Raw genomic sequence first — 56,367 nt, 5'->3', positions numbered from 1 at the left:
TGGTACCGCCGCAACTCTTGTCCAGGGTCGGCCCGTCTTGTCCGACGTCAGACCGTACCCATCCCGCGCCAGCCCGCGCCTTGCCGACATCAGACCGTACCCAGCCCACGTCAGCACGCGTCTTGCCGACGTCGGGCCACACCCATCCGCGTCAGGCCGCCCCGCGTTGCAGCGCCTCGCAGACCGCCGTGGACTCCCGCACCCCGAGCTCAACCGCCCGTCCGCAGTGCGCGATCCACACCGCCATCCCCTCCGGCGTCCCGGACGCATAGCCCTCCAGCGCCGCCATGTACGGCGCGGCGCCCAGCTCCGCGTACCCCACCTCGGCCGGGCAGATGGACTTCGGATCGAGACCGCTGCCGACCAGCACGATCCGTTCGGCCGCCCGCGCCACCAGACCATTGCGGGAGACAAACGGCCGCAGGGCGAGCAGTTCGCCGTGCACCACCGCCGCCGTCACCAGTGCCGGAGCCTCGCTGCCCGCGAGCAGCAGCCGGGCCAGCCCATCGAGCCGCCCCGCCACCTCGTCCGCGTCCGGCAGCGGCAGATCGGACCCGATCAGCGGCTCGTTCACCGGCTCACCCGACTGCCGCGGGCGCCCGATCCTCTCGTCGCCCTCCGCCCCGCCGGCCGCGACCAGATGCAGCCGGGCAAGCACCCGCAGCGGCGACTGCCGCCAGATACTCAGCAACTGCCCCGCCTCGGCGGTCAGCCGCAGTGCCGCCCCCACCGTGCGCGGTTCGCCCTCGACCCCGAAGTCGGTGCGTCGGCGCACCTCTTCCAGCTCCCAGTCCGCACCGGCCAGCGCGGCGGAGCCCCGCGCTCCGCGCAACGCCGCTTCGGAGGTGACCTCATTGCTGCGGCGGCGCATCACCCGGTGCCCATAGACCCGGTCCACGGCGGTCCGTACGGCGTTCACGGACTCGGTCACACCGGGCAGCGCGGCCAGGGTGGCGAGCGGATCAGCTGACGTACTCATGAGTACGACACTACGCACCTCGCACCGGGCACCCCTCGTTGGAGTGGTGTTCTTCACGTAAATCCCTCATGATCCGGGATCACTCACCTACGCTAGGTGAACATGAAGATCGCTTTCGTAGGCAAGGGTGGAAGCGGCAAGACCACGCTGTCGTCGCTGTTCATCCGCCATCTCGCCGCCACCCACGCCCCCGTCGTCGCCGTCGACGCCGATATCAATCAGCATCTGGGTGTGGCGCTCGGACTCGACGAGGCGGAGGCCGCCGCACTGCCCGCCATGGGCGCCCATCTCCCGCTGATCAAGGACTACTTGCGCGGTACGAACCCCCGGATCGCCTCCGCCGAGACCATGATCAAGACCACCCCGCCGGGTGAGGGCTCGCGGCTGCTGCGAATCGGTGAGGACAACCCCGTCTACCAGGCATGCGCCCGCACCCTGCCGCTCGGCAACGGGTCGGCGCGGCTGATGGCGACCGGTCCCTTCACCGAATCCGACCTCGGTGTCGCCTGCTACCACTCCAAGGTCGGCGCGATCGAGCTCTGCCTGAACCATCTGGTCGACGGACGCGGCGAGTTCATCGTCGTCGATATGACGGCGGGCAGCGACTCCTTCGCCTCCGGCCTCTTCACCCGCTTCGACATGACGTTCCTGGTGGCCGAGCCGACGCGCAAGGGCGTCTCCGTCTACCGCCAGTACAAGGAGTACGCCCGCGACTTCGATGTGGCGCTCCGGGTGGTCGGCAACAAGGTGCAGGGCCCGGACGACCTGGACTTCCTCCGCGCGGAGGTGGGCGATGACCTGCTGGTCACGTTCGGCCACTCCGACTGGGTCCGGGCGATGGAGAAGGGCCGTGCGCCCCGGTTCGAGGAGTTGGAGGAGACGAACCGCGACGCCCTGCGGACCCTGCAGAACGCGGTGGACGCCTCGTACGAGCGGCGCGACTGGCAGCGGTACACCCGACAGATGGTGCACTTCCATCTGAAGAACGCACAGAGCTGGGGGAACGCGAAAACGGGTGCCGATCTGGCCGCCCAGGTAGACCCCGCCTTCGGGCTGCGGGAGTTCGCGCCGGGGGAGAGTTCGGCGGCTACTCCCGCTCCCGCTTAGCCGTCCGCGTGTGATGCCCGGACGTCCGCTCGTGCGCCGTTTCGCGATCGGACGTCCGCCCCGGCTCGGCGGCCAGGTAACTCTTCCAGCCACCCGGCGGCCGCATCCCGACGTCCAGCACCGGCAACTTCTCCAGGACGCGGGAGTTCTGCGCGTCCAGCCAGTCGGCCGGCTGTTTGAAGGAGACTCAGCGCACCTCCTTGCGCGGGCAGACCGTCTTGATGACGTCCTCCACGGCGCGCATATACGTTCGAGCGCCTGGTCGCAGTCGAAGAGGAGCGGCTTCTCGTACTCCAGACCCGCGTTGGTCTTCCAGTTCTCGACGAACGACTCGGCCTGTGCGCCGATCTCATCGCCGTCCGGCCAGGCGCCGCGGAGCCGCTCCACCGTGGCCTTGATGCCTCGACGTCGTTGAAGCCGATCGACGAGGCGCCGGGCCGATGCCTGGGCGGATCGTAGAGGTACCGCTTCTCCGCCGGCAGCGACGAACCGCGGCGGCGTCTCGCCGCGTTGGAGCGGCTCGGCCTTCGGCTGATGGGGCTGGGGACCGGGGTCGGAGGTCGATCCGTCGCCGATGAGCCGGACCGCCGTCTGGGAGGAGTCTTCCGAGCAGCCGAACGGCGCGAAGAGCGCCACCGCCGCGGCCATCAGTGCAGTGACGCTTCTTCTGACTCCTCCGGCCCTCCCGGCGCCTCTGGCCCGTCCGGCGCCTCTGGCCCGTCCGGCCCCTCTGGCCCTTCCGGCCCTCGTACGGCCACCCGGCCCCTCGCGTCACGTCCTGCTCCAGGAGATCCGGCCGGATATGAGCAAACCTCGCATGGACGATGAAAAGACAGAGGACGATAAGGCATTTTAAATGACTATTCACCCCATAGATGGAATACCGTCCCACTCTCCCCCAAAAGACTTCCCAGCGACTTTACTCGGCATTACGATTCATTTACCAACGCTTGGAAGTCAGTACCGCAGTACGCCGTGACCCACGGCCGCGCCCCCATCCGCGACCGAAGCCCCGGAGGAGACGGGAATGTTGAAGCTCTTGGACCGGATCCACCGGGTCTCCCGCCTCAGACGCGGAGATCTCTCCGCCTCGACCGTCCTCGTCCGGTTCGCCGCCCCTCTCTCACTGGGTATCGCCTCCGTCTCGCTGGGCATCGCGTCGGCCTGCGGTGCCTCGCTCCGGGCCGGACTCATGGCCGCCGCCGCAGCCCTCGCGATCACCCTCCTCACGGTGCTCCTCCGGCCCTCGGGCCCCCAGTGGTCTTCGGACCCCGGGCGGCCGTCAGACCCCGAGTGGACAGCGGACTCCGGGCGGTCGGTGGACTCCGGGCGGTCGACGGCGGATGGACGGGCGGCGCGGCGGGCAGCGGAGGCGGACGGTACCCGGGCCTGCCGGCCGTGGACGCCCTGGCGCGATCATCACTGCACCCGTCCGGTCCCGGCGGCCGCGGGCGTCGGGACGAGCATCGCGGCCACCGGGGACGCGGGCGGTCAGCTGCTCGGCGGGGTGAGCGCGTTCCAGCGCCATACGGCACCGCTGGTCCGCGATGAGCTGGCCCGGCTGGCGCAGGAGGGGCAGCGACCCAGCCAGCTGTTCCTCACTTGTGCCGATTCCCGCCTGGTGACCAGCATGATCACCTCCAGCGGCCCCGGCGATCTGTTCACCGTGCGCAATGTCGGCAATCTGGTGCCACCACCGGGCTCCGATGACTCCTGCGACTCAGTGGGCGCGGCGATCGAGTACGCGGTGGAGGTGCTGAAGATCAGCAGCATCACGGTGTGCGGCCACTCCGGATGCGGTGCGATGCAGGCGCTGCTCGACTCATCGGCACCGACCCGCACACCGTCCCAATCCGAGTCGTCCACCGGCGGGGGCGTGACACCGGCCGGGCCCGGGGCGCCCTCCGACGGGCCCGGGGCGCCCAGCGGCGAGCCCGGGGCATCCCCCACCGGAGACCGAACGCCGCTGGAACGCTGGCTGCGTCACGGGAGACCGGCGCTGGCGCGGATGGAGCGGATCGGCCGGCTGGGGCGCGGCGAGGTTGCCCTGTCGAACCGAGCCATCACCGACGAAGTGGAGCGGCTGGCGCTGGTCAATGTCAGACAGCAGCTCGACCATCTGATGGAGCACGGCTGTGTGGCACGGCGGGTGGCGGAGGGCGGGCTGGCGCTGCACGGCATGTATTTCCAGGTGGCGGAGGCCCAGGCGTACGTCCTGGACTCGGGTACGGGGAGGTTTCTGCCCGTACGCCCGGACCGTGGCGTGCCGATGCCCGTCTGTTTCGCCACCACGACGGCCCCCACCCGGCCTGGAAGGGGCAATTCCGGCGTGGCGGAGCGGGGTGGCGGCCCCACCCAAGGCGCCCTGGAGCTGGGGCGGTGACGTACACGACGAAAGGTCTAAACCAATTTTCGGCGACAGCCCTTGTCAGGGTGTGCCGTTGGCTGATGAGCTATGGCCTGGGACACAACGGACACCCTGGGAATGGGAGATGTCGTGAGTAACGAGAGCCTGGCCAACCTTCTTCGGGAGGAGCGTCGCTTCGCGCCGCCCGCCGAGCTGACCGCGAACGCCAATGTCACGGCCGAGGCGTATGAGCGGGCGAAGGCTGACCGCCTGGGCTTCTGGGCCGAGCAGGCCCGTCGGCTGTCCTGGGCGACCGCGCCGACCGAGACACTCGACTGGTCGAACCCGCCCTTCGCGAAGTGGTTCGCCGACGGCAAGCTCAATGTGGCGTACAACTGCGTCGACCGGCACGTCGAGAACGGCCTGGGCGACCGGGTGGCGCTCCACTTCGAGGGCGAGCCCGGTGACACCCGCTCCCTCACCTACGCCGAGCTGCAGCGGGAGGTCTCCCAAGCGGCCCACGCACTGACCGAGTTGGGGGTCCGGTCGGGCGACCGGGTCGCCATCTATATGCCGATGATCCCGGAGACCGTGGTCGCGATGCTGGCCTGCGCCCGTATCGGCGCCCCGCATTCGGTGGTCTTCGGCGGCTTCTCGGCCGACGCTCTCGCCACCCGCATCCAGGACGCCGACGCCCGGGTCGTCATCACCGCCGACGGCGGCTACCGCCGTGGCAAGCCGTCCGCGCTCAAGCCCGCCGTCGACGAGGCGCTCACCCGGCCCGGCACCGAGAACGTGCGCAATGTGCTGGTCGTCCGCCGCACCGGCCAGGAGGTGGACTGGAGCGAGGGCCGCGACGTCTGGTGGCACGAGATCGTGGAGCGCCAGCCGGAGCAGCACACCCCCGAGGCGTTCGACGCCGAGCACCCGCTGTTCATCCTCTACACCTCGGGCACGACCGGTAAGCCCAAGGGCATCCTGCACACCTCCGGCGGCTACCTCACCCAGGTCTCCTACACCCACCACGCCGTCTTCGACCTCAAGCCGGAGACCGATGTCTTCTGGTGCACGGCGGACGTCGGCTGGGTCACCGGTCACTCGTACATCGTCTACGGCCCGCTCTCCAACGGCGCCACCGAGGTGCTCTACGAGGGCACCCCGGACACCCCGCACCAGGGCCGCTGGTGGGAGGTGGTCCAGAAGTACGGGGTCACCATCCTGTACACCGCCCCGACCGCGATCCGCGCCTGCATGAAGTGGGGCGACGACATCCCGGCCAAGTTCGACCTCTCCTCGCTGCGGATCCTCGGCTCCGTCGGCGAGCCCATCAACCCCGAGGCGTGGGTCTGGTACCGCAAGCACATCGGCGCGGACACCACGCCCGTCGTCGACACCTGGTGGCAGACCGAGACCGGCGGCATCATGATCAGCCCGCTGCCGGGCGTCACGGCCACCAAGCCCGGTTCGGCCCAGGTCGCGCTGCCGGGCATCGCCGCCACCGTCGTGGACGACGAGGCCAATGAGGTGCCGAACGGCAATGGCGGCTATCTGGTGCTCACCGAGCCGTGGCCATCCATGCTCCGCACCATCTGGGGCGATGACCAGCGCTACCTGGACACCTACTGGTCCCGCTTCGACAAGCGCTACTTCGCGGGCGACGGCGCCAAGAAGGACGACGACGGCGACATCTGGCTGCTCGGCCGGGTCGACGATGTGATGCTGGTCTCCGGCCACAACATCTCCACGACCGAGGTCGAGTCGGCGCTCGTCTCGCACCCCAAGGTCGCCGAGGCGGCGGTCGTCGGCGCCACCGACCCGCAGACCACCCAGGCCATCTGCGCGTTCGTCATCCTGCGTGGCGGCGCGGCCGAGGACGAGGGCCTGGTCGAGGAGTTGCGGGCGCATGTGGCCAAGCAGCTCGGCCCGATCGCCAAGCCCAAGAAGATCCTCCCGGTGGCCGAGCTGCCCAAGACCCGCTCCGGCAAGATCATGCGCCGTCTGCTGCGCGATGTCGCCGAGAACCGGGCCCTGGGCGATGTCACCACGCTCACCGACTCCTCCGTCATGGAGCTGATCCAGAGCAAGCTGCCCGCCGCCTCCAGCGAGGACTGATCACAGCGCCCGCGCTGAACGGATGAGGGGCGCTCCCGCCTGGCGGGGGCGCCCCTTCGCTGTGGCTGCTGTGGACCACTGCCCCGATCGGCTGTCGCGGACAGCGGTCGCCAGCCGCCCGTAGCCGTCGCGGACAGCGGTCACCCGCCGTCCGTAGCTGTCGCGGGCAGCGGGCGCCTGCCGCCCGTAGCCGTCGCGGACAGCGGTCACCTGCCGCCCGTAGCCGTCGCAGGCAGCGGTAGGCCGCCGCAGGTGGCTGTCGCATAAAAATTGCGACAAGATGATGGGCAGGAGCGCCGGGAAGTCTGGTCGGCATACGCCACACGTGTATCCGCACCTCGACCACCCAGGAGGCCCGCCCGTGGCCGCGCCCACCAGCCGCAAGTTTCTCGGACGCCTGTCGCTGCCCGAGCGGACGTTCGTCATCGACGCGCTACGCGCCGAGACCGTCGGCGGTGTGATCCTCCTGGTGGCCGCCATCGTGGCGCTGATCCTCGCCAACACTCCCCTCAGCGGCGTCTACGGCGACATCAGGGGCTTCTCCTTCGGCCCCCAGGCGCTGCATCTGCATCTCTCGGTCGCCTCCTGGGCCACCGACGGCCTGCTGACGATCTTCTTCTTCGTCGCCGGTATCGAGCTCAAGCGCGAACTGGTCGCGGGCGAGCTGCGCGACCCCAAGGCCGCCGCGCTGCCCGTGATCGCCGCCGTCTGCGGCATGGCCGTGCCCGCACTCGTCTACGTCACCGTCGATGCGACCGGCGGCGGCAGTCTCAGGGGCTGGGCCGTGCCGACCGCCACCGATATCGCCTTCGCGCTCGCCGTCCTCGCCGTGATCGGCACCGCGCTGCCCGCCGCGCTGCGCGCCTTCCTGCTCACCCTCGCGGTCGTCGACGACCTCGGCGCGATCCTCATCATCGCGGCCTTCTTCACCCAGCACATCAACTTCGTCGCCCTGATCCTGGCCGTCGCCGCGCTCGCCCTCTTCTGGCTGCTGCACCGCAAGGGCGTGCGAACGGCCTGGATATACGTCCCGCTCGCGGTGGTGATCTGGGCGCTGATGCACGCCAGCGGTGTGCATGCCACCATCGCCGGCGTCGCGATGGGCCTGATGCTGCGCTGCACCGTACGGGAGGGCGAGGAGCGCTCCCCCGCCGAGCGCGTCGAGCACCGGGTGCGGCCGCTGTCAGCAGGGGTGGCGGTGCCGCTGTTCGCGCTGTTCGCGGCCGGGGTGCCGCTCTCCGGCGGCGCCGTGGCGGATGTCTTCACCCGCCCGGAGACCCTCGGCGTCGTCCTCGGACTCGTCGTGGGCAAGACCGTCGGCGTCTTCGGCGGCTCCTGGTGTGCCGCCCGCTTCACCAGGGCCGAGCTGAACGAGGACCTGGCCTGGGCCGATGTCTTCGCCGTGGCCACCCTCGCCGGGATCGGCTTCACCGTCTCCCTCCTCATCGGCGAACTCGCCTTCCCCGGCGATCCCACGCTCGCCGAGGAGGTCAAGGCGGCGGTCCTCATCGGCTCGCTGACCGCCGCCCTGTTCGCCGGAATCCTTCTCAAACTGCGCAACACCAGGTACCAGCGGCTGTGTCAGGAGGAGGAGCGGGACGAGGACATGGATGGCATCCCCGATGTCTATGAGCTCGACAGTCCCGCGTACCACCTGCGGATGGCGGCCATTCACGAGGCAAAGGCCGCCGAGCACCGGCGGCTTGCCGAAGTGGCTGCCACGAACGACTCCGGCGACGATGGTCCGGCATGATCTGAGAGGCTTGACACCCGCAGAAATGCGCAGAAGACGTAGCAAGCACTGACGGCGTGCCGCGCATTGACGACGTAACAAGCGCGGACGGCGCGGCAGGACGCAGACACGCAAGACGCACGGGATACGAGCGTAAGACGCACAAGAGCAGAGGGAGATGGCGATGAGCGCAGCCGACGACGGCGGCAACCGCAGCCTCGGCCAGCTGGTGGCGACGGCGACCACCGAGCTGTCGGCGCTGATGCACGACGAGATCGCGCTGGCCAAGGCCGAGCTCCGGGTGGGGGCCAAGAAGGCCGCGGTCGGCAGCGGCGCGGGGATGGTGGCCGGGGTGCTGCTGCTGTTCTCGCTGCCGGTGCTGAGTTTCGCCCTCGCCTACGGCATGCGCTCGTGGACCGGCCTCGGCCTCGCCTGGTGCTTCCTGATCGTGGGCGGGATCTACTGGCTGTTCGCCGGGATCCTGGGTCTGCTGGCGCTGCTGAAGTTCAAGAAGGTCAAGGCGCCGAAGCGGTCGATTTCCTCGTCCAAGGAGACGGCCGCCGTACTGGGGAGCGTCAAGCCGCATCCGCGTGCCGGGAGCAATGGCGGACGCCCCGCGCCGGATGTGACACGCTCGTCGGCATGACCGTCCCTGATACCTCCGCGTCGGTCGTACGGCTCGACGGCCCCTGGACCCACCGGGATGTCGCGGCCAACGGCGCGCGTTTCCACATCGCCGAGCTGGGTGACGGCCCGCTGGTGCTGCTGCTGCACGGCTTTCCGCAGTTCTGGTGGACCTGGCGGCACCAACTGCCCGCGCTCGCCGACGCCGGCTACCGCGCGGTCGCGATGGATCTGCGCGGGGTGGGCGGCAGCGACCGTACGCCGCGGGGCTACGACCCGGCCAACCTCGCCCTCGACATCACCGGTGTGATCCGCTCGCTGGGTGAGCCGGACGCCGCGCTCGTCGGCCATGACCTGGGCGGATACCTGGCGTGGACGGCCGCCGTGATGCGGCCGAAGCTGGTGCGGCGGCTCGCGGTGGCCTCGATGCCGCATCCCCGCCGCTGGCGCTCGGCGATGGTCGCGGACGTCAAGCAGAGCGCCGCCGGCTCCCATATCTGGGGCTTCCAGCGGCCCTGGCTGCCCGAGCGCCAGCTGGTCGCGGACGACGCGGCGGCCGTGGGGCGGCTGATCCGGGACTGGTCCGGACCGCGGCTGCCCGAGGACGAGACGTTGGAGGTCTACCGGCGGGCGATGTGCATCCCCTCGACCGCGCACTGCTCGATCGAGCCGTACCGCTGGATGGTGCGGTCGCTGGCGCGGCCGGACGGTTTCCAGTTCAACCGGCGGATGAAGCGGCCGGTACGGGTACCGACCCTGCATCTGCACGGGTCACTCGACCCGGTGATGCGCACCCGCAGCGCGGCGGGCTCCGGTGAGTATGTCGAGGCCCCCTACCGCTGGCGGCTCTTCGACGGGCTGGGCCACTTCCCGCACGAGGAGGACCCCCAGGCCTTCACCACCGAGCTGATCAACTGGCTGAAGGACCCCGAACCCGACCGCTGAGCGTCATCGGACGTACGCATTCCGACCACGTTCCCGCACTCGGGCGAACATCTGTTTTTCGAACAGCCAATTGCCTGGAGCATAGGCCAATTGCCGCAGCCAGCGGCGATTACGGACCTTGGGTCAGGGGCACACACCGAGGTATGGGCTGGACGCACGACTACCGTGACGCACCAAACAGCCGCGGCCCCGAGGCCGCCGCTACTGCCAATGCCGCGCTGAGTGTTTCCGAGCGGGGCGGCTCCGGGCCTACCCAAGGCCATGACCCGAACATCGGGATTCCCCGCATCATCCGCCGCCGGGCCCGGTGGGTCTCGGCGCGACTGCGCCATCCACGCAGCCGCTAGCTGTATCCCGGGCGCGGCCCGGGCCCACGGCGACACCGGAAACTAGAGGGCACACCCCTGGCTGTCCACGGGCTGGTCGGCCGTGCGCCCCTTCTGGATGTCCTCGCTCACCTCGTCCGCCGTCAGCGCGTATCCGGTGTTGGCGTCGTCGAGGGACTTGGCGAACACCACGCCGTACACCCGCCCCTGCGGGGTGAGCAGCGGACCGCCGGAGTTGCCCTGCCGCACCGTCGCGTACAGCGAGTACACATCGCGATGCACGGTGGAGCGGCGGTAGATGTCGGGGCCATTGGCCTCGATACGGCCGCGGACGCGGGCCGCGCGCACATCGAAGGCGCCGTTCTCCGGGAAGCCGGCGACGATCGCGCCATCACCGGTGCGCGCGTCGTCCTGCGCGAACTGCAGCGCCGGGGCCTGCAGCGAGGGCACATCGAGGACCGCGATATCGCGCTTCCAGTCGTAGAGCACGACCTTGGCGTCGTAGAGCCGGCCCTCGCCGCCTATCTGCACCGTCGGGTCGCTGACGCCACCGACGACGTGGGCGTTGGTCATGACCCGGTTCGGGGCGAAGACGAAGCCGCTGCCCTCGAGGACCTTGCCGCAGCTGGGGGCCGTGCCGACGACCTTGACGATGCTCTCCTGCGCCCGCGTGGCCACCGGCGACTGGGCGAGCGCGGGATCGGGCTGCGGCACCGAGGTGATCGGCTCGTTGGCGAAGGGCGAGAAGACCTGCGGAAAGCCGTTCTGCGCGAGCACGGACGAGAAGTCGGTGAACCAGGTGTTCGCCTCCTCCGGAACGACGCGGGACACCCCGAGCAGCACCTTGGAGTCGCGGACCTCCCTGCCCAGGGTGGGGAGCGAGGTCTGGGCCACCAGGGAGCCGATCAGCCAGGCCACCAGCAGCATCGCCAGGACGTTCACCAGCGCGCCGCCGGTCGCGTCCAGGGCACGCGCCGGTGACCAGGTGATGTACCGCCGCAGCTTGTTCCCCAGGTGGGTGGTGGCCGCCTGGCCGACCGAGGCACACACGATCACGAGGACGATCGCCACCACGGCACCGACCGTGCCCGGGGATGCCTTGTCGTCGGTGGTGCTGTCCCATATGAGAGGCAGCAGATAGATCGCGATCAACCCACCTCCGATGAACCCCGTCACCGACAGCACGCCGACGACGAAACCCTGGCGGTAGCCGACGATCGCGAACCACACGGCGGCGAGCAGCAGCAGGATGTCCAGCACATTCACCGGAACACCGTCTCACGCGCGCCAGTCGAGTGGGACGCGCTTGGCTCGGTCCCACGGTCGCTCCCACCCGGCGTAATGCAGGATGCGATCGATCACTCCGGCGGTGAAACCCCAGACCAGAGCGGATCCCACCAGGAAGGCGGGCCCCCGGTGGCCGCTGGGGTGGACGGTGGTGGCCCGGTTCTCCGGGTCCGTGAGATCCGCCACGGGGACCGTGAAGACCCGGGCCGTCTCGGCCAGGTCCACCGGCCCGACCGGGGTGGGCCGGCGCCACCAGCCCAGCACCGGGGTGACGACGAAGCCGCTCACCGGGATGTAGAGCCGCGGCAGCACCGCGAAGACCTGGACGCCCGAGGGGTCGAGCCCGGTCTCCTCCTCGGCCTCGCGCAGCGCCGCGCGCAGCGGGCCCTCCTCCTCCGGATCCCCGTCCTCCGGGTCGAGGGCGCCGCCGGGGAACGAGGGCTGGCCGGCGTGCGAGCGCAGCGAGCCGGAGCGCTCCATGAGCAGCAGCTCGGGGCCGCCGGGGCCCTCGCCGAAGAGCACCAGCACAGCGGAGGGGCGGCCTCCGCCCTGCGCGGGCGGCAGAAACCGGCTCAGCTGGCGCGGCTCGATCGTCTCGGCCAGCCGGGCCACCGGGAGCAGCCACTCCGGCAGCCCCTGGGCGCTGACCTCCACATCCCCGTATGTGCTCGTCACCCGGCGGCTCCCAGGGGGGCGGCGGGACGGCCGGGGTAGTCGGACGGCGGGCGCAGGCGCTGGCCCGGCTGGCCGCCCATCTCGTACTTCAGCAGCTTCTTCGCCTTGTCCGGGTCGGTCTCGCCCTCCCCGTACGCCGGGCAGAGCGGGGCGATCGGGCAGGCGCCGCACGCGGGCTTGCGGGCGTGGCAGACGCGGCGGCCGTGGAAGATGATGCGGTGCGAGAGCATCGTCCACTCGCTCTTGGGGAAGAGCGCGGCGATCTCCGCCTCGACCTTCTCGGGGTCCTCCTGGGTGGTCCACTTCCAGCGCCGCACCAGCCGCCCGAAGTGGGTGTCCACGGTCAGGCCCGGCACCCCGAAGGCATTGCCGAGCACCACATTGGCCGTCTTACGGCCGACACCGGGCAGGGTGACCAGGTCCTCGAGCCGGCCCGGGACCTCGCCGCCGAAGCGGTCGCGGAGGGCGGCGGACAGGCCGAGCAGCGATTTGGCCTTGGCGCGGAAGAAGCCGGTGGGCCGGATCAGCTGCTCCAGGGCCTCCGGCTCGGCGGCGGCCATGTCCTCGGGCGTCGGATACGCGGCGAAGAGCGCGGGGGTGGTCTGGTTGACCCGCAGATCGGTGGTCTGTGCCGACAGGACCGTGGCCACCAGCAGCTGGAACGAGTTCTCGAAGTCCAGCTCGGGATGGGCGTACGGATACACCTCGGCGAGCTCGCGGTTGATGCGCCGGGCGCGGCGGACGAGGGCGAGCCGGGACTCGGGACGGGCTCCCTTCGAGCCCTTGACCGATTTATGTGGTTTCGAGGCTTCTGTCGAGTCGGCGGATTCTTGTTCGCCCACAGCGGAATTACGAGGTGCGGTCACCCGTCCGGCCCCCTTGCCCTGTGCTCTCACCGGCGTATTGGACACCCGGCCAGCCTAAGCCCACCCACTGACATCCGGCCCGGCCACCGTGAAGAGGCCCCCAATCGGACCCCTGCCGCACAGCTCGGCAGGCCAGTGCGTCAAACTTGTGATTGATCGCACTGTTTTACCGTCCGGCATCATGGGGACGTCGGTCCCCTGTGCATGTCGACAAGGAGAGACTCGTGGACGACGTTCTGCGGCGCGCCCCGCTCTTCGCGGCGCTCGATGACGAGCAGGCCGCTGAGCTGCGCGCCTCCATGGGAGAGGTCACCCTCGCGCGGGGTGACGCACTCTTCCACGAAGGGGACCCCGGCGATCGCCTGTACGTGGTCACCGAGGGCAAGGTGAAGCTCCACCGCACCTCTCCCGACGGCCGCGAGAACATGCTGGCCGTGCTCGGCCCCGGCGAGCTGATCGGCGAGCTGTCGCTCTTCGACCCGGGCCCGCGCACCGCCACCGCCACCGCCCTCACCGAGGTCAAGCTGCTCGGCCTCGGCCACGGCGATCTCCAGCCGTGGCTGAACGCCCGGCCCGAGGTCGCCTCCGCGCTGCTGCGCGCGGTCGCCCGGCGCCTGCGCAAGACCAATGACCAGATGTCCGACCTGGTCTTCTCCGACGTTCCGGGCCGGGTCGCCAGGGCCCTGCTGGACCTGTCGCGCCGCTTCGGCGTGCAGTCGGAGGAAGGCATCCACGTCGTCCACGACCTGACCCAGGAGGAGCTGGCCCAGCTGGTCGGCGCCTCCCGCGAGACCGTCAACAAGGCGCTCGCCGACTTCGCGGGCCGCGGCTGGCTGCGGCTGGAGGCGCGTGCGGTGATCCTGCTGGACGTCGAGCGGCTGGCCAAGCGCTCCCGCTGACGCCGGACGGAACACAAGAGACCGAACGTAAGGGGCCCGCCGGATTCCGGCGGGCCCCTTACGGCGCTCATGAACGGATGGGGCTACGGGCGGCGGGCCTACGGGCGGCGGGCCCAAAAGCCGGGGGCCGCAGGCGGTGGGCCCACAAGCCACGGGCCGACAAGCCGCGGGCCCACAAGGCTCCGGGAAGTGCCGGCCCGAGATCAGCCCGTGCCCGCGCGGTCAGATCAGCCCGTGCTCGCGCAGATAGTCCAACTGGGCCCGGACCGACAGCTCCGCCGCCGGCCACAGGGACCGGTCCACGTCCGCGTAGACATGCGCCACGACCTCCGAGGGCGTCCGGTAGCCGTCCTCGAACGCCGTCTCCACCTGCGCGAGCCGGTTGGCGCGATGGGCGAGGTAGTACTCCACGGCGCCCCGGGCGTCGTTCAGCACCGGCCCGTGGCCCGGCAGGACGGTGTCCACCCCGTCGTCCACCGTCAGCGAGCGCAGCCGCCGCAGCGAGTCCAGATAGTCGCCGAGCCGCCCGTCCGGATGCGCGACGACGGTCGTGCCCCGCCCGAGCACCGTGTCGCCCGTAAGGACCGCGCCATCGGCCGGAAGGTGGAAGGACAGCGAGTCGGCGGTATGGCCGGGCGTGGGCACCACCCGCAGTTCCAGACCGCCGGTGGTTATGACGTCCCCCAGCTCCAGCCCCTCGTCCCCCAGTCGCAGCGCCGGATCCAGCGCCCTTACGGACGTCCGCGTCAGCTCGGCGAAGCGCGCCGCGCCCTCCGCGTGGTCCGGGTGGCCATGTGTGAGCAGCGTCTGCGCCACCCGCCTGCCCGCCCGCTCGGCGGTCGCGATGACCTCCTTGAGGTGGGCGTCGTCCAGCGGCCCTGGGTCGATGACGACGGCCAGGTCGGAGTCGGGCTCGGCGACGATCCAGGTGTTGGTGCCGTCCAAGGTCATGGGCGAGGCGTTCGGCGCCAGGACGCAGACGGCCCGGTCGGTGGCCGGGCCACCGATCATGCCCCCGCGCGGCTGACCGGGCAGAGCGGATGCGTTCGTCATGCGGAAGGTCCCCCCGTGGCTCCCGGGATGTGTTTGGTGAACTCATCATGGCCCGGCCAGCTCAGCACCAGTTCCCCGTTCTCCACCCGCGCCCGCGCCAGGACCGGCGTCAGATCCCGGTCCGTCGCGGCGGCCAGCGCGTCGGTGACCGAACCGTAGGCCGCGAGCTGGCGCAGCGTCGCGATCGTGGGCGGCATCATCAACAGCTCGCCCCGGTCGTAGCCGTCGGCCGCGTCACCGGGACGGATCCAGACCGTCCGGTCCGCCTCCGTGGAGGCGTTACGGGTGCGCTGCCCCCGCGGCAACGCAGCCACGAAGAACCAGGTGTCGTAGCGGCGCGGTTCGAACTCCGGCGTGATCCAGCGCGCCCAGCAGCTCAACAGGTCCGAGCGGAGCACGAGCCCCCGGCGGTCCAGGAACTCCGCGAAGGACAGATCCCGGGCGACCAGCGCCGCGCGGTCCGCCTCCCAGTCGTCCCCCGTCGTGTCCGCGACCACCGTGTGCGGCGTCGGGCCCGCGAGCAGCACCCCCGCCTCCTCGAAGGTCTCGCGAACCGCCGCGCACACGATGGCCTGCGCCTGCGTCCCCTCACTCGGGTCCAGGCCCAGCCGCCGCGCCCACTGCGCCCGCGAGGGACCGGCCCAGGTGACCATCCGCTCGTCGCGCGGGTCCACGGAACCGCCCGGATAGGCGTACGCGCCTCCGGCGAAGGCCATGGAGGCGCGTCTGCGCAACATGTAGACGGCGGGACCGGCGGCCCCTCCCGCCGCGTCCGGCAGGCCCTCTGGGGGCGTTTCAGGGGCTTCCGCGGCCTCCACGGGCCCCGGCGCCCCCGCGGACTCCCGCGCCGCGGCGGACCGCTCCACCGCGTCGGACCGCTCCGCCGCGGCGAGTTCGTCCGGTGTGTGCTCCCCGTCCCCGCCCTGAGCGTCCTGTGCGTCCTGTGGTGCGTCCTGCCCGGCCGATCCGTACGGTCCGTCCCGCAGCAGCAGGACGGTGGCGGCCCGGCGCGGTGTCACCGGTGTGAGCTCACCGGCCGACAGCAACCGGATCCGCTCTGGCCACTCGGGTGGGTACCACTGGCCATTCGTAGTGGACATGGCCGGATGCTATGCGCTTACGGGCTGATGTTCGAGTGGCCCCCGCGACGCCACGCCGGGGCCGGTCCGCGCACCGGCCGTCACACCGGTCCGGGTCCACCTACGCCTGCGCGTGCGCCCACCGGCGGGATCGTCCACGGGACCGCCCAATGGCACCGCCCGCCCGTCCGCGACCCGGCGCCCGCTAGTCCGCGACCTCGACCTGGATCTCGACCTCGACCGGCGCGTCCAGGGGCAGCACCGCCACGCCCACCGCGCTGCGCGCGTGCACGCCCGCGTCGCCCAGGGCCTCGCCCAGCAGCTCGCTCGCGCCGTTGATGACACCCGGCTGGCCGGTGAAGTCCGACGCGGAGGCGACGAAGCCGACGACCTTCACGACCCGCACGATCCGGTCGAGGTCGCCGACGGCCGACTTCACGGCGGCCAGCGCGTTCAGCGCACAGACGCGCGCCAGGTCCTTGGCCTCCTCGGGGGTGACCTCCGCGCCGACCTTGCCGGTCACGCCCAGCTTCCCCTCGACCAGCGGCAGCTGACCCGAGGTGTAGACGTACGGGCCGGTGCGGAGCGCGGGCACATAGGAGGCCAGGGGCGCCGCGACCGCGGGCAGCGTCAGGCCGAGCCCGGCGAGCCTGCCCTCGACCGTGCCGCCCGCCATCAGCCCTTCTCCCGCTTCAGATAGGCCACCAGCTGCTCCGGGTTCGGGCCGGGGACCACCTGGACCAGCTCCCAGCCGTCCTCGCCCCAGGTGTCCAGAATCTGCTTCGTGGCGTGCACGAGCAGCGGTACGGTCGCGTATTCCCACTTGGTCATGGGGCCGACTGTAATGCCTCTCCGCCGGGCCCTGGTGCGTAGGGCGAGGGGGGACTGGTTAGGCTCCCCACTGTGAGCAGGCTCCATGTCGTCAGTGGCAAGGGCGGAACCGGCAAGACCACGGTCGCCGCCGCACTCGCGCTGGCCCTCGCGGCCGATGGCAGGCGCACCCTGCTGGTGGAGGTCGAGGGCCGCCAGGGCATCGCGCAGCTCTTCGAAACGGAGCCGCTGCCCTATGAGGAGCGGAAGATCGCCACCGCGCCGGGCGGCGGGGAGGTGCACGCTCTGGCGATCGATCCGGAGTTCGCGCTCCTGGACTACCTCCATATGTTCTACAAGCTGGGCTCGGCCGGACGCGCCCTCAAGAAGCTCGGCGCGATCGACTTCGCGACCACCATCGCCCCGGGGCTGCGCGACGTCCTGCTGACCGGCAAGGCGTGCGAGGCGGTGCGCCGTAAGGGCAAGGACGGCAGCTTCGTCTACGACTCCGTGGTCATGGACGCGCCGCCCACCGGCCGCATCACCCGCTTCCTGAACGTCAACCACGAGGTGGCCGGGCTGGCCAGGACCGGCCCGATACACAATCAGGCCCAGGCCGTGATGCGCGTCCTGAAGTCCCCCCAGACCGCGGTCCACATGGTGACCCTGCTGGAGGAGATGCCGGTCCAGGAGACCGCGGACGGCATCGCCGAGCTGCGCGCCGACGGCCTTCCGACGGGCGGGGTCATCATCAACATGGTCCGGCCCGCGATCCTCGACCACGAGGCCGTCGAGGTGGCCGCCAACGGGCAGCGCGCGGCCGTCGCCAAGGCGCTCTCCCAGGCGGGCCTGGGCGGTGCGCGCCGCGGCGGCATGGCCGAGCGGCTGGTCGACCCGCTGCTGGAGCAGGCGCGCGAGCACGCCGAGCGGGTGGCGCTGGAGCGGGCGCAGCGCGCCGAGCTGACCGGGCTGGGTCTGCCGCTGCACGAGTTGGAACTGCTCACGGACGGCATCGACCTGGCCGGGCTGTACCGGCTCGCGGCGGATCTGCGCAAGCAGTGGCCGGTGTGAGCGGCGCCCGCCGTAAGGGCGCCACGGACAACGAGTCGTACGCAGGAGGCGGCATGAGCATGGACGTGGCACCCCGGCTGGACATCGACGTCCTGCTGGACGATCCGCAGACCCGCATCGTGGTGTGCTGCGGCTCCGGTGGCGTCGGTAAGACCACCACCGCCGCCGCCCTGGGCGTACGGGCCGCCGAGCGCGGCCGTAAGGTCGTCGTCCTCACCATCGACCCGGCCCGCCGGCTCGCGCAGTCCATGGGCATCGACGCGCTGGACAACATCCCGCGCCGGGTGGAGGGCATCGGCGGCGGGAACGGCGGCGAGCTGCACGCCATGATGCTCGACATGAAGCGGACGTTCGACGAGTTCGTCGAGGCGCACGCCGACCCCGAGCGCGGCCGGGCGATCCTCGCGAACCCCTTCTACCAGTCGCTCTCGGCCGGTTTCGCGGGCACGCAGGAGTACATGGCCATGGAGAAGCTCGGCCAGCTCCGGGCCCGCGACGAATGGGACCTGATCGTCGTCGACACCCCGCCCAGCCGGTCGGCGCTGGACTTCCTGGACGCGCCGAAACGTCTCGGCTCCTTCCTGGACGGGAAGTTCATCAAGGTCCTGATGGCCCCGGCCAAGGTGGGCGGCAAGGCCGGGATGAAGTTCCTGAACGTGGGCGTCTCGATGATGACGGGCACGGTCAGCAAGGTGCTCGGCGGGCAGCTGATGCGCGACGTTCAGACGTTTGCTGCCGCGATGGACACCATGTTCGGCGGATTCCGTACTCGCGCGGAGGCCACCTACCGGCTCCTGCAGGCTCCGGGTACGGCATTCCTCGTGGTGGCCGCGCCCGAGCGGGATGCCCTGCGGGAGGCCGCGTACTTCGTGGAACGGCTGGCCGCGGACCAGATGCCGCTGGCCGGACTGGTGCTGAACCGGGTCCACGGCAGCGGTGCCGAACAGCTGTCGGCGGAACGTGCGTTGGCCGCCGCGGAGATCCTGACCCTGGCGGGCGACCCCGCGGATCCGGACGATGCGCTCGCGAACGCCGCGGAGGGAAGCGATCCGGCCAAGAACGGCGCCGGGGCAGAAAATCTTGCCGATGGCGGATTTGTCGATCCCCTCTCAGGGAATGCTCAAGCGCGGAACCCCTCGGCAGCGGACCCCGACGTCTCCCCCACGTCGGCGGACTCGTCGGCGGAGCGGCTCGCCGCGGGACTGCTTCGGCTGCACGCGGAGCGTATGCAGGTGCTCGGACGCGAGCAGCGCACACACGACCGCTTCACGGCCCTCCATCCCGAGGTTCCGGTGGCCCAAGTGGCCGCACTCCCTGGCGACGTACACGACTTGGCAGGACTGCGGGCGATCGGCGATCGCCTCGCGGTCCCGCCGGAGCGGGCCAATCGCGTGGCGGGCTGAGTCGGTGCCCGCCGGGCGGTCGAGCCGCTCGCGCACATGGATGGAGACGCACGACAGCACGGTACGCACGACAGCGCGGCAGAGAGCACGGAAAGCGAACAGCGAGCGACGGCGGCAGCGGTGATGGACCGCGTGGCGCCCAGTGGCGGACACCGAGGCGGACGGGCGCGCGGGCGCCCGTAGCTGAGCCTCGGGCTCCGGCGGACGCGTCTGCGCCGGCGCTGGCCGCCTACGGCACGCACAGACCAGACCCACGCCCCACACGCAGACAGGCAGACAGGCAGACAGGCAGACAGGCAGACAGGCAGACAGGCAGACAGGCAGACAGGCCACAGTCACCGGTGACCGAGGGCGTAACCGGGCAGCCGAAGGCGTCACAGTGGCCACACTGGCCTAGGCGGCGGACCAACCCCCGGCCCGCCACGACCTGTTAGCCATGTCACACCAGGCCATGCCGCGCGTCACACCAGGCCGCGCCGCGCCAGCCATGCCCCACCAGGCATGCCACAGGAAGCCATGTCACCCGAGGCCGTGTCACACGCGCCCCCACAGCCCCACGGCCGACCGCGGCCAAGGCCGCGGTCGTGCTCGGAGGCGTGCGCGTACCCGTACCCGCCCCTGACGAGGCGCGCCCGTACTCGCACCCCCACTCGTACCGAGACGTGCCGAGACGAGAGGTGGGTGAGGTGATGATGAGGCGGCCATCAGCCCGGCAGGCCGTCAGCCGGCCACCGGCGGACCGCCGTCCGGCCTATCCGACCGCGGCGAAGCGCTCGTAGTCCTCGTCGTCGAAGGGCAGAATCCCCGCGCTGCGCTCGTACTCGATGCGCGCGGTCTCCAGGAGCCTGCGCCAGGAGGTCACCGTCGGCCGGCGGCGCAGCAGTGCTCGCCGCTCGCGCTCGGTCATCCCTCCCCACACACCGAACTCCACGCGGTTGTCCAAGGCATCCGCAAGGCACTCGGTGCGCACCGGGCATCCGGTGCAGACCGCTTTGGCCCTGTTCTGTGCCGCGCCCTGGACGAACAGTTCATCTGGATCAGTAGTGCGGCAGGCGGCCTGCGCACTCCAGTCGGTTACCCAGCCCATGCTGGCGCCGTCCTCTCCCGAATCGGAGCTCCCCCACGGCGACAAACGGCATATTCACCGTCGCCAGTTGAGGACGTTACGGAAGCGAGACACAGCGCAACACCCCCTGCAGGCCCAATCTTGGATGGTCCGAACGGACTATGGGTACGCGGCAGATCACCCAACGGAGTGAGCTGGCGACATTTGCGATTACTAGTGCAAATCCGGGCAGTTCACGCACCGAACAGCGGGCAGCTCAGGACAGGGGCCGCAATCCGGGCAGGCCTCACCGCTCACTTGAGTGAGGATGGAGGTGTGGCTCAGCCACACAGCTGTGACTGGCGTGAAACAGCTTATGCGAACACCCGGTCCCCTGTCCGGCGATTCGAGACGTAGGCTGCGTCCTATGGGAAACACGCGCTCGAGCGGAGGGCTGTCCACCGCTCAACAGGCCGCCAAGTTCCTCGGCGTCAGCGCGCTGGCCGGTGCCGTGATGGCCGGGCTCGCGCTTCCCGCCGTCGGGGCGCTCGGCCTGGCGGCCAAGGGAACCGTCGAGGAGTTCGACGGAATTCCGGCCAATCTCAAGACACCGCCGCTCAGCCAGCGGACCACGATCCTGGACGCCAAGGGTGGGGAGATCGCGAAGGTCTACTCCCGCGACCGGACGATCGTGAAGCTCAACGACATCTCCCCGTACATGCGGCAGGCGATCGTCGCGATCGAGGACGCCCGCTTCTACGAGCACGGGGCGGTCGACCTCAAGGGCGTGCTGCGCGCGGTCAACACCAACGCGCAGGACGGCGGGGTCTCCCAGGGCGCCTCCACCCTGACCCAGCAGTATGTGAAGAACGTGTTCGTCGAGGAGGCGGGCGACGACAAGGAGAAGGTCGCCGAGGCCACCCAGCAGTCCATAGGCCGCAAGATCAAGGAACTGAAGTACGCGATCAAGGTCGAGAAGGAACTGGGCAAGAAGCGGATCCTCGAGAACTACCTGAACATCACCTTCTTCGGGCAGCAGGCGTACGGCATCGAGGCGGCCTCCCAGCGCTACTTCAGCAAGTCCGCCAAGGATCTGAAGCTGGAGCAGGCGGCGCTGCTGGCCGGTCTCGTCCAGTCGCCCAGCCGCTACGACCCGATCAACGCCCCGAAGTCCGCCAAGGCGCGCCGCGACACCGTGCTGCGGCGCATGGCCGAGGTGAAGGACATCACTCCGGCGCAGGCCGCCGCGGCCCAGAAGAAGCCGCTCGGCCTCAAGGTCAGCATGCCCAGGAGCGGCTGCATCACGGCGGTCAAGGGCGCCGGGTTCTTCTGTGACTACGTCCGCGAGACCCTGCTCAACGACCGGACCTTCGGCAAGACGGCGGAAGCGCGGGCCAAGCGCTGGACCCAGGGCGGTCTGACGATCCGCACGACGCTGGACCCGCAGGCCCAGGAGTCGGTCCAGAAGTCGATCAAGAAGCATGTCTACCAGTCCGACCCGGTGGCCACCGCGGTGACGCTCGTCGAGCCGGGCACCGGCAAGGTGCTGGGGATGGGCCAGTCCAGGCCGTACGGCTTCGGCGAGAACGAGACCCAGATCAACCTGTCCGCGGACAAGTCCATGGGCGGTTCCAACTACGGTTTCCAGGTCGGCTCCACGTTCAAGCCGATCACCGCGGCGGCCGCCATCGAGCAGGGCAAGAAGCCGTACCAGCGCTACTCCTCGCCGTACAAGATGAAGTATCCGAGCCCGGTCACCACCTGCAAGGGCACCTGGAGCAACGACGAGGGCGCGACCGTCGAGAACGAGAACGAGAAGGAGGTCGGCCCGTACGGGATGAAGGAGGCGACCGCCAAGTCGGTCAACACCTACTTCGTCCAGCTGATCAGCGACATCGGGGTCTGCCCGGTGACGCAGATGGCCGACAAGATGGGGGCGAAGCGCGCCGACGGCGAGGAGCACAACCAGGTGCCCTCGGTCACCCTCGGCTCCGAGGGCTTCTCGCCGCTGACGATGGCCAACGCCTACGCGACCTTCGCCAACCGTGGTGTCTACTGCTCGCCGGTCTTCATCGAGTCGATCACCGGCCCCAGCGGCAAGAAGCTGAAGGTGCCGCAGTCGAAGTGCTCGCGCGCGATGTCGGAGAAGACCGCGGACACCATCAACACGCTGCTGCGCGGAGTGGTCGAGGACGGCACCGGCAAGCAGGCCGGGCTCCAGAGCCGCCCGAGCGCCGGTAAGACGGGTACGACGGACGAGCGCAGGGCCGCCTGGTTCGTCGGCTACACCCCGAACATGGCCGGTGCGGTGTGGGTCGGCGGACCGGGCTCCAAGGGCGTCAAGATGGAGAACATCACCATCGGCGGCGTGCCCCACGACAAGGTCTACGGCGCGGACACCCCAGGGCCGATCTGGAAGGACGCGATGAGCGGCGCGCTGGACGGCAAGCCGGCGCCGAACTTCGTGAACGTCCAGATCAAGGACCCGAACCAGCGCAAGCCCCACGACGGCAAGAAGCCGGACGACCGCAGGCCGGGCCGCGACAGGGGCAACGACAAGGGTGACAACGGCGGCAACGGCGGCCAGGACAACCCGTGGCCGGACATCTCCCTGCCCCCGGACCTGATCGGCGGCGGCAATGGGGACGGCGGTAACGGCAACGGGAACGGGAACGGCGGCTGGAACTTTCCGCGGTAGCGGTGGCTCGTGATGGAGCGCTGAAGGGGGCCGGACGGAATGTCCGGCCCCCTTCTTATGCGTGACTTATGCGTGCGCGGGGATCCTTACGGCCGCCATGGGATCCTTACGACCGCCAAGGGGTCCTTACGACCGCCATGGGATCCTTACGGCCGCCATGGGAGCCATGGGAGCCTTACGGCGCCCGCGAGCCCACAACACAGAGCACGCGATCCGTAACACGGCGCGACAAGGCGCCCTCCGGACGGGGACTACCCGCCCGCGAGCTGCCGCTTCACCGCGGCGGCGACCCGGCCGCCCTCCGCCCGCCCGGCGATCTTCGGGTTCACGATCTTCATCACGTCGCCCATGGCCCGCGGCCCCTCCGCGCCGCCCGCCGCGGCCTCCCGCACCGCCTCGGCCACCAGGGCGTTCAGCTCGTCGTCCGTAAGGGGCTTCGGCAGATACTCGGCGAGCACCTCGCCCTCCGCCTTCTCCCGCTCGGCCTGCTCCGCGCGTCCGCCCTTCTCAAACGCCTCGGCGGCCTCACGGCGCTTCTTGGCCTCCCGCGCGACGATCTTCTCCACCTCGGCGTCGGACAGCTCACGTGCGCTCTCGCCCGCGACCTCTTCCTTGGTGATCGCGGTGATGGTGAGCCGGAGAGTCGAGGAGCGCAGTTCGTCGCGCGCCTTGATCGCCGCGGTGAGATCGGCCTGAAGCCTGGACTTGAGCGTGGTGGTCATGGCGTCGAGTGTGCCAGCACTGGCCGGGAATCACCCGAAGATTTCTCGCCCGGCGGCGTTCTGCGACCATGGACGGCATGCACGCGCGATACGGAGTACCTCTGGGAATCACGGCGGTCGGCGCGGCCGGCCTCGCCTATGCCGCCTGCTTCGAAGTCCGGTCCTTCAGGCTCCGGCGGATCACCGTCCCGGTGCTCCCGAGGGGGATGCGCCCCCTGCGCGTCCTGCAGGTCTCCGACATTCACATGGTGAGCGGACAGCGCAAGAAGCAGCGCTGGCTCCAGTCGCTGGCCGGACTGCGCCCCGACTTCGTGGTGAACACGGGGGACAACCTCTCGGACCCGGAGGGCGTACCGGAGGTCCTGGACGCGCTGGGCCCGCTGATGGAGTTCCCCGGCGCGTATGTCTTCGGCTCGAACGACTACTACGGCCCGAAGCCGCGCAACCCCGCCCGCTATCTGCTCGAGAAGGCCAGCGGTAAGCACGGCCTGAACGGCAACCCCCCGGTCGTCGGCGCCATCCACAACCCGTGGACGGAGCTCCGCGACGCGTTCGACGCGGCCGGCTGGGTCGGGCTGTCGAACACCCGCGGCCGCCTGAAGCTGGAGGACATCGAGATCGCCCTCACCGGCCTCGACGACCCCCACATCAAGCGCGACCGCTACGCCGAGGTGGCCGGCGGCCCCGAGTCGGGCGCCGACCTCTCCCTGGCCGTGGTCCACGCCCCGTATCTGCGCGTCCTCGACGCCTTCGCCGCGGACCGCTACCCCCTGATCCTCGCGGGCCACACCCACGGCGGCCAGCTGTGCATCCCCTTCTACGGCGCCCTGGTCACCAACTGCGACCTGGACGCCCGCCGGGTGAAGGGCCTCTCCCAGCACCAGGCCGGCGGCCACACCTCCTACCTCCACGTCTCCGCGGGCTGCGGCACCAACCGCTACACCCCGGTCCGCTTCGCCTGCCCCCCGGAGGCCACCCTGCTCACCCTCACCCCCCAGACCCCCTGACCCCACCCCACCCACCGGGCTCGCCCCGACCGCCCCGACCTGCGGGACCCCGAGAACCGGATTTCGTCTCTGGCCACAGGTCCGCTAAAGTAGAGCTCGTTGCTTCGGGGTGTAGCGCAGCTTGGCAGCGCGCTTCGTTCGGGACGAAGAGGTCGTGGGTTCAAATCCCGCCACCCCGACTGAAGGAACACAGGTCAGGGGCCTGATCCGCGAAAGCGGGTCGGGCCCCTGACGCGTTTCCGGGGTAGCGGAGTGGGAACCGCCACTGTTCGCCATGAAGCCCCGGATTCGTCGAACACGCCTTAAGACCGGCTGATGGCTCGGGTGATGCCGGCGACGATCGTGGTCACGAGGAGCCAGCCGCTGATGATCAGCGCGTAGCTCACGCGTAGCTCAGCCACTGATACCAACCGTGGGGGGCGTAGGCGCGCTCTTGGCCGAAGTCGATGATCGGCAGAAGCGCCCAGCTCCACGCGCGTGCGTACGCGGGGAGGGTCATGCGCGGTGGCGTCGGTGCTTGGCGAGCTGCACGAGCCGCGTGGCCGCGTCGTCGCCGACCCGCTGATAGGCGGCGGTCAACTGCCGGTAGCCATGCGGCAGATACTCATCGCGCGCCAGCAGCGGCAGCCGATCGGCCGCGGGCAGATGGGGCAGGCGAGTGGTGTAGGTGAGCTCGCCGAGCCGGACTTGCTCGGGCCACACCGCGGGCTCCGCGTAGAGCAATTGGAGCTGGGTGCGGCGTGCGGCGGAGATTCACGGTGCCCTCGATTGGGGCGGCGCCGCGCAGCCACATTTCCCCGATGACGGCGCTGCCGACGCGCAGTGCCATACCGTCAGGGTTGGACATGCGGGCCTCGGTCAGGTCCAGTTGCCCGGGTATGCGAGCGCCGCGCAAGGTGATGCGGCCCTGGGCGTACAGTCCGTGCAACGTGCACCGGTCAGGTCCGACCCCACGGTGAGCCCATCGGCGTTCAGGGCCATACCACCGGGATTTGTGCAGCCGGGCCGAAGACAGCGAAACCTGAGCGGTCACCGTGGCTCCGTCCAAGCGGACCTCGCCGCGCACGGACATGCCGGTGGCCACGATCGCGTCGCCGATCACCGCGTGGTTCAGCGCGACGGCGAGTTCCGACCGCGGCCAGTCCCGGCAGGACTGACCGCCACAGGTGCAGCTCGCCGAGGCGAGCGGCGTACAGATCAGGTTTGGCGTCGAAGTAACTGTGGGTCAGATGCACAGGGCAGGTGATGTCCCCATGCCGAGAAGCGTGCGCAGCACCTCGCCCCGCACCGTTCGCTCGGGCCCCCAAACCGCGCCCTCCGCCGGGTCCTCCTCGGGCGCGGCGCGGAAGTCGACAGCGACACCGGCTGGAAAGGCATCCCACACTTGGCGTTCCGGCGGTGTGGGCTCGTCGTAGGTCACCCTTTCGAGCACGTTAGCGATCACCATCGGGGGCTGCACCGGGGATCGAGCAGTGGCCGATTCTTCTCACCGACCTGGCTGGTCGATCACGCGGTCAAGCGCAGCGGCCTTCTTCCGGGCGCCCTTCTGCCAGGCGGCCTTCTGCCAGGCGCCCTTCTGCCAGGCGGCCTCTTCCAGGCACCCTGTTCCAGGCGCCCTTCCGCATCCGCCCGGCATGCGGCCCCGGCCGGGCGGGACGCCTATTCCGCCGCGTCGGTCCAGCCCTGGCGGCGGAGGACGGCCGGGATGTCGGGGGCCCGGTAGTGGGCGCCCTTGAGGACCTTGCCGTCGGCACGGAGGGTGGGGCGGCCGTCGGGGCCGAGTTTGGTCATATTGGCCCGGTGGATCTCGGCGATCACCTCGTCGAGGTCGATGCCGTGGACCAGGGCGGTGCCGTACGCGACGTAGACGACGTCGGCCAGTTCGTGGGCGAGGTGGTCGAGGGTGCCGTGGGCGCTCGCCTCGGCCACTTCGGCGCACTCCTCGGCCAGGAGGTCCTGGCGGTGGGCGGCGAGTTCCGGTGAGACCTCGGTGGGGGCCTTACGGGCGTCGAGACCGAAGGCCAGGTGGAATTCGCGGACGAGGTCGGCGGGAGAGCGGCGCATTCGTCCGATCGTACGTGGGGGGCCGGGGTGGCGGGGAGTGGCTGGGGGCGGGTGAGGGGGTGGTGCGGGGCGCCGTCCGGCCTGTGCGGCGCATGGGCCGTTGTGCGTCGGCGCGCGGATCCGTGGGTGGGTGCCTAGGGTGAGGCGTATCAGGCCCTTGACCTCCGCCTCCGGGGTGGTGCACCCATGAGTCTCAGCATCCGCAATCAGCTTCCCGCCACCGTCGTGTCCGTGACGCCTGGCGAGGCCATGGCCACGGTCCAGGGGCGGCTGTCCGGGGGACAGATGGTGACGGCCGCGGTGACCATGGGTGCCGTGAAGGAGCTCGGCATCGGGGAGGGCTCCCAGGTGACGGCGCTGGCCAAGGCCACCGAGGTGGCCCTGGCCACCGGGGAGGTCTCGGGGCTGAGCGTCCGCAATCGCTTCCCGGGCACCGTCAGCCGCCTCACCCTCGGCGCCGCCATGGCCACCGTCGTCATCGACATCGGCGGCGGCCAGGAGCTCACGGCGGCCATCACCCAGGACGCGGCGGCGGAGCTGGAGCTCGCCGAGGGCAGCCGGGTCACCGCTCTGATCAAGTCGACCGAGGTGTCGCTCGCCACCGCGTAGGCCGATGGGTGGTGGAGTGGTGGAGTGGTGGAGTGGTGGGGTGGTGGCGTAATGGGCGATAGGGCGTGGTGAGGTGAATCGGTGGGCCGGATGGGCCACCGACCTCGGCTCGTCGTGCCTCCCCCTCGCCCCGCCCAGCCCAGATCTCGCCGATCCCTCTGTCCCTCACCCCACCAACTTCTACAGTGCTGTAGATTTTGATTCCGGTCCACCGAGCAGCACCAGGAGGAGATCGTGGGAGTTTCCCTGTCCAAAGGCGGCAATGTCTCGCTGAGCAAGGAGGCGCCGGGCCTGAGCGCGGTCCTTGTCGGCCTGGGCTGGGACGTGCGGACGACGACCGGCACCGACTACGACCTCGACGCGAGCGCGCTGCTGTGCGATGAGGCCGGTAAGGTCGCGTCCGACCGGCACTTCGTCTTCTACAACAACCTCACCAGCCCCGACGGCTCCGTGGAGCACACCGGCGACAACCTCACCGGTGAGGGCGAGGGCGACGACGAGGCCATCAAGGTCAATCTGGCCACCGTGCCCGCCGAGGTCGCCAGGATCGTCTTCCCGGTCTCCATCCACGACGCGGAGAGCCGCAGCCAGAACTTCGGCCAGGTCCGGAATGCCTTCATCCGGGTGGTCAACCAGGCGGACAACGCCGAACTCGCCCGCTACGACCTGAGCGAGGACGCCGCGACCGAGACGGCGATGGTCTTCGGTGAGCTCTACCGCAATGGTGCGGAGTGGAAGTTCCGCGCGGTCGGCCAGGGGTACGCCTCGGGGCTCGCGGGCATCGCCTCCGACTTCGGCGTCAATCTCTGACTGACGCCCTCCTGCGGCCGCCGGGCCCGGCCTTCCCCCCCTGATGAGCCAGGCCCGGCGGCCCGTTCATTCCTACTCATCGAGGAAGCTCGGACATGACCGCCCTACCCGGCTTACAGGCCGAGGACAGGCCCGACTTCGAGCGGGCGCTGCACCAGGCGCTGCGTACGGCGGAGATCCGTGAGGCCCTGCGGCGCAAAGAGGCCACGGCGGACGCGGGGGCCACGGGGGCCACGGGGGCCACAGGAGACACGGGGGCCTCGGGGGACACGGGAGACACGGGGGCCTCGGGGGCCACGGACATCCAACGGCTGCGCGCCCAGGCGCTCGTGGCGAGCGAGCTGATCGCGACGGCCGCCGCGCCCGAATACGCCGCGTACCTGCGGCAACGCGCCGCCATGGCCACGACCACGGCTACCACGGCTACCGCGTCCACCGCATCCGCCCTATCCGGCTCACCCACCCCCTCGGCAGGCGCCCGTGGACTGCTGCCGGTGCTCGCCGTCCTCACACCGGCTCTGGCCGGCGCCTCGACCGCGGCCTTTCTGCTCCTCGGCGGGCTGCTGGGGCTCTTCGACTCCCAACGCGAACTGTCCGACGCACTGTTGACCGCCGGGCTGACCAGCGCGACGATCGCGGCGTTCACTCTGGTGGTGGGGGCGGCCTGCCTGCTCGTCACCGCCGTACGCCACCGAACCCCGGCCTCCGACCAGCGCCCGCGCATCCATGGACACCTACGCCCCTACCTGCATCCATCTCCACACCCGCCCTACGTCAGGCGTCGGGATGACGCGGCCGTGGCCACGGCCCGTGACGCCTGGCTGAGGGCCCTTCTTCACCGCGGCATCCTGCCGTTTCTGCGCGACCGGCTGGAGAGGTCGCACAGCCCGTCCCGGACGAGTCAGAGTCAGAGTCAGAAGAGCGAGAGAGGAACCACATGACGGTAAACCTGGCCAAGGGCCAGCGGATCAGCCTGAGCAAGTCCGACGGGGGTGAGCTCACCGCGGTGCGCATGGGCCTGGGCTGGAAGGCCGCGCCGCGGAAGGGGTTCCTCGCCCGGCTGACCGCCAAGGAGATCGACCTGGACGCCTCGGCCGTGCTCTTCGCCGGACGGGAAGCCGTGGACGTCGTGTTCTTCCAGCATCTGACGAGTGACGACGGTTCCGTACGGCACACCGGCGACAATCTCGTCGGCGGTGCCGGTCAGGGCGGCGACGACGAATCGATCCTGATCGATCTGCAGCGCGTTCCGGTCCATGTCGATCAGATCCTGTTCACGGTGAACTCCTTCTCCGGACAGACCTTCGCCGAGGTCGAGAACGCGTTCTGCCGTCTGGTCGACGAAACCAACGGCCAGGAGCTGGCCCGCTACACCCTGAGCGGCGGCGGCCCGTACACGGCCCAGGTCATGGCCAAGGTGCACCGCGAGAGCGGGACGGGCGGAGCGGGCGGGACCTGGCAGATGTCGGCGATCGGCGCGCCCGCCACCGGGCGGACGTTCCAGGATCTGCTGCCGGTCCTCGCCTCCCACCTCTGACCTCCCGTTCCCATACGGCCCGACCTCCCGTTCCCAACGCCCTGACCTCCCGTTCCCATACGGCCTGTGGCGCGTTTCGTGCCGCCCGAGGGAGAATCTGAGGGTGACCGAGCGAAAGCCACCGGGTATCAGTTTCGAAACGTGGGCCGACCGGCAGATCCGCGAGGCGGATGAACGCGGCGCGTTCGCCGACCTCCGAGGAAAGGGAAAACCCCTCCCCAATCTCGACAAGCCCTACGACGATCTGTGGTGGGTCAAGGAGAAGATGGCCCGCGAGAATCTGTCGTTTCTGCCACCGACACTCGTCCTGCGCAAAGAGGCGGAGGACGCGCTCGCCGCCGTGGAGAAGGCGCCGTCGGAGCGGACGGTGCGGGAGATCCTTGCGGAGGTCAATGACAAGATCCGTGAGGCGATCCGGCGGCCCCCGCCCGGCCCGCCGCTCAATCTCGCGCCGTTCGACATCGACGAGGCCGTACGGGCGTGGCGGGAGCGCCGGGACCGCGAGCAGGCAGCGGAAAGCTGAGCGGGTGGACCGGGGCGTACGCCGCCCCGGTCCACCCGCGGTGCCGGACTACTCCTCGGTGCCCGGACTACTCCTCGTTGCCGTACGGGCGAGTGATGATCTCCATGCCATGACCGGCCGGGTCCATGAAGTACAGCCCGCGCCCGCCGTAATGGTGGTTGATCTCGCCCGGCTGCTTCAGATGGGGATCGGCGTAGTACGTGACCCCCTGCTCCCGGATCCGCCCGAAGGCCGCGTCGAACTCCTCGTCCGAGATGAGGAACGCGTAATGCTGCATGACGATCGATTCGCCGGGAATGGTGGCGAAGTCCAGGGTGACACCATTACTGGTCTCCACCGGGACGAACGGGCCCCATTCCTCTCCCACCTCGAGGCCGAGGATATTCGCCAGGAATTCCGCGGATTCGTGGTTGTCCAGAGAATGGACGATCGTGTGATTCAACTCGACAGACACTGTGGAATGCCTCCGTAAGGCAATCTCACGGGCACCTCCATGCCTCACCCGGCCGGTGACCGACACGCGATGCCGTACTTCCGATCGTAGGCGCCGCCGCCCACAGCCGTCGAGGGCCCCCGCTCCCCCTGTCCCGCTGCCCCATTCCCCTGCCCATCCTCCTGGCTACAACCGCCGATCCTCGTCCGCCGGCCCTTTCCGCACGGCCGCCACGCTGAAGATCCCGCCCTCCGGGTCGCGCAGCGCCGCGATGCGCCCATAGGGGGTGTCGACCGGCAGGGAGATGACGCCGCCGCCGAGCTCCGCGGCGCGTTCGGCGACCTCGTCGACGTCCTTCACACAGAAGTAGACCCGCCAGCGGGGCCGGACGTTCGGGTCCGGGGCGGCCTCGATGGCGCCGCCGCGCAGCCCCGCGACCGCCTTACCGTCGATGTGGAGGACCACCCGGTCGTGCTCGAAGCGGACGTCGCAGCGCTCCCGCCCCTGGGTGTCCCAGCCGAAGGCCTGCCCGTAGAAAAGCGCCGCCTCGAAGGCGTCACGGGTGCGCAGTTCCAGCCATACGGGCGCGCCCGGTCTGCGCTCGCCCCACCACGCGGAGGTCAGGTCGCCCTCCCAGATGCCGAAGTTGGCCCCGTCCGGGTCGGCCGCCCAGGCCACCCGGCCGCTGCCGAACTCCAGCGGCCCGACCGCGACCGTGCCGCCGCGCTCCTGGACGCGCGAGGCCACCTCGTCCGCGCTGTCCGCCGCGAAGTACGTGGTCCAGGTGACCGGCAGGCTCACCCCCGCCGACGGGGACGAGGCGCCGATGCCGACGGTCGGTACGCCGCCCTCGGTGTACGCGATGGTGTAACGGCCGTGGCCCTGCCGGGTGGGGCGGAAGCCCCAGCCGAAGAGCTCTCCGTAGAAGTGATGCGCGCGGTCCAGATCCGCTGCCATGAGACTCACCCAGCAGGGCGCGCCCTGGACAGCACGGAACCTCTCCCGCAAGGCCGCTCACCTCACTCATGTCCCCGGGGGCGTCACAGACGTCCCGCAGGCAGCCGTCATCGCTCGGGCTTCACGCCCGATATGTACACCTTCCTCCGATTTTGCGGCCCGCGCCACCTTGGCGCCCATCGGCGCGTTGATGACCACCGGCGCACCCCGGAGTGCCCACCGCCCCGCTCACCGCCCGCGCCCACCGATGTGCCCTCCGATGTGCCCTCCAGAGTGCCCTCCGGAGTGCCCGCTCGGGGAGGGCGCACACGCTGTTGTGGCGCATCACACCGGAGCGCGTCCGGCACCGGAGCATGGCCGTCCGGGCGTGGCAGGGCAGTATTGCGCCATGTCGAATCTCCGCTCAAACATCGTCGCCTGGTTGGGTCGCAAGTACTTTTCGAGAATTCAGAAGAACGGCTTCGACTTGTCCAAGATGTCGTTCCTCCCGGACGCCACACTGGCACCGCTGAGGCGCGACGGCCTCGACCCCATTCCCGATCTGTCACGAACCAGGGCAAAGGAACCCATCAGTAAGATATGGCTGCCTTTCGGGATCAATGCCTGGCTTGTCACCGGATATGACGAGACCAAGGCGGTCCTCGGAAAGGCGAAGGGCTTCAGCTCCGATTTCACCAACCTCGCGGAACGGAACATCGGCGTCGCCCCGCAGCAGAATCCGGGAGGTCTCGGTTTCAGCGATCCACCGACACATACGAGACTGCGACGCCTGCTGACGCCCGAATTCACCATGCGGCGGCTCAGCAGGCTCACCCCGCGCATCCACGCCATCGTGGAGGAGCGCCTCGACGAGATGGCCGCGGCCGAGGGTCCGGTGGATCTCGTGGAGGCGTTCGCGCTTCCCATTCCCGCGCTGGTCATCTGCGAGCTGCTCGGTGTGCCGTACGAGGACCGCGATGACTTCCAGCGCCACAGCACGGCGCGGTTCGACCTCTTCGGCGGGGCGAACGCCTCCTTCGGCGCGATGTCGGACTCCCTCTCCTATCTGCACGGGATCGTGCGCAAGCAGCGTGAGACGCCCGGCGACGGGCTGCTCGGCATGCTGGTGAAGGAGCACGGCGACGAGCTCGACGACCAGGAGCTGGCCGGGCTCGCCGACGGGGTGCTGACCGGCGGTCTGGAGACGACCGCGAGCATGCTGGCGCTCGGCACGCTGGTGCTGCTCCAGGCCCCTGAGCAGTTCGCCGCGATACGTGACCAGGACGATGTCGTGGACCCGTTCGTGGAGGAGCTGCTGCGCTATCTCACGGTGGTGCAGGTGGCCTTCCCGCGGTTCGCCCGCGAGGACATGGAGATCGCGGGCACCCGGATATCCGCCGGTGATCTGGTGCTGTGCTCACTGAGCGGGGCCAATCGGGACGAGAAGCTGGGCCCGGACATGGAGCGGGTCGATCCGCACCGGCAGGCCCCCTCTCACCTGGCCTTCGGGTACGGCATCCACCGCTGCATCGGCGCCGAGCTGGCCAAGATGGAACTCCGGGCCGCCTACCCCGCGCTCATACGGCGGTTCCCGGAGATGCGGCTCGCGGTACCGGCGGAGAAGCTATCGTTCCGGAAGCTCTCCATCGTCTACGGCGTGGAGGAGCTGCCGGTGCTGCTGAAGTAGCCGGGCCCGGGGAGGGGACGGGGTGAACGGGAGGGACGGGGACGCAGGGGCGGGGGACGGAGGGGGCAGGGCGCCGCCGGAGCGAGGCGCCGGAGGGGCGGGAGGGCATCGGATATCGGATGTTCGGATATCGGGAGGGTATTCAGAAGCGCTCGACCAAGTGCTCGCGCTCACGCGGGGGCTCGTACGACGTCGGCCAGAAGTCGGTGATGGTCTGGATCCGGCCGTCCGCCGAGGCGGTGAAGAAGCTGATCGCCTGCGTCTCCTCCTCGTCCACGCTGAAACTCACCCAGGAGACCGCCTGATCGCCGTCGGTGATGACGCGCTCGACCTCCAGGCTCCACTCGCCCACGTGCTCCGCGTTGAAGCGGACCACGCCGTCCCGGCCGAGCACCCGCTCGCGGGTCTGCGGCAGTTCGTAGCGGACGTCGTCGGCGAGGGTGGCACCGAACGCCCGCCAGTCCCTGGCCTGGGCCGTTGCCCAGTACGTCTCAACCGTCGCGCCTATGTCGGCCATCAGCTCCCCCTCGGTGTGCGGCCTGCCGTCCATCCCGCCGGGAACGTTATCCACAGGCGCGGGGCGACGCCAGCGCGCATGTCGGGGTGCGGCGCAGAATGGTGGGCATGACTGAGAGCACGGAGTCCATGCCGGACTGGGAAAAGCGCTTCCGGGCGCCGCGAGTGGGGCTGCCCGACTGGGCGGAAGAGGCCCCGGACCACTCGCTGTTCGTCTCGAACGCCACGGGTACGTACGAGCTGTACGCATGGGACCGGGCCACCGGTGCCCAGCGGCAGGTCACCGACCGGCCGAACGGGACGACCGACGGGGTGCTGTCGCCGGACGGCCGGTGGATCTGGTGGTTCTCGGACACCGACGGCGATGAGTTCGGGGTGTGGCTGCGCCAGCCGTTCAGCGGCGGTGAGAGTGACGAGGGTGACGGGCGCCCGGCCGACGAGCCCGCGACCCCGGGTCTGGAGCCTTCCTACCCCGCGGGGCTCGCGCTGGGCCGCGACGGCACGGCGGTCGTCGGGCGGTCCACCGACGAGGACGGCTCGACCATCCATGTGGTGCGGCCGGGCGGCGAGTCCGAGGAGATCTACCGGCACCGCGAGTCCGCCGGAGTGGGGGATCTCTCCCATGACGGGGCGCTGATCGCGATCGAGCACACCGAGCACGGCGACGCGATGCACTCGGCGATCCGGATCCTGCGGCCGGACGGGACGGCCGTCGCGGAGCTGGACGACACCAAGGGCGGCACCGAGGAGCTGGGCCTGTCCGTGATGGGCTTCGCGCCCGTCGAGGGGGACACCCGGCTGCTGGTCGGGCACCAGCGGCGCGGCCGGTGGGAGCCCATGGTGTGGGATCCGACGACCGGTGTGGAGACGGCGCTGGCGATCGACCTGCCCGGTGACGTGGGGGCGGACTGGTTCCCGGACGGATCGGCGCTGCTGGTCGAGCACAGCCATCAGGCCCGCAGCGAGCTGTGGCGGTACGACCTCGCCGCCGGCGAGCTGACCCGCCTGGAGACCCCGGCGGGCACGATCTCGGGCGCCACCGCGCGGCCGGACGGCACGGTGGAGTTCCTGTGGTCGTCGGCCGAGAAGCCGCCCCAGGTGCGGTCGACGAGCGGGCGGACGGTGCTGGACCCGCCCGGGTTCACCGCCCCGGAGTCGGTACCGGTCACCGACGTCTGGGTGGACGGCCCCGGCGGGCGGGTGCACGCGCTGGTGCAGAAGCCCGCGGGCGAGGGCCCCTTCCCGACGGTCTTCGACATCCACGGCGGGCCGACCTGGCACGACAGTGACGCTTTCGCGGCGGGCCCCGCCGCCTGGGTGGACCATGGCTTCGCCGTGGTGCGGGTCAACTACCGCGGCTCGACCGGCTACGGGCGGGCGTGGACGGACGCGCTCAAGCACCGGGTCGGGCTGATCGAGCTGGAGGACATCGCGGCCGTGCGGGAGTGGGCGGTGGCCTCCGGGCTCGCCGACCCCGAGCGGCTGGTGCTGGCCGGTGGTTCCTGGGGCGGCTATCTGACCCTGCTGGGGATCGGCACCCAGCCGGATTCATGGGCGCTGGGGCTGGCCGCGGTCCCGGTCGCGGACTATGTGACGGCCTACCACGACGAGATGGAGGCCCTGAAGGCGATGGACCGCACCCTGCTGGGCGGCACCCCGGAGGAGGTGCCGGAGCGGTTCGAGGCATCGTCCCCGCTGACCTATGTGGATCAGGTGCGGGCGCCGGTCTACATCTCGGCGGGGGTGAACGACCCGCGCTGCCCCATACGGCAGATCGACAACTATGTGGAGCGGCTCGAGCGGCGCGGCGCCCCGCATGAGGTCTACCGCTATGACGCGGGGCACGGCTCGCTGGTCGTCGAGGAGCGGATCAAGCAGTTGCGCTTGGAGATCGAGTTCGCTCGGCGTCATCTGGGGTCGGGTCCGCACCCGGCGCCGTCGGAGCCGTCGGCTCGGGCGGCGTGATGCCGAGGGCCAGATCGCGGGCCGTCTCGGCCTCGCGGCGGAACAGCCGGAACCACATGAAGACCACGAAACCGGCGAAGACGAACCACTCACCGGTGTAGCCCAGGTTCTGGAACGCCTTGATGTCGAGCCCGGTGCCCTCCGCCGCCGTGGGGGGCACCGGCTTCAGGGCCCCGGGAGCCTCGGTGGAGGTGACCCAGGCGTCATACACCTGGTACGGCACCAGGTTGACCAGGGAGGCGGCGCTGATCATGCCGAGCTGACCGCGGGGGAGGCCACCGCTCGCGCTCACCCCGTCGCCGCCCTGGTGCTCGGACGCCTGCAGCGCACCGGTGACGGTCACCTCGCCGGAGGGGGGTGCGGGCACCTTGGCGGTGGCCGCCGGATCGTCGGCGTCGCCGGGGAGCCAGCCGCGGACGACGGGCAGCGCCTTGGCGCCGTCCTTGCTCCCGCCCTTGGCCCCGTCCTTGCTCCCGCCCTTGGGCCCGTCCTTGCCCTCGTCCACACGCAGCAGAGTCAGCACATAGAAGCCGTCGCGGTCGTCCAGCCGCCGGTCGGGCACGAGGAGTTGATGTGCGGTGTCGTATCGACCGGTGGCGGTGGCCCGCTCCCCGGAGGTCTTCGCGGTGACCGGCAGCAGATCGCCCAGCGGCCGGGCCGCGGCCTTCCGCGCGGCGGACGCCTCGTCCCGCTGCTCGTTATGCGTGTTGACCCGCGTCTCGAAGCGGCTGAGCTGCCAACTGCCCATGAAGAGGCAGACCGGGATCGCCAGCAGGGTGAACACGTTGATCACCCACCAGCGGGGGGTCAGCAGAAACCGATACACACCCCCACGGTACGGGCTTCGCGTCGCGGCCCCGGCGGCGGGGCCGCCCCACAGAGCCCCGTGCCGTGGCCCCAGGACCCCGCCGGGACGCGCCCGGACCGCCCCGGGGCCTCCCGGGCTCGAGGCCCCGGGAGACCGCCGCTCAACGGCTCCGGAGAGACGTCGGCGGGCCCTGGAGGGAGGGCAGCGGGCTCGGGAAGAAGGAGAGCGGGCTCTAGGACGTCAGCAGACCGGTGCGGTAGATCGTTCCGGCGCAGGCGCCGCCGATCGACACGCTCGCCGCGGCCGGGTCGCCCGCCTCCGGCGAATGGCTGACCAGGACGCTCGCGTCCTGCGGCTCACCGCCGCCACCGCCGCCGCCACCGCCGCCCGGGGTGCCGCCCGGATCGCCCGTGCTGGGGTCGTCCTGCGGTCCCTCCTGGGCCCCGTCCGTGGACGGGTCGGGGGTCGGGGTGCCGGTGGTGGAGCAGCCGCTGGTGCCGCCGCCCGCCGCCGGGATCCAGGCGAACTTGACCTCGTACGCCTGGCCGGGCTTGAGGATGAGCGTGCCCGGCTGGGTGGAGGGGTCGGGCAGCCCCGCCGCCGCGTCGCCCGCCGTGTGGTCCACGACCAGGATCCGCGAGGCGTCCGCGCCGCCCTGGGCGCTCGCGCCCACCGAGCCGCTGCCCTCGACCGTGCAGGCCCGGTCCGAGATGTTCACGACGCGGAACGAGCCGTAGACCCGCCCCTCGGCGTCGGCCGCTCCGACCGATCCGGCGCCACCGCTGGTGAGCTGGGCGCGGCTGCAGGTGGGGGAGGTGGCGTTCAGCGTGTTGGTCGGGTCGGGGACCGTACCGCCGGAGCCGCCCTCCTCGCCCTTCGACGGCTTGTCCTTCTCCTTGTCCTTGCCCTTGTCGCCCTTGTGCTCCTCGACCTTGTCGGCGGGCCCGTCGGCGTCCTTGCCGCCGCTGCCCTCGCCGTGCGGGCCGCCGCTGGCCTCGGGGGGGCGGTGGCTGCTGGCGGCGTTGGCCGGGCGGTCGCTCGAGCTGTCGCTGGTGGTCGCGACGTGCACCAGCGCCGGTACGGCCGCACAGCCGAGCACCAGCGCCGCCGCGGCCCCGACCAGGGCCTGGCGCCGCCGCGCACGGCGGGCGGGCACGGCGCGCCGCAGATGGTCGAGGGATGCGGGGGACGGCTCGAGCTCGTCGACGGCGCGGTGCAGCAGCCGCCGCAGCGCCTCCTCGTCCTCACCGCCGGGCTCGTCGTCGTCGAGCTGAATGCGGAGGGGTGTCACCCGCCCGGTCTCGGACCCGGCGGACTTCCCGCCCTCCGTGGCCTCGGCCGACCCGGTGCGCTCCTCGGCGGACCCGGTGCGCTCCTCGGCGCCCGCGGGCTCCGCGGGCTCACGGTTCTCCGCGGACCCGGCGGACTCACGGGCCTCCCGGGACCCCACGGACCCGGCCGACTCCGCGTCCGCCGTGGCCTCCCCGTCCGCCGTGGACTCCGCGTCCGCCGCAGCTTCCACGGGCTCCGCAGCTTCCACGGGCTCCGCAGCTTCCGCGGGCTCTGTCGTCTCCGCGGCCTCCGTCGCCTCTACCGGCCCCTTGGGCCCCGTGGTCTCCCTGGACTCCCCTGGCTCCCTGGATTCCGGCTCGTGGCCGTGGAGCCGGCCGGGATCCCCCGAGCCCGGCGTAGATGTGTTGTGGTTCATGCCGGAGCCTCCATGGCGACGCGGAGCGCCGCGATGCCGCGCGAGCCGTACGCCTTGACCGAGCCGAGCGATATGCCCAGCGTCTCGGCCACCTGGGCCTCGGTCATATCGGCGAAGTAGCGCAGCACGAGAACCTCGCGCTGACGGCGCTGAAGTCCCCTCATCGCCTTGATCAGTTGATCCCGTTCCAGCTGTTCGTACGCCCCCTCCTCGGCGCTGGCCATATCGGGCATCGGCTTGGAGAGCAGCTTCAGCCCGAGGATGCGTCGGCGCAGCGCGGAGCGGGAGAGATTGACGACCGTCTGCCGCAGATAGGCGAGGGTCTTCTCGGGATCCCGGACTCTCTTGCGCGCCGTGTGCACACGGATGAACGCTTCCTGCACGACGTCCTCGCAGGACGCGGTGTCGTCGAGCAGGAGCGCGGCGAGACCGAGCAGCGACCGGTAGTGGGCGCGGTAGGTCTCGGTGAGGTGATCGACTGTGGTGCCCGCTGCCATCGCGTCGTCAGTGTCCTCGCGCCCTGTTGTGATGTGCGCGGGGCGGGCCGTAGGCCATGGCGCGATCACCGGCATGCCACCTGGGACACGCGGGGGGCGTACTGCCGCGCCGCCATGCCCTGGAACCGTTGCGATGCCGAATACCTCTGCCACGCCTGTTGGACACGCCGCCCCCTGTCAGGGTTGTACGCGTGAGGCATCGCTTTTGACGATGCGTTGAATGCCCCCATGCGCACCAACTCTTCCCCAATGCCCCAGTTATCCCAGCGCCCACTGCGGGGCGGCTGGAAAGACGCTCCCCGCCTACTGCCGGTTGCAGCGGGCGGGGAGCGAATACGTCGATCACATCAACGGCCCAGCTCAGCTGGTCCAGGCCAGTGACACGCGCACAGGATATTCACATCTGCCGGACGACGCACTGGTGAAACGTCACTTTAAGACGGTCGCTCACGTTACGGCGCCCCGGCCCCCCTCTTACGACGGCCCGGCCCCCGTCTTACGAACCTCCGGCTCCCCTCTTACGGCGCCCCGGCCCCCGTCTTACGACGGTCCGGCGCTCCACTGCTTACTGCTTACCCGGCGCCCTGCTTGACAGCGCTCACCGCGCGGCGGCGCCGCCCGCCAGCTCGGCCGCGACGACCTCCGCGATCTGCGCGGTGTTCAGCGCCGCGCCCTTGCGCAGGTTGTCGCCGCAGACGAACAGTTCCAGCGCCTTCGGGTCGTCCAGCGACCGCCGCACCCGGCCGACCCACGTGGGGTCGGTGCCCACGGCGTCGGCGGGGGTCGGGAACTCGCCCTCCGCCGGGTTGTCGCACAGCACCACCCCGGGGGCGCCCGCCAGGATCTCGTGCGCCGCCTCGACCGTCACCTCGTTCTCGAACCGCGCGTGCACGGCCAGCGAATGAGTGGTGATCACGGGCACCCGTACGCAGGTCGCGGTGACCCTCAGCTCCGGCAGCCCCAGGATCTTGCGGGACTCGTTCCGCACCTTGAGCTCCTCGGAGGACCAGCCGTCCTCCTTGAGCGAACCGGCGAACGGCACCACATTGAGCGCCATCGGCGCCGGGAACGGCCCGGTGTCGCCCACCGCCCGCCGTACGTCCCCGGGGTGAGTGCCCAGCTCCGTACCGGCGACCAGCGCGATCTGCTCGCGCAGGGCGTCGATGCCTTCCTTGCCCGCGCCGGAGACCGCCTGGTACGAGGAGACGATCAGCTCGCTCAGCCCGAACTCGGCATGCAGCGCGCCCATCGCGACGATCATCGACAGGGTGGTGCAGTTGGGGTTGGCGATGATGCCGCGCGGGCGGACCCGGGCCGCGTGCGCGTTCACCTCCGGCACCACCAGGGGGACATCGGGGTCCATCCGGAAGGCGCCGGAGTTGTCGATGGCCACCGCGCCCTTGCTCGCCGCGATGGGCGCCCACCGCGCCGAGATCTCGTCGGGTACGTCGAACATCGCGACGTCGACGCCCTCGAACGCCTCCTCGCTCAGCGCGACGACCTCGACCTGCTCACCCCGGACGGTCAGCTTCCGGCCGGCCGAGCGGGGTGAGGCGATCAGCCGGATCTCGCCCCAGATGTCGGCGCGCTCGGAGAGGATCGAGAGCATGACGGTGCCGACCGCGCCGGTGGCCCCGACGACCGCGAGGGTGGGCTTGTCACCACCGCCGGCACCGCCATGGCCGGTCATCGTCCGGTCCCTCCGTAGACCACCGCTTCGTCCGTGTCACTGTCCAGGCCGAAGGCGCTGTGCACGGCCACGACCGCGTCCTTCACATCGTCGGCGCGGGTGACGACCGAGATGCGGATCTCGGAGGTCGAGATCAGCTCAATGTTGACCCCGGCGTTCGACAGTGCCTCGAAGAAGGTCGCGGTGACCCCCGGGTTGGTGCGCATACCGGCACCGATCAGGGAGATCTTGGCGATCTGGTCGTCGTAGCGCAGCGAGTCGAAGCCGATCAGCGACTTCGCCTTGGTCAGCGCCTCCATCGCCCGGTGGCCGTCCGTCTTCGGCAGCGTGAAGGAGATGTCGGTCAGCCCGGTCGACGCGGCGGAGACGTTCTGCACCACCATGTCGATGTTGATCTCGGCGTCGGAGATGGTGCGGAAGATGGCCGCGGCCTCACCCGGCTTGTCCGGCACCCCGACGACCGTGACCTTGGCCTCGGACGTGTCGTGCGCGACTCCGGAGATGATCGCTTGCTCCATGCCTTCTTCTCCTTCTCCCGCTTCCGGCCGGTTGCGCACCCAGGTGCCCTGGTGACCGGAGAACGACGACCGTACGTGAATGGGGATGTTGTACCGGCGCGCGTACTCCACACAGCGCAGGTGCAGCACCTTGGAGCCGCTCGCGGCGAGCTCCAGCATGTCCTCGTACGGAATTTCGTTGATCTTGCGAGCCTTCTTCACCACGCGCGGGTCGGCGGTGAACACGCCGTCCACGTCGGTGTAGATCTCGCACACCTCGGCGTCCAGGGCCGCGGCCAGCGCGACCGCGGTGGTGTCGGAACCGCCCCGGCCGAGGGTGGTGATGTCCTTGCTCTCCTGGGACACGCCCTGGAAGCCCGCGACGATCGCGACCGCGCCGAGTTCGAGCGCGTCACGGATGCGGCCCGGCGTGACATCGATGATCCGTGCTTTGTTGTGAACCGCGTCGGTGATGACTCCCGCCTGGCTGCCGGTGAACGACAGCGCCTCGTGACCGAGGTTTTTGATCGCCATCGCCAGCAAGGCCATGGAGATCCGCTCTCCCGCGGTCAGCAGCATGTCGAACTCGCGCCCAGTAGGAATCGGGGATACCTGCTCGGCGAGATCGATCAGCTCGTCCGTCGTGTCGCCCATCGCGGAGACCACGACGACCACCTGGTGGCCGTTCTTCTTGGCTTCCACGATCCGCTTGGCGACCCGCTTGATGCCCTCGGCATCGGCAACGGAGGAGCCTCCGTACTTCTGCACGACAAGGCCCACGTGCGCTCCTCGCAGCTCTCAATAATGCGGTCGGCTCAGTCTAACGAGCGGCCGGAATATGCCCTCCCAATATCACATAGCGAGACGAATGCCCCGCAAAGTGATCAGGGGAAGACGAGGGGCATCACACGGCGCAACGTCCACGCACCCGCGAGATTCCCCGCATCCCTCCCACCCGCTCAGCGACGAACCCTGCCCGCTTACCGCGGAAGCACACGGGAACGTAACTCAGCTCACAGGACCGGACGGCCCGGCGGACCGCCCGGCGGACCGCCCGGTAGACCGCCCGGCGGGCGCCCCGCGGGCTGCCCAACAGGCCGACTCAAGCGCTCCTCAGCGCGGTCCCGAGCGCTCCTCAGCGCGGCCCCGAGCGCTCCTCAACGCGGCCCCGAGCGCAGGCCGAGCGGTCCCGCGATCTCCGCCGCCATGACCCGGCCGGCCTCCTCCGCGAGCTCCTCGTCACCGCCCGCGTTGCTGTCCGTGTCCAGACCGTCCAGCTCGTCCAGCGGGCTGTCCAGCCGTACGTGCGCGACCAGCGACTGCAGCGCACGCAGGGCCGCCGAGGCGGTCGTCCCCCAGTTGGAGAGGTACGAGAACTGCCACCACCACAGCGCCTCGCTGATCCGGCCCTCGCGGTAGTGCGCCATCCCGTGCCGCAGATCGGTGATGATCCCGGCCAGATCGTCGGAGATCCGGCAGGCGACCGGCTGGCTGCGCGGCACGTACGGGTCGAAGACCTCCGAGTAGATGTCCACCGGCTCCAGCAGCCGGGCGAAGCGCTCACGCAGCTCGTCGACGTCCGGCTCCGGGCCGGCGTCCGGTTCGTACCGCTCGTCCGGGACGAAGTCCTCGTGCGCGCCGAGCCGGCCGCCCGCGAGGAGCAGCTGCGACAGCTCGAGCAGCAGGAACGGCACAGCGCTGTCCGGCTCGTCCCCCTTGGCGACTTCGGTGACCGCGACGATGAAGCTCTCGATCTGGTCGGAGATCTGGACCGCGAAGTCGTCCGGGTCCGGGTGGGCGTCGTGCAGCGTTGCGTCAGACATCGAGAAGTCTTCTCCCTTCGAAGGCACGACCCAGCGTGACCTCGTCGGCGTACTCCAGGTCTCCACCGACAGGGAGGCCGCTGGCCAGGCGGGTGACCTTCAAACCCATGGGCTTGATCATGCGCGCGAGGTACGTGGCGGTGGCTTCGCCCTCCAGATTCGGATCGGTGGCCAGGATGAGCTCGGTGACCGTCCCGTCCGCGAGCCGCGCCAGCAGCTCCCTGATCCGCAGATCGTCCGGGCCCACGCCCTCGATGGGGCTGATCGCCCCGCCGAGCACGTGATAGCGGCCCCGGAACTCACGCGTCCGCTCGATCGCGACGACGTCCTTCGGCTCCTCGACCACGCAGATGATCGCGGGGTCGCGACGGGGGTCCTGGCAGACGCGGCACTGCTCGGCCTCGGCGACGTTCCCGCAGACCGCGCAGAACCGCACCTTCTCCTTGACCTGCGTCAGCGCTTGCGCGAGACGGCGAACGTCGGTGGGCTCGGCCTGCAGGATGTGGAAGGCGATCCGCTGCGCGCTCTTGGGACCGACGCCGGGCAACCTGCCCAACTCGTCGATGAGGTCCTGGACCACGCCCTCGTACACGCCTTCATCCAATCTCGCGCCGACACGCGGTGGCCGTACTTCACATGAATATTCGGTTGCGCCGTGCCCTCACGGCCAGGGGGCGTCACGCGCTTGCGGCCGGGCCGCCGCGACGGCTCCTACGGCTCTTACGACTCCTACGGCTCCTACGGCTCTCACCGGCCGCCGCGACGCTCACGGTCGGGCCCGGAGAACCCCGGGGGACCCGGAGACCCCGGAGAATCCCGGGGACCCAGAGACCCCGGAGACCCCGGAGACCTTCGAGAAGCCGAAGGTCAGAACGGGAGTCCGGGCATACCGCCCAGCCCCTGGGCGAGCGGGCCGAGCTTCTGCTGCTGGAGCTCCTGCGCGGCGTGGTTGGCATCGCGGACGGCCGCGACGACCAGATCCGCGAGGGTCTCCGTGTCATCAGGATCCACGGCCTTGGGATCGATGACCAGGCCCTGCAACTCACCGGAACCGGTCACGGTCGCCTTCACCAGGCCACCGCCCGCGGAACCCTCGACGTGAGTGCGGGCCAGCTCCTCCTGGGCCGCGGCGAGGTCCTGCTGCATCTTCTGAGCCTGCTGCAGCAACTGCTGCATGTTCGGCTGGCCACCACCGGGGATCACGGCTTCGCTCCTGGCGCTCGACAGTCGTTCTCTTCGATAGCCCGAGCCTACGTGCTCCCAGAGCGCCTTGCTCTACGCCGTACGGAGGAGACGCGGCGGCGTGAGACCTGGGGCCGGGGCCCCCGCCTCCTACTCGTTCTACTCGTTGACGATCTCGTCGATCACCGTGGCACCGAGCTCGCGGACGATCAGGTCGTGCCCGCTCAGCGCGGTGTCGTCCAGATCCGGGTCGTCCTCGGCCGGCATGTCGTCCTCGATCGAGACCCGCGGCGGCGCGGGCTCCTGGTACGCCGCCGCCTCGGGGGGCGGGCCCGCGTCCGCGGAGCCGGAGGGTGCGGAGGACGCGGGGGGCGCGGCCGGGGGCGGGGAGGCGGGAGCGGCGGGCCGGGGCGCGGACTGGCCGGGCGAGGCGGACTGGCCACCGCCGCCGAAGCCGCCACCGAAGCCGCCGCCGGGGCTGGCGCTGGGGCCGCTCCCGCCGCCGAAGCCGCCGCCGGTGGCACCACCGCCACCGGCACCGCTGCCGCCTCCGCCGAAGCCGCCGCTGCCTCCGCCATAGCCGCCGGACCCGCCTTGGCCACCGGGCGCGCCGGGACCACCGGAACCACCGGGACCACCAGCACCACCGAAACCGCCCGGACCACCTGGGCCGCCGCCCTGCTGTCCGGCGCCGCCCGAGGGGTCGACGATCGCCTCGATCCGCCACTGGACCCCTATGGCGTCCTGGAGCGCCTGCCGCAGGACGTCCTCGCTGCCGCCGCCCACGAAGCTGTCACGCGCGCCCGCGTTGGAGAAGCCGAGCTGGAGGGTGGTTCCGTCGAAGCCGGACACCGTCGCGTTCTGGCTCAGCAGGATCCAGGTGAAGCGGCGGCGGTTCTTGACCGCCTCCAGGATGTCCGGCCACATCTGCCGCACCTGGACGGCGCCCTGCGCCATGCTCGGCGCACCCGGCGCAGGTGCGTTGGGCCCGGGTCCGGCGGCGGGGGCAGAAGGGGCGCTCGGGGTGGTCGGGGTGGTCGGCGCGGAGGGCGCCGCGGGCGTCTGCGCGGGCGGGCCGCCGCCCTGCCCCGGCGCGGTGGCCGTAGGCCAGCCACCGGGCTGCCGAGCGGGCGCCCCGGCGCCCTGTCCACCGCCGCCACCGGAGGAACCGCCCGTACCGGAAGCCCCGGTGCCGGGCGCGGATGCGGTGGGCCAGACTCCGGGCCGCGATCCGCCGCCCTCGGCGACCGGGGCCTGGGCACCCGACGGCCACGCTCCGGGCCGCTGCCCGCCGCCCTCGGGGGGCGCGGCCGCGGCCGGTGCACCGCCCTGCTGTCCGCTGTCTACGGCACCACTGTCTACGGCACCACCCGGATCGCTGTCCGCGGCGGGCCGTGCCCCGGCGGGCCACCCACCGGGCGCATCGCCACCGTCCGAACCCCCCGGACCGCCTGGGGCCTGTCCCTGACCAGGCCCGCCCCCGCCCATAGCCGCACGCGCGGCGGCCGGACCGGACGGTCCACCGGCGGGGGGAGCGGGAGCGTGAGCATCGGGCCCCGGTACGTACCCCATGGCAGGCCCAGGCACCCCAACGCCACCACCACCGACGCCACCACCGCCACCGGCACCACCACCAGCACCACCGCCCAGCCCACCCGCGAGGGCCCCGCGCTCCAGCCGCTCCAGCCGCGACTGGACGGACCGCTCATCGTCGAAGGCGGCGGGCAGCAGCACCCGGGCGCAGATCAGCTCGAGCTGGAGCCGCGGCGAGGTGGCGCCGCGCATCTCCGTAAGCCCCTCGTTGACCAGGTCCGCCGCGCGGCTCAGCTCGGCGCCGCCGAAGACCGACGCCTGCGCCTGCATCCGCTCCACCACATCGGCCGGGGCGTCGATGAGCCCCTTCTCCGCCGCGTCCGGCACGGCGGAGAGGATCACCAGATCGCGCAGCCGCTCCAGCAGATCGGCGACGAAGCGCCGGGGGTCGTTGCCCCCCTCGATCACGCGGTTGACGACCTCGAACGCCGCCGCCCCGTCGCTCGCCGCGAAGGCGTCCACGATCGAGTCGAGCAGCGAGCCGTCCGTATAGCCAAGCAGCGAGGTCGCCATGGCGTACGTCACGCCGTCGTCGGCCGCGCCCGCGAGCAGCTGGTCCATCACCGACATCGAATCCCGCACGGACCCGGCCCCGGCCCGCACCACCAGCGGCAGCACCCCGTCCTCGACCGGAATCGCCTCGCGCCCGCAGACCTCACCCAGATAGTCGCGGAGCGTCCCGGGCGGCACGAGCCGGAACGGATAGTGGTGCGTACGCGACCGGATCGTGCCGATGACCTTCTCCGGCTCGGTGGTCGCGAAGATGAACTTGAGGTGCTCCGGGGGCTCCTCGACCACCTTCAGCAGGGCGTTGAACCCCGCCGAGGTGACCATATGGGCCTCATCGATGATGTAGATCTTGTAGCGACTGGACGCGGGCCCGAAGAACGCCTTCTCCCTCAGCTCACGGGCGTCGTCCACACCACCGTGCGACGCGGCGTCGATCTCGATCACATCGATCGACCCGGGCCCGTTCCGCGCGAGGTCCTGGCACGACTGGCACTCGCCGCACGGCGCCGGAGTGGGACCCTTCTCACAGTTCAGACAGCGGGCCAGGATGCGCGCACTGGTCGTCTTGCCACACCCGCGGGGACCGCTGAAGAGATACGCGTGATTGACCCGGTTGTTGCGCAGCGCCTGCTGCAGCGGGCCGGTGACATGCTCCTGCCCGATGACCTCCGCGAAGGTCTCGGGGCGGTAGCGGCGGTACAGCGCGAGGGACGACACGCTTACGACGATATCGGGGACCACGGACAACGGGCCCACACCCACATCCCCACACCCCCGCGACCCCCAAAGACGCAAGGGGCCCCTCACGCACCCGCCAGAGCCCACTTACCCTTGCTGCCTTCCGGCCCTGGGGGAGTTCGGTGAGATAGCGCCACGTGAGGGGCTGGCCCCCACCCTAGCGGATAGACCCGGGTGGGAACGAGTTCGCTAGCACTCCCGATCGTCTTGTAGAGTCTCCAGCGGAGGATTCGCCTAGAGGCCTAGGGCGCACGCTTGGAAAGCGTGTTGGGGGCAACCCCTCACGAGTTCGAATCTCGTATCCTCCGCCAGCTCAGAGGGCCGGACCGCGAAAGCGGCCCGGCCCTCTGGCATATGTCCGTCTCAGTTCCCGTCTCAGTCGGCGGCTGACGGCTCCCAGAGCGCGCCCCCGACTTGCTGCGCGACCTTCCGCAGCATCGGCCCCGTCACGTGCATGTACCGGGCCCGCATCCGCGCCGCTCCCCCGGGCTCCCATCCCATGATCGCGTCGACCACGACGTCAGGGACGCCGAGGAGCAGGAGGACGGTCGCGGCGGTGTGGCGAGCGTCATGGAGACGGCCGTCCCGTACCCCCGCGTCCCGAAGCAGCCGCTTCCAGACGTGATAGTCGGTGTTCGGGCTGAGGGGCCCGCCGGTCGGCGAAGCGAAGACATATCCCTTCCCCTCCCAGTCGGCACCGGCCTCGGCCCGTTCCCTCTCTTGCTCCTCCTGGTGCTGGCGAAGGAGTTTGATCAGCGGGTCCGGCAGGCCGACCGTACGCCGTCCGGCGCGTGACTTGGTGCTCTTGTGCTCCCGGCGGGTCTGCTGGCGTTGAGGGCAGTAGCCCGCCTTTCGCCCGCAGGGATCACCCCCACAGCCATGCGCGTACTTCGGCCGCAGCCGGTTCTTACGGATGCGGACGTATCCCGCGTCCAGGTCCACGTCTTCCCAGTGCAGCCCCAGCGCTTCCCCTTGCCGGAGGCCGAGCGCCAGGGCAACGACCCAGCGAGCGCTGTTACGGAGCTTGGCCGCCTCCACCAGCAGACTCTGGACCTCTTCGATCGTGTACGGCTCGATGTCCTCTTCTTCGAGGCGCGGCGCCTTGGCGATCTCGGCCACGTTGGTGGGGATGTGCCCGCGCCGCACCGCCTCACCGAGGGCGACCCGGATCGTCCGGTGGACGTGGTGAGCGGTGCCGGCCGCGCTCCCGGCTTCCTGCATCTTCCGGTAGAAGCGTTCCAGGTGCTCGGGCTCCAGTCGATCGAGCTTGTGGGCGCCGAGGCCCGGCACCAGGTGCACCCGCACATCGACCTCATACCCGTCGTACGAATTCTCGGAGACGTACGGCTTGGCGATGTTCTCGACCCAGTGCTCCAGCCAGGCTTGGACGGTCCAGCTCTGGCCCGGCTTCCTGAGCTTCTTCTCATCGCGCGCCCGCTCCATCTCGCGAACGGCCTTGGTCACCTCGGCCTTGGTCTTGCGCTCGATATGACGGCGGTCGGGCCTACCGTCATCACGAACACCGACCGTCACCCGGCCGTGCCATTTCCCGTCCTTGCCGAGGTAGATGGACGAGGCGCCATTGGGCTGCCGCGTACGCTTCCCCTCTGCCATACCGTCCCCCTTATGCCGCTTCGGCGGATCGGTTACGCAGCTTGGCCACGTAGGCCGGTACGGCGTCGGCAGGCACCCGGCGCAGCCGCCCGACCGTCACCGATTCGATCTCTCCGGCGAGGACGAGCCGGAAGCACGTCGTACGCCCGATACGAAGCCGCCGAGCCGCCTCCTCGACGGTCAAGAGCACCAAGGACGGGTCAGCATCGGCATCCAATACGACGACATTGGACCGGGGCTCAGCCACGGGTCGGTTCTCCTTCCGTTCCGGGGGCGGGGGTGATGGTGGCGGTCAGCCATTCCTCGGCGGGGGTGAGGCCGGTACCGGCGTAGACCCAGTGGGCGAGAACGAGCGTGGTTTCTTCCTGCTCTGGCTGAGCCGCTGCGGCTTGGGCACGTCGCCAGGCGGCGCGGGCGTCGCGGAGTGCGCCGAGGGTGGTGGAGTAGCGGCGGGATTTGGTGGAGAAGTGGCCCCGGAAGCCGAGCATGTGGGCCCAGGCGCGGAGCCGGAGGTGTTCGAGGTCTTTGCGGGCGCCGAGGGCCCAGGCGGTGCGGATGAGGCGGCGGGTGTGTTCGGGGACGTCGATTTGGGCGAGTTCGGCGATGAGGCGTATGGGCCGGTCGAGGGCTCCGGTCGCGGTTTCGGCGCCCTTGGTGGCGTACTTGGCGATGTACGCGGCGACCGCCCGGTCGGTCAGTGCCGTTCCGCCGTCCAACTCGGGCCCACGAATGGACCGTACATCGAGCTGACGACCGAAGGCGAAGCGGTGGGCCCGGCCGTCGATCACCGGTCCTTTCACCTCCGCTTTGGCTGCGGCAGCGCGGATGGCGTCGGTCAACAGCTCGGTGGTGGCCCAGGCCGGGGGCGGGGTGTCACCGCCTTCCGGGCCGTCGAGCCGGATGACGGCGTGGAAGTGGACGGCGCCGCGTTTCTGGTACTCGGCGACCTTGGCGAAGGACAGCCGGGCGTGCGCGCGGAAGGCCCGCTGCGTGAGTCCGGCGCGCTTGGCGACCTCCCGCCGCAGGTAGATCGAGAACCGCCGCCACAGCAGACCCGCATGAGCGTTCCAGAGCACCGCGGATTCGTAGTCGTACCTGTCCGGGTTGAGCGGCGTACCAAGCGCGTCGTCCTCCTGGTCGTGGTGGACACCGCACCGGCACGGACGGCGAACACCGGCAGGGCCGGTGGGCCGATTGTGGACGGGGCCGAAGCTGGGCGCGGTGAAGGTGGCGAAGACGCGGGGATGCGTGGCTACCTCCTCGGGGGTGCCTTTGCCGCCGCGTAGTCCGGCAGTGATCAGGTGGAAGGTGTCGCGGCGGTAGGTCTCGGCGCAGGCCGCACAGCGGGTGACGCGGCGGTTGTTACAGCGGACCAGCAGATGCCCGGCGGGCAGCTCGGCGGAGTCCAGGTGATGAAGAATGCGGCCGATCTCGCCGGTGTCCTGGTTGAGGTGGTGTTCGGTGCGGTGGCCGTCGAGGCGGATCGGGGTGGTGCAGCCGCCGAGGCCGGAGAGCTGGTGGAGCAGTGCGGGCATGGTGCCGAGTGCTGCCAGGCTGCGGAGTTGGGGCAGCGGTGGCGGGGTGGTGCGGGTGATGATGGGGCTCCTCTTTCGGCTCTTGGGTCGGGAGGGGTTGGGCTGCCGGGGCGGCGGATGCTTGGCGGTATCGAGGCCGCCCCGGCAGTCGTGTGGTGTGGGATCAGCGGCGGCGCTGGCTGGCCAGCAGCGAGCGCATGACGACGGCGGCCACGGCGACGGAGACGGCCGTGACAGCTACGGCGGCGAGCAGAGCCGTCAGGACGATGCCGACCGTGACCACGGCACCGACCGTTCCGGCGTTGAGGCCGCTCAAGGCCCCGGCCGGGCGAGTTGGAGCGGGCGCGGTGGTGTGCTGGCAGGAGCAGGCCGGGGCGTGATGCTGCTGGGCCGTCGGGATGGCGGTGGAGACGTGGACGATCGGCGGTGTGGGGGCTTCGGGGTACTTCGGTCGGAACACTGCGATCTCCTCTCAGCTACTCGTCTAGTCGTGTTGTTCGTTGACGGAGTCAACGCCGGAGCGCGTACCGGACTCCACGGACGGCGCGAGGCCGGTGTGGGCGAGCCAGAAGCCGAACAGCGCGATCACGACGGCGACCCACAGACGGACGCCCATGAACTTGATCGCGATCCACGCGACGGCGCCGAGGACGAGGACCAGGGGCAGGCTGACGGTCACAGGCGATCTCTCCTTTCAGCGGACGGGGCAGCGGTGCGTACGGGCGGCCAGCTCGGCGGCGGCGCGGGTGTCGTAGTCGGCGGAGAAGTCACAGCGCGGAGCGGTGCACACGGCGGTGTGCTTCACCCGGCCCCGCTGATCATTGGCGGTGCCGACGCGCACCGGGCCGATACGGATGACGTTGCGGAAGCGGCGGAGCATGGAGGACTCCTGTCAGAGGCGGGAGGCGATGGCGTCAGCCAGCGTTGCCGGGACGCCGAGGCGGGCGCGCAGGGTGTCGGTGTCGATGGGCGAACCGGTACGGGCACGGTGTTCGTCGGCGAGCTTGCGCGCGTGGTTTACCAGGGCAGGAGGCACGTTGATCGTCGGTGACGGAGCATCTGGCGATGAGGCCAAGTCCACTCCAGCACCTCGGCGTTGCTCATCGGAGTGCTCCGTGAGCGGTGAGTCGACTTTGCCGCTATCGTTGGCTTGCCTCTGATCACGTAGCTGGGAGTCCGGCTGCGTCAATCGGTGGGTTTCGAGTGGATCGGCGACCGCGCCAGCCTCCCGCTCTGCGCGGGGGTCCGCCTCATGGCGGGCGGTCGCCGGTCTCGTTCCTGCCCCGCGTCCTGACCATCGCCTTCCCTGGTTGAAGGCGGTGCGGTGTGGGCAAGAAGGGTCCCGCCGAGGAAGCCGACAGCAGGCCATCCGGCGACGAGGATGCGCAGCCAGGCCGGTACGTCGGCCAGGTCGAGCAGCCCGGCGGTGGCGACGTTCGCCCCGAGCGACGCGACAAGGGCGACGACGAACCAGCACCAGCCCGCAGCCTTGGACACCCCCGACCGCAGCCGCTTCCAGGCCGCCACAAGCAACAGGTCGACGGACACCGGGTATGCCCACGCCTTCCAGCCGTCCTGCCCGGCCGCCGAGGCCAGGTCATGCAGGTGGGCGAAGGACAGCGCGGCAGCGATGACCGCTTGCACGAGCACCGCGTCAACCCGCGCCAGGCAAGCGCGCATGGGTAGGAACTCCTTCCAGTGAGTCAGCCGTCTGTGGTGAGTTCGTCGGCACGTGCGCGAGCGGCAGCGGCGACCTCAGCGGCTTCAACGTCATCGGGCTGGGCAGCGGCGATGCGCTCCAACAGGTCCGCTTTGCGGTTCATCAACTCGGCGTTGCTCCCGGCCCCGCGTGTGCGGAAGTCGGCCAGGTCGGCCAGGAGCGCGGAGACCTCGGAGATGGTGGGACGGGACACAGGTACTCCCCTTCGGTTTCAGGCATGGCGGGGGTAGGGACACGGCACGAGTACGGTCGCGCCAGCCGTCAGGCGGGTGGATTACTCGGCGGCCGGAAGCGGCTTGAGCAAGGACGGCGGAGCGCTCACCGGAACGGCCGGCACGTCCGGCCGGAACGGCTCCAACGCGGGCAGGTCCGGTACCAGGTGAGCGGTCTCGCGGCACACTTCGGCCGCAGCACCCAACGACAGATACGGCGTACGGATGCGAGACCAGCCGCCGGAGGTGTCCCCGGCGACCGCGAGGCCGGGCCGTTCCGGGGCGATGGCACAGGCAGCGCCCACCGCTTCAGGAGCAATATCTCCGAGCGCCATCTTGGCGGAGGCTTCATCGTTCACGCGGTGGCAGACCCGCCCGGTCAACTGAGCCCGCAGCATCGTCGCTCCCTTGCCCAGCTCGGCGCCGAAGCGCTGCCCGCAGACCTCCAGGTAGATGCCTGCCGCGCGGCCGAGTTGGGCGAGCCGGATGAGCTGGGTGACCATCTCATCCCGCCGTTCCTCGTCCTTCCGCGTGGCGACGAGGAACAGTTCGGCCACCTCGTCCACCACCAGCACCACCGGCACCGGCACCGGCACCGGCCGCTCACCCTCCGGCAGCCCCCAGATGTCAGAAGTGATCTCTTCATCCGGGGTACTGGGAGCGATGCCCTGCCGGGCCTTGATCAGGTCGTACCGGTCTTCCATCAGCCCGACCACCACAGGCAGCAGCTCCGCCGCCTGCATAGGATCGGTGGCCAGCGCCGAGAGCCGAGGAGCGAACGGCGCCAGCTCCACACCCCGCTTGCAGTCGATCCCGACCAGCGCGACCGGTTGCCGAGCGAGCCCGGCGATGAGGTGCCGCAGGAACATCGACTTCCCCGACAGCGTGGCGCCCAGCGTCAGTTGGTGCGGGATGGCCCGGTAGTCCCGGACGAACGGCGTCGCATCCTCGCGCAGCGCCACCGGCACCTTCAGGAAGCCACTCACAGCCTTCCGGGGCATCCGCACCTTCCGGAGCACATCGAAGCCGATCAGCCGCAGATCGACCACGCCCGGCTTGATCTCCTCCACATACGCGCCGTGAACGCCCCAGGCATGCCGCAGCCGTTCAGCCGAGGCCGCCACATCCGCAGGTTCCTGCCCCGGTGCCAGCCGCAGCCGCACCCGCAGCCCGGTCGACGTCGGACGGATCAGCCCCCGGCGCGGAGGCACCGGCCGAACCTCCCGATGTGTAAATGCCTGCACCGCCCAGGCCCGCAGCCGGGACGGCGGAACGGTCAGCCCGCACGCATCCATCACGGACCCGTACGACCCGAGCAACCGGGCCGTCGAGATGGGCATCCCGACCGTGGACCAGTAGGCGGCCGGGTGCCGGGCCCGGAGATAGGCAGCCCCGCCGACCGTCGCGGCGACCGGACCACCCACCTCCATCAGCGTCATCACGTCAGCCATCAGGCTCAGGCCCCCGCACCCACTGATATGGCGGCCGGGGCGATGGCCTCGGCCCGGAAGGCGATGCCGTGCCGCTGCTGCCCGTTGAACACGGTGTCCCAGGGCCGGGCGATCAGCCCGATCAGCGTGACCGGCGCCCCGAGCGCCAGCCCCTCCGTCACGCCGCTCTCCGGCACGGTGACCTGAAGCAGCGAGGACTCCCCGCCGTCGATGTAGACGACGCCGAGCCGCATCAGCGTCTCACCGCTCTGCGCGTCCTTGGCGATCTCGCCGGTCTGCCGGTCCTTCACCTTCGGCTCCGGCGCCTCAGTCAGCAGAACCGTGGCGCCAGAGGTCTCAACTCGAATGGAACGCAACGACTTCTCCTCATCTCACATCCAACCCACCTACTTGTGTAGATGAGTTGCGCCTTCGAACCCGAACGAGCGGGAACGGGAACCACCATGCCACACAGCTTGCCCACTCGTCTATACGAGTATGCATCTTTGTGTGTACGAGTCAGAAGAAGCAGCCCGGGGCCACCACGCCCCGGCCATGCGTCAGTTGGCAGGAAGCTGGTAGGCGAGGACGTACGCGTCGGCAGCCATCACGGTGTCACACACCTCCACCGCCCGCCCCTCAGCGTCATAGGCAGTCCGAACGAGATGGATCACCGGCACCCCGGAAGCGAGCTGGAGCGTACGCACCTCGGCAGGCGAGGGCATCCGGGCCCGGATCTCCTCATCGAAGTGATCCAGGCGATGCCCCATCTCCTCCAGCCGGGCATAGATCCCACCGGGGCCCGGGTTGGGCTGCGCGATCGGAGTATTCCGCGCCAGGTCCAGCGGCAGATACGAGGTGGCGAACTCCACCGGCCGCCCATCCAGCAGATACCGCCGCCGCCGAGCCAGCACCTTACGAGGCGAACCCAGCCGAGCAGAGATGTCCTGCGACGGCCGCTCCTCCTTCACCTCCAGGCTGTCCACCTCCGGGCGACTGCCCGCCGCTTCCGCCTCCACGGTGAAGGCAGCCTTCCCCTGATCCCGATGCCGCCGCGCGAACCGGTCCGAGGCCAGCCGCCGCACAGGCGGCCGGGGCCGCACAAAAACACCCTTGCCGTGCTCGGACAGCACCAGGCCCTCTTGCTGGAGCAGCGACAGAGCGTTGCGGACGGTCATCCGCGAGACACCGAAGTGATCGACCAGCTCCGTCTCGGAGGGCAGCTTGTCGCCCTCCCGGAAGCGGCCCTTGTCGATCGCTTCCCGCAGCGCGTCAGCGATCTGCCGGAACACCGCCCGGTCGCTCGTCGGGTCCAATACACCCAGAACAGAGGTCAGAGAAGGCATTCGCACATACTCCTTTAGGTATCTAGACGAGCGGCTGACCGGGATTGCTACGGTGGAGAGCCTAGCCAGCCGAGAGGGCCGAGGAACGTGAGCACTGAGCGCCCGCACTCCGTGAGCGTCGCCGGAGTCATCGTCGACGACGCGGGCCGTGCGCTGCTGATCAAGCGACGCGACAACGGTAAGTGGGAACCGCCCGGCGGCGTGCTCGAACGCGGGGAAACCATCCCCGACGCCCTGCAACGGGAAGTCCTCGAAGAGACCGGCATCAAGATCGCTCTCCCCGCGACCCTCACCGGCGTCTACAAGAACATGACCGGCCTGATCGTCTCCATGGTCTTCCGCTGCGAAGCACTCGACGGCACCCCGACCACCGGAGCGGAAACCCGCGCACTGCGCTGGGCCACCCGCGACGAGATCACCGAACTCGCCGACGAGGCATACGCCATCCGCGTCCTGGACGCCCTGGACAACACCAGCCCGCCGGCCATCCGCGCCCACGACGGCGTACGACTCATCTAGCACGCACCCATGACCCATAGCCCCTACCAGCACGAAGGAACTCGTATGGACGAGTATATGAGTGCTCCGCGAGTTTGGGGCCTGATGTGCCCAGGATCCCGAGAAGAAGTCACCCGCGCCCGCCGCTGGACCCGCGACATCCTCAGCAACCACCCCTGCGCCGATGACGCCGAGCTGATCGTCAGCGAGCTGGGCAGCAACGCCCTCACCCACACCGCAAGCGGCAGCCCCTACGGCACCTTCCAGCTCACGCTGTCCCTCTCACCCCGCACCGTCGCGATCTCCGTCACCGACGAGGGAGGCCACCCCGACGAACCCCGCTCCACAGAAGCCGACCCGGACGACACCCACGGCCGCGGATTAACCATCGTCATGGCACTCGCCCGCCGCCTGGATATCACCGGCAGCCAACACGGCCGCACCGTCACCGCCCAACTCGTAGCAGCACCCGAGCAGGCAGGAGCCACCACATGCTGAGGCCCCTACTACGACCCGGCTACTGGTGCGAATGCTGGACCCGCTCACCAGCCACAGGACCCCGCTCCGTCCTACTCGCCTCCATCGAAACCGGTAGCCCCAGCGAGGCCACCCGATGGATCCGCGTCACCGTGCGCACCATCGCCTCAGCGCTCGACCGCGAAATGGCCCACAAGGCATGGGACTGGGTCACCCACGGCTACAAGGAAGCCGAAGACGCCCTCACCAAGGGGGAAGCAGCCACGTTCGCCCTCACCCAGCAAGACACCCACATCGAATGGATCCTCCGGCCGGTCATCTTCCTGCCGCTCGCCCACCGCGAATCCCGACGCCTTCCAGCATGCGCCGAACAGTTCACCTGCCCCACCACACACAAGATCGCCCGACACCAGCCCAACGACCGCTGAGTTACAACCTTCTCTACGGGTTCAAGGCGGCTCGCTCCGCTCACCGCGCGCGGCCCGGCCCCCGGCCGGGCCTGCGCTCCTGTCTCCGCCCCGCTCCAGCCCGGCCGGGGCCCGTGCCGCGCGCACAGCAAGCAGCCACCTGCCGTTAGAGAAGGGGTACGTCGTGGCTGGGGCGGTCGGCTCCACGGCTTTAG

57 protein-coding genes, 2 tRNA genes, 1 other RNA gene and 2 pseudogenes are annotated in these 56,367 nt (G+C 70.3%); 24 read left to right on the top strand and 38 right to left on the bottom strand.

Annotation, left to right across the window (positions count from 1 at the left end):
- Positions 1-151: 151 nt before the first annotated feature.
- Positions 152-979, bottom strand: coding sequence for an oxidoreductase (locus NP777_RS21935; RefSeq protein WP_256651879.1), 828 nt, complete (start codon positions 977-979; stop codon positions 152-154).
- 102 nt (positions 980-1,081) lie between these two features.
- Here NP777_RS21935 and NP777_RS21930 point away from each other — a divergent pair, with 102 nt between their 5' ends.
- From NP777_RS21930 to acs, 3 genes and pseudogenes are all read left to right on the top strand, one after another.
- Positions 1,082-2,086 (top strand): ATP-binding protein, encoded by a 1,005-nt coding sequence (locus tag NP777_RS21930; RefSeq protein WP_256651878.1) that lies wholly within the window; start codon positions 1,082-1,084, stop codon positions 2,084-2,086.
- A gap of 1,312 nt (positions 2,087-3,398) precedes the next feature.
- Positions 3,399-4,469 (top strand): annotated as a pseudogene (locus NP777_RS21920) (carbonic anhydrase); the annotation flags it as partial.
- A gap of 114 nt (positions 4,470-4,583) precedes the next feature.
- Positions 4,584-6,545 (top strand): acetate--CoA ligase, encoded by a 1,962-nt coding sequence (gene acs, locus NP777_RS21915; RefSeq protein WP_256651877.1) that lies wholly within the window; start codon positions 4,584-4,586, stop codon positions 6,543-6,545.
- Here the strand turns inward: acs and NP777_RS21910 are convergent, their stop codons facing one another.
- On the bottom strand, positions 6,546-6,755 hold the full coding sequence (locus NP777_RS21910; protein WP_256651876.1) for a hypothetical protein: 210 nt from the start codon (positions 6,753-6,755) through the stop codon (positions 6,546-6,548).
- A 151-nt stretch (positions 6,756-6,906) separates the two neighbouring features.
- Here NP777_RS21910 and nhaA point away from each other — a divergent pair, with 151 nt between their 5' ends.
- From nhaA to NP777_RS21890, 4 genes are all read left to right on the top strand, one after another.
- Positions 6,907-8,298 (top strand): Na+/H+ antiporter NhaA, encoded by a 1,392-nt coding sequence (gene nhaA, locus NP777_RS21905; RefSeq protein ID WP_256651875.1) that lies wholly within the window; start codon positions 6,907-6,909, stop codon positions 8,296-8,298.
- A 163-nt stretch (positions 8,299-8,461) separates the two neighbouring features.
- Complete coding sequence (locus NP777_RS21900; RefSeq protein WP_256651874.1) at positions 8,462-8,923, top strand: phage holin family protein; 462 nt, start codon at positions 8,462-8,464, stop codon at positions 8,921-8,923.
- Positions 8,920-9,846, top strand: coding sequence for an alpha/beta fold hydrolase (locus NP777_RS21895; RefSeq protein WP_256651873.1), 927 nt, complete (start codon positions 8,920-8,922; stop codon positions 9,844-9,846). The genes NP777_RS21900 and NP777_RS21895 overlap by 4 nt, the downstream gene beginning before the upstream one ends.
- A gap of 143 nt (positions 9,847-9,989) precedes the next feature.
- Complete coding sequence (locus NP777_RS21890; protein ID WP_075200444.1) at positions 9,990-10,193, top strand: hypothetical protein; 204 nt, start codon at positions 9,990-9,992, stop codon at positions 10,191-10,193.
- A gap of 42 nt (positions 10,194-10,235) precedes the next feature.
- Here NP777_RS21890 and NP777_RS21885 read toward each other — a convergent pair whose 3' ends face one another.
- From NP777_RS21885 to nth, 3 genes are read right to left on the bottom strand one after another with little or no spacing between them, the layout of a single operon-like run.
- Positions 10,236-11,438 carry a MarP family serine protease gene (locus NP777_RS21885; protein ID WP_256651872.1) on the bottom strand — a complete coding sequence of 401 codons (1,203 nt, stop codon included), beginning with the start codon at positions 11,436-11,438 and terminating at the stop codon, positions 10,236-10,238.
- A gap of 12 nt (positions 11,439-11,450) precedes the next feature.
- Positions 11,451-12,134 (bottom strand): NUDIX hydrolase, encoded by a 684-nt coding sequence (locus NP777_RS21880; RefSeq protein ID WP_256651871.1) that lies wholly within the window; start codon positions 12,132-12,134, stop codon positions 11,451-11,453.
- Positions 12,131-12,976: an endonuclease III gene (nth, locus tag NP777_RS21875; protein ID WP_256651870.1), complete on the bottom strand. Its 846-nt coding sequence runs from the start codon at positions 12,974-12,976 to the stop codon at positions 12,131-12,133. The genes NP777_RS21880 and nth overlap by 4 nt, the downstream gene beginning before the upstream one ends.
- A gap of 248 nt (positions 12,977-13,224) precedes the next feature.
- Here nth and NP777_RS21870 point away from each other — a divergent pair, with 248 nt between their 5' ends.
- Positions 13,225-13,899: a Crp/Fnr family transcriptional regulator gene (locus NP777_RS21870; RefSeq protein ID WP_014061749.1), complete on the top strand. Its 675-nt coding sequence runs from the start codon at positions 13,225-13,227 to the stop codon at positions 13,897-13,899.
- Between the two features lie 222 nt (positions 13,900-14,121).
- Here the strand turns inward: NP777_RS21870 and NP777_RS21865 are convergent, their stop codons facing one another.
- The 4 genes from NP777_RS21865 to NP777_RS21850 form a co-directional block, all read right to left on the bottom strand.
- The gene (locus tag NP777_RS21865) at positions 14,122-14,952 is read right to left on the bottom strand and encodes an MBL fold metallo-hydrolase (RefSeq protein ID WP_256651869.1); all 831 of its coding nucleotides are present in this window, start codon (positions 14,950-14,952) and stop codon (positions 14,122-14,124) included.
- Positions 14,949-16,052 carry an NUDIX hydrolase gene (locus NP777_RS21860; RefSeq protein WP_256651868.1) on the bottom strand — a complete coding sequence of 368 codons (1,104 nt, stop codon included), beginning with the start codon at positions 16,050-16,052 and terminating at the stop codon, positions 14,949-14,951. The genes NP777_RS21865 and NP777_RS21860 overlap by 4 nt, the downstream gene beginning before the upstream one ends.
- 184 nt (positions 16,053-16,236) lie before the next feature.
- Positions 16,237-16,707: a RidA family protein gene (locus NP777_RS21855; protein ID WP_256651867.1), complete on the bottom strand. Its 471-nt coding sequence runs from the start codon at positions 16,705-16,707 to the stop codon at positions 16,237-16,239.
- Positions 16,707-16,862 (bottom strand): DUF4177 domain-containing protein, encoded by a 156-nt coding sequence (locus NP777_RS21850; protein ID WP_020870215.1) that lies wholly within the window; start codon positions 16,860-16,862, stop codon positions 16,707-16,709. Before NP777_RS21850 ends, NP777_RS21855 begins: the two co-directional genes overlap by 1 nt.
- Positions 16,863-16,934: 72 nt before the next feature.
- Between NP777_RS21850 and NP777_RS21845 the strand changes: the two genes are divergently transcribed.
- Entirely contained in the window at positions 16,935-17,912 is a 978-nt protein-coding gene (locus NP777_RS21845) for an ArsA-related P-loop ATPase (protein WP_256651866.1), read from the top strand.
- A gap of 53 nt (positions 17,913-17,965) precedes the next feature.
- Positions 17,966-19,315, top strand: a complete 1,350-nt coding sequence (locus tag NP777_RS21840; RefSeq protein WP_256651865.1) for an ArsA family ATPase — start codon at positions 17,966-17,968, stop codon at positions 19,313-19,315.
- A 751-nt stretch (positions 19,316-20,066) separates the two neighbouring features.
- Here the strand turns inward: NP777_RS21840 and NP777_RS21835 are convergent.
- On the bottom strand, positions 20,067-20,402 hold the full coding sequence (locus NP777_RS21835) for a WhiB family transcriptional regulator (RefSeq protein ID WP_020870211.1): 336 nt from the start codon (positions 20,400-20,402) through the stop codon (positions 20,067-20,069).
- Positions 20,403-20,787: 385 nt separating this feature from the next.
- On the opposite strand from NP777_RS21835, the gene NP777_RS21830 reads away from it, so the two are divergent.
- The gene (locus NP777_RS21830; RefSeq protein ID WP_256651864.1) at positions 20,788-23,058 is read left to right on the top strand and encodes a transglycosylase domain-containing protein; all 2,271 of its coding nucleotides are present in this window, start codon (positions 20,788-20,790) and stop codon (positions 23,056-23,058) included.
- A 251-nt stretch (positions 23,059-23,309) separates the two neighbouring features.
- Here NP777_RS21830 and NP777_RS21825 read toward each other — a convergent pair whose 3' ends face one another.
- Positions 23,310-23,780, bottom strand: coding sequence for a GatB/YqeY domain-containing protein (locus NP777_RS21825; RefSeq protein WP_256651863.1), 471 nt, complete (start codon positions 23,778-23,780; stop codon positions 23,310-23,312).
- A 77-nt stretch (positions 23,781-23,857) separates the two neighbouring features.
- On the opposite strand from NP777_RS21825, the gene NP777_RS21820 reads away from it, so the two are divergent.
- Entirely contained in the window at positions 23,858-24,787 is a 930-nt protein-coding gene (locus tag NP777_RS21820; protein WP_256651862.1) for a metallophosphoesterase, read from the top strand.
- A gap of 105 nt (positions 24,788-24,892) precedes the next feature.
- Positions 24,893-24,966 (top strand) — tRNA-Pro (locus tag NP777_RS21815).
- Between the two features lie 316 nt (positions 24,967-25,282).
- On the opposite strand, the gene NP777_RS48130 is transcribed toward NP777_RS21815, so the two are convergent.
- From NP777_RS48130 to NP777_RS21805, 3 genes are all read right to left on the bottom strand, one after another.
- Positions 25,283-25,510, bottom strand: coding sequence for a hypothetical protein (locus NP777_RS48130; protein WP_308405188.1), 228 nt, complete (start codon positions 25,508-25,510; stop codon positions 25,283-25,285).
- Between the two features lie 502 nt (positions 25,511-26,012).
- A complete protein-coding gene (locus tag NP777_RS48125) occupies positions 26,013-26,207 on the bottom strand; it encodes a hypothetical protein (RefSeq protein ID WP_308405187.1) in 195 nt (64 codons plus the stop codon).
- A 239-nt stretch (positions 26,208-26,446) separates the two neighbouring features.
- Positions 26,447-26,851 (bottom strand): pyrophosphohydrolase domain-containing protein, encoded by a 405-nt coding sequence (locus tag NP777_RS21805; RefSeq protein ID WP_256651861.1) that lies wholly within the window; start codon positions 26,849-26,851, stop codon positions 26,447-26,449.
- A 186-nt stretch (positions 26,852-27,037) separates the two neighbouring features.
- Between NP777_RS21805 and NP777_RS21800 the strand changes: the two genes are divergently transcribed.
- The 5 genes from NP777_RS21800 (at position 27,038) to NP777_RS21780 (ending at position 30,330) form a co-directional block, all read left to right on the top strand.
- The gene (locus NP777_RS21800; protein ID WP_256651860.1) at positions 27,038-27,460 is read left to right on the top strand and encodes a TOBE domain-containing protein; all 423 of its coding nucleotides are present in this window, start codon (positions 27,038-27,040) and stop codon (positions 27,458-27,460) included.
- Positions 27,461-27,694: 234 nt separating this feature from the next.
- Positions 27,695-28,270, top strand: coding sequence for a TerD family protein (locus tag NP777_RS21795; RefSeq protein WP_256651859.1), 576 nt, complete (start codon positions 27,695-27,697; stop codon positions 28,268-28,270).
- Between the two features lie 95 nt (positions 28,271-28,365).
- On the top strand, positions 28,366-29,211 hold the full coding sequence (locus NP777_RS21790; RefSeq protein WP_256651858.1) for a hypothetical protein: 846 nt from the start codon (positions 28,366-28,368) through the stop codon (positions 29,209-29,211).
- On the top strand, positions 29,208-29,807 hold the full coding sequence (locus NP777_RS21785; RefSeq protein WP_256651857.1) for a TerD family protein: 600 nt from the start codon (positions 29,208-29,210) through the stop codon (positions 29,805-29,807). The genes NP777_RS21790 and NP777_RS21785 overlap by 4 nt, the downstream gene beginning before the upstream one ends.
- A 103-nt stretch (positions 29,808-29,910) precedes the next feature.
- The gene (locus tag NP777_RS21780) at positions 29,911-30,330 is read left to right on the top strand and encodes a DnaJ family domain-containing protein (protein ID WP_256651856.1); all 420 of its coding nucleotides are present in this window, start codon (positions 29,911-29,913) and stop codon (positions 30,328-30,330) included.
- Between the two features lie 67 nt (positions 30,331-30,397).
- On the opposite strand, the gene NP777_RS21775 is transcribed toward NP777_RS21780, so the two are convergent.
- Together NP777_RS21775 and NP777_RS21770 are read right to left on the bottom strand one after the other, a co-directional pair.
- Positions 30,398-30,784 carry a VOC family protein gene (locus NP777_RS21775; RefSeq protein WP_256651855.1) on the bottom strand — a complete coding sequence of 129 codons (387 nt, stop codon included), beginning with the start codon at positions 30,782-30,784 and terminating at the stop codon, positions 30,398-30,400.
- Positions 30,785-30,949: 165 nt separating this feature from the next.
- Positions 30,950-31,720 (bottom strand): VOC family protein, encoded by a 771-nt coding sequence (locus NP777_RS21770; protein WP_256651854.1) that lies wholly within the window; start codon positions 31,718-31,720, stop codon positions 30,950-30,952.
- Positions 31,721-32,108: 388 nt separating this feature from the next.
- Here NP777_RS21770 and NP777_RS21765 point away from each other — a divergent pair, with 388 nt between their 5' ends.
- Positions 32,109-33,386, top strand: a complete 1,278-nt coding sequence (locus tag NP777_RS21765) for a cytochrome P450 (RefSeq protein WP_256651853.1) — start codon at positions 32,109-32,111, stop codon at positions 33,384-33,386.
- A gap of 142 nt (positions 33,387-33,528) precedes the next feature.
- Here the strand turns inward: NP777_RS21765 and NP777_RS21760 are convergent, their stop codons facing one another.
- A complete protein-coding gene (locus NP777_RS21760; protein WP_256651988.1) occupies positions 33,529-33,903 on the bottom strand; it encodes a nuclear transport factor 2 family protein in 375 nt (124 codons plus the stop codon).
- Between the two features lie 98 nt (positions 33,904-34,001).
- Here NP777_RS21760 and NP777_RS21755 point away from each other — a divergent pair, with 98 nt between their 5' ends.
- Positions 34,002-35,867, top strand: a complete 1,866-nt coding sequence (locus NP777_RS21755) for a S9 family peptidase (protein ID WP_256651852.1) — start codon at positions 34,002-34,004, stop codon at positions 35,865-35,867.
- Here NP777_RS21755 and NP777_RS21750 read toward each other — a convergent pair.
- The 10 genes from NP777_RS21750 to ffs all read right to left on the bottom strand — a co-directional run bounded on the left by NP777_RS21750 (position 35,773) and on the right by ffs (position 47,063).
- Positions 35,773-36,693 (bottom strand): SURF1 family protein, encoded by a 921-nt coding sequence (locus tag NP777_RS21750; RefSeq protein WP_256651851.1) that lies wholly within the window; start codon positions 36,691-36,693, stop codon positions 35,773-35,775. The two genes, NP777_RS21755 and NP777_RS21750, sit on opposite strands and share 95 nt — an antisense overlap.
- A 214-nt stretch (positions 36,694-36,907) precedes the next feature.
- Positions 36,908-38,197: a DUF4232 domain-containing protein gene (locus NP777_RS21745; protein ID WP_256651850.1), complete on the bottom strand. Its 1,290-nt coding sequence runs from the start codon at positions 38,195-38,197 to the stop codon at positions 36,908-36,910.
- Between the two features lie 182 nt (positions 38,198-38,379).
- Positions 38,380-38,955 carry a SigE family RNA polymerase sigma factor gene (locus NP777_RS21740; protein WP_256651849.1) on the bottom strand — a complete coding sequence of 192 codons (576 nt, stop codon included), beginning with the start codon at positions 38,953-38,955 and terminating at the stop codon, positions 38,380-38,382.
- A gap of 523 nt (positions 38,956-39,478) precedes the next feature.
- Positions 39,479-40,570 (bottom strand): aspartate-semialdehyde dehydrogenase, encoded by a 1,092-nt coding sequence (locus NP777_RS21735; protein WP_256651848.1) that lies wholly within the window; start codon positions 40,568-40,570, stop codon positions 39,479-39,481.
- Positions 40,567-41,847 carry an aspartate kinase gene (locus NP777_RS21730; RefSeq protein ID WP_198281566.1) on the bottom strand — a complete coding sequence of 427 codons (1,281 nt, stop codon included), beginning with the start codon at positions 41,845-41,847 and terminating at the stop codon, positions 40,567-40,569. The genes NP777_RS21735 and NP777_RS21730 overlap by 4 nt, the downstream gene beginning before the upstream one ends.
- Before the next feature lie 377 nt (positions 41,848-42,224).
- Positions 42,225-42,890 (bottom strand): DUF5063 domain-containing protein, encoded by a 666-nt coding sequence (locus tag NP777_RS21725; RefSeq protein WP_256651847.1) that lies wholly within the window; start codon positions 42,888-42,890, stop codon positions 42,225-42,227.
- On the bottom strand, positions 42,883-43,482 hold the full coding sequence (gene recR / locus NP777_RS21720; protein ID WP_020870189.1) for a recombination mediator RecR: 600 nt from the start codon (positions 43,480-43,482) through the stop codon (positions 42,883-42,885). Before recR ends, NP777_RS21725 begins: the two co-directional genes overlap by 8 nt.
- A gap of 275 nt (positions 43,483-43,757) precedes the next feature.
- Positions 43,758-44,093 carry a YbaB/EbfC family nucleoid-associated protein gene (locus tag NP777_RS21715; protein ID WP_256651846.1) on the bottom strand — a complete coding sequence of 112 codons (336 nt, stop codon included), beginning with the start codon at positions 44,091-44,093 and terminating at the stop codon, positions 43,758-43,760.
- 138 nt (positions 44,094-44,231) lie between these two features.
- Complete coding sequence (locus NP777_RS21710) at positions 44,232-46,892, bottom strand: DNA polymerase III subunit gamma and tau (RefSeq protein WP_256651845.1); 2,661 nt, start codon at positions 46,890-46,892, stop codon at positions 44,232-44,234.
- A gap of 74 nt (positions 46,893-46,966) precedes the next feature.
- Positions 46,967-47,063: signal recognition particle sRNA small type (ffs, locus tag NP777_RS21705), an RNA gene on the bottom strand.
- Between the two features lie 73 nt (positions 47,064-47,136).
- Between ffs and NP777_RS21700 the strand changes: the two genes are divergently transcribed.
- A tRNA-Ser gene (locus NP777_RS21700) sits at positions 47,137-47,224 on the top strand.
- A gap of 64 nt (positions 47,225-47,288) precedes the next feature.
- Here the strand turns inward: NP777_RS21700 and NP777_RS21695 are convergent.
- The 11 genes and pseudogenes from NP777_RS21695 to NP777_RS21645 all read right to left on the bottom strand — a co-directional run bounded on the left by NP777_RS21695 (position 47,289) and on the right by NP777_RS21645 (position 54,770).
- Positions 47,289-48,527, bottom strand: coding sequence for a tyrosine-type recombinase/integrase (locus tag NP777_RS21695; protein WP_256651844.1), 1,239 nt, complete (start codon positions 48,525-48,527; stop codon positions 47,289-47,291).
- A 10-nt stretch (positions 48,528-48,537) separates the two neighbouring features.
- Positions 48,538-48,774 (bottom strand): excisionase family DNA-binding protein, encoded by a 237-nt coding sequence (locus NP777_RS21690; protein WP_256651843.1) that lies wholly within the window; start codon positions 48,772-48,774, stop codon positions 48,538-48,540.
- Positions 48,767-50,062, bottom strand: coding sequence for a replication initiator (locus NP777_RS21685; RefSeq protein ID WP_256651842.1), 1,296 nt, complete (start codon positions 50,060-50,062; stop codon positions 48,767-48,769). The genes NP777_RS21690 and NP777_RS21685 overlap by 8 nt, the downstream gene beginning before the upstream one ends.
- Positions 50,063-50,225: 163 nt before the next feature.
- Positions 50,226-50,522, bottom strand: a complete 297-nt coding sequence (locus NP777_RS21680) for a hypothetical protein (protein WP_256651841.1) — start codon at positions 50,520-50,522, stop codon at positions 50,226-50,228.
- Positions 50,523-50,546: 24 nt separating this feature from the next.
- Positions 50,547-50,741: a hypothetical protein gene (locus tag NP777_RS21675; RefSeq protein WP_020869652.1), complete on the bottom strand. Its 195-nt coding sequence runs from the start codon at positions 50,739-50,741 to the stop codon at positions 50,547-50,549.
- Positions 50,742-50,756: 15 nt separating this feature from the next.
- The gene (locus NP777_RS21670) at positions 50,757-50,942 is read right to left on the bottom strand and encodes a mobile element transfer protein (protein ID WP_102935105.1); all 186 of its coding nucleotides are present in this window, start codon (positions 50,940-50,942) and stop codon (positions 50,757-50,759) included.
- A 12-nt stretch (positions 50,943-50,954) separates the two neighbouring features.
- Positions 50,955-51,742, bottom strand: a pseudogene (locus tag NP777_RS48545) (DUF2637 domain-containing protein).
- Between the two features lie 23 nt (positions 51,743-51,765).
- A complete protein-coding gene (locus NP777_RS21660; protein WP_256651840.1) occupies positions 51,766-51,975 on the bottom strand; it encodes a hypothetical protein in 210 nt (69 codons plus the stop codon).
- 81 nt (positions 51,976-52,056) lie between these two features.
- The gene (locus NP777_RS21655) at positions 52,057-53,445 is read right to left on the bottom strand and encodes an FtsK/SpoIIIE domain-containing protein (RefSeq protein ID WP_256651839.1); all 1,389 of its coding nucleotides are present in this window, start codon (positions 53,443-53,445) and stop codon (positions 52,057-52,059) included.
- Between the two features lie 5 nt (positions 53,446-53,450).
- Complete coding sequence (locus tag NP777_RS21650; RefSeq protein ID WP_251773385.1) at positions 53,451-53,801, bottom strand: SCO3933 family regulatory protein; 351 nt, start codon at positions 53,799-53,801, stop codon at positions 53,451-53,453.
- Positions 53,802-53,984: 183 nt separating this feature from the next.
- Complete coding sequence (locus tag NP777_RS21645) at positions 53,985-54,770, bottom strand: GntR family transcriptional regulator (RefSeq protein WP_256651838.1); 786 nt, start codon at positions 54,768-54,770, stop codon at positions 53,985-53,987.
- Between the two features lie 111 nt (positions 54,771-54,881).
- On the opposite strand from NP777_RS21645, the gene NP777_RS21640 reads away from it, so the two are divergent.
- The 3 genes from NP777_RS21640 (at position 54,882) to NP777_RS21630 (ending at position 56,173) form a co-directional block, all read left to right on the top strand.
- On the top strand, positions 54,882-55,289 hold the full coding sequence (locus tag NP777_RS21640; RefSeq protein ID WP_256651987.1) for an NUDIX hydrolase: 408 nt from the start codon (positions 54,882-54,884) through the stop codon (positions 55,287-55,289).
- 45 nt (positions 55,290-55,334) lie between these two features.
- Positions 55,335-55,766, top strand: a complete 432-nt coding sequence (locus tag NP777_RS21635) for an ATP-binding protein (RefSeq protein WP_256651837.1) — start codon at positions 55,335-55,337, stop codon at positions 55,764-55,766.
- Between the two features lie 131 nt (positions 55,767-55,897).
- The gene (locus NP777_RS21630) at positions 55,898-56,173 is read left to right on the top strand and encodes a hypothetical protein (protein WP_256651836.1); all 276 of its coding nucleotides are present in this window, start codon (positions 55,898-55,900) and stop codon (positions 56,171-56,173) included.
- The last annotated feature ends 194 nt before the right edge of the window (positions 56,174-56,367 follow it).

Source organism: Streptomyces rugosispiralis, from assembly GCF_024505145.1.
In the GTDB taxonomy this organism is placed as follows: Bacteria; Actinomycetota; Actinomycetes; order Streptomycetales; family Streptomycetaceae; genus Streptomyces; species Streptomyces rugosispiralis.
This window is presented reverse-complemented; position numbering and strand designations above follow the sequence as displayed.

Excerpts from the sequence above, each read along its gene's own strand:
- NP777_RS21935 (WP_256651879.1), bottom strand. The coding sequence starts at position 979 with ATGAGTACGTCAGCTGATCCGCTCGCCACCCTGGCCGCGCTGCCCGGT.
- NP777_RS21930 (WP_256651878.1), top strand. The coding sequence starts at position 1,082 with ATGAAGATCGCTTTCGTAGGCAAGGGTGGAAGCGGCAAGACCACGCTG.
- NP777_RS21900 (WP_256651874.1), top strand. The coding sequence starts at position 8,462 with ATGAGCGCAGCCGACGACGGCGGCAACCGCAGCCTCGGCCAGCTGGTG.
- NP777_RS21895 (WP_256651873.1), top strand. The coding sequence starts at position 8,920 with ATGACCGTCCCTGATACCTCCGCGTCGGTCGTACGGCTCGACGGCCCC.
- NP777_RS21890 (WP_075200444.1), top strand. The coding sequence starts at position 9,990 with ATGGGCTGGACGCACGACTACCGTGACGCACCAAACAGCCGCGGCCCC.
- NP777_RS21865 (WP_256651869.1), bottom strand. The coding sequence starts at position 14,952 with ATGACGAACGCATCCGCTCTGCCCGGTCAGCCGCGCGGGGGCATGATC.
- NP777_RS21860 (WP_256651868.1), bottom strand. The coding sequence starts at position 16,052 with ATGTCCACTACGAATGGCCAGTGGTACCCACCCGAGTGGCCAGAGCGG.
- NP777_RS21855 (WP_256651867.1), bottom strand. The coding sequence starts at position 16,707 with ATGGCGGGCGGCACGGTCGAGGGCAGGCTCGCCGGGCTCGGCCTGACG.
- NP777_RS21850 (WP_020870215.1), bottom strand. The coding sequence starts at position 16,862 with ATGACCAAGTGGGAATACGCGACCGTACCGCTGCTCGTGCACGCCACG.
- NP777_RS21840 (WP_256651865.1), top strand. The coding sequence starts at position 17,966 with ATGAGCATGGACGTGGCACCCCGGCTGGACATCGACGTCCTGCTGGAC.
- NP777_RS21835 (WP_020870211.1), bottom strand. The coding sequence starts at position 20,402 with ATGGGCTGGGTAACCGACTGGAGTGCGCAGGCCGCCTGCCGCACTACT.
- NP777_RS21830 (WP_256651864.1), top strand. The coding sequence starts at position 20,788 with ATGGGAAACACGCGCTCGAGCGGAGGGCTGTCCACCGCTCAACAGGCC.
- NP777_RS21825 (WP_256651863.1), bottom strand. The coding sequence starts at position 23,780 with ATGACCACCACGCTCAAGTCCAGGCTTCAGGCCGATCTCACCGCGGCG.
- NP777_RS21820 (WP_256651862.1), top strand. The coding sequence starts at position 23,858 with ATGCACGCGCGATACGGAGTACCTCTGGGAATCACGGCGGTCGGCGCG.
- NP777_RS21805 (WP_256651861.1), bottom strand. The coding sequence starts at position 26,851 with ATGCGCCGCTCTCCCGCCGACCTCGTCCGCGAATTCCACCTGGCCTTC.
- NP777_RS21800 (WP_256651860.1), top strand. The coding sequence starts at position 27,038 with ATGAGTCTCAGCATCCGCAATCAGCTTCCCGCCACCGTCGTGTCCGTG.
- NP777_RS21790 (WP_256651858.1), top strand. The coding sequence starts at position 28,366 with ATGACCGCCCTACCCGGCTTACAGGCCGAGGACAGGCCCGACTTCGAG.
- NP777_RS21785 (WP_256651857.1), top strand. The coding sequence starts at position 29,208 with ATGACGGTAAACCTGGCCAAGGGCCAGCGGATCAGCCTGAGCAAGTCC.
- NP777_RS21770 (WP_256651854.1), bottom strand. The coding sequence starts at position 31,720 with ATGGCAGCGGATCTGGACCGCGCGCATCACTTCTACGGAGAGCTCTTC.
- NP777_RS21765 (WP_256651853.1), top strand. The coding sequence starts at position 32,109 with ATGTCGAATCTCCGCTCAAACATCGTCGCCTGGTTGGGTCGCAAGTAC.
- NP777_RS21760 (WP_256651988.1), bottom strand. The coding sequence starts at position 33,903 with ATGGCCGACATAGGCGCGACGGTTGAGACGTACTGGGCAACGGCCCAG.
- NP777_RS21755 (WP_256651852.1), top strand. The coding sequence starts at position 34,002 with ATGGTGGGCATGACTGAGAGCACGGAGTCCATGCCGGACTGGGAAAAG.
- NP777_RS21740 (WP_256651849.1), bottom strand. The coding sequence starts at position 38,955 with ATGCCGGTGATCGCGCCATGGCCTACGGCCCGCCCCGCGCACATCACA.
- NP777_RS21735 (WP_256651848.1), bottom strand. The coding sequence starts at position 40,570 with ATGACCGGCCATGGCGGTGCCGGCGGTGGTGACAAGCCCACCCTCGCG.
- NP777_RS21725 (WP_256651847.1), bottom strand. The coding sequence starts at position 42,890 with ATGTCTGACGCAACGCTGCACGACGCCCACCCGGACCCGGACGACTTC.
- NP777_RS21695 (WP_256651844.1), bottom strand. The coding sequence starts at position 48,527 with ATGGCAGAGGGGAAGCGTACGCGGCAGCCCAATGGCGCCTCGTCCATC.
- NP777_RS21685 (WP_256651842.1), bottom strand. The coding sequence starts at position 50,062 with ATGCCCGCACTGCTCCACCAGCTCTCCGGCCTCGGCGGCTGCACCACC.
- NP777_RS21670 (WP_102935105.1), bottom strand. The coding sequence starts at position 50,942 with ATGCTCCGCCGCTTCCGCAACGTCATCCGTATCGGCCCGGTGCGCGTC.
- NP777_RS21655 (WP_256651839.1), bottom strand. The coding sequence starts at position 53,445 with ATGGCTGACGTGATGACGCTGATGGAGGTGGGTGGTCCGGTCGCCGCG.
- NP777_RS21645 (WP_256651838.1), bottom strand. The coding sequence starts at position 54,770 with ATGCCTTCTCTGACCTCTGTTCTGGGTGTATTGGACCCGACGAGCGAC.
- NP777_RS21635 (WP_256651837.1), top strand. The coding sequence starts at position 55,335 with ATGGACGAGTATATGAGTGCTCCGCGAGTTTGGGGCCTGATGTGCCCA.